The 57,671-nt window shown below is 64.4% G+C and carries 46 protein-coding genes, 2 tRNA genes and 3 rRNA genes (2 of these 51 running past the window's edge); 32 read left to right on the forward strand and 19 right to left on the reverse strand.

Annotated features, from left to right (window positions below):
• From trpD to rpe, 5 genes are all read right to left on the reverse strand, one after another.
• Positions 1-583: the 5' portion of an anthranilate phosphoribosyltransferase gene (trpD, locus tag WJ542_RS05810; protein WP_411190486.1), read on the reverse strand. It extends 449 nt beyond the left edge of the window; the window shows 583 of its 1,032 coding nt (coding positions 1-583); its start codon is at positions 581-583; the stop codon falls past the left edge of the window.
• Positions 584-596: 13 nt separating this feature from the next.
• Entirely contained in the window at positions 597-1,190 is a 594-nt protein-coding gene (locus WJ542_RS05815) for an aminodeoxychorismate/anthranilate synthase component II (protein WP_411188384.1), read from the reverse strand.
• A 15-nt stretch (positions 1,191-1,205) separates the two neighbouring features.
• The gene (gene trpE / locus WJ542_RS05820) at positions 1,206-2,711 is read right to left on the reverse strand and encodes an anthranilate synthase component I (RefSeq protein ID WP_411188385.1); all 1,506 of its coding nucleotides are present in this window, start codon (positions 2,709-2,711) and stop codon (positions 1,206-1,208) included.
• Between the two features lie 456 nt (positions 2,712-3,167).
• Entirely contained in the window at positions 3,168-3,875 is a 708-nt protein-coding gene (locus WJ542_RS05825; RefSeq protein ID WP_411188386.1) for a phosphoglycolate phosphatase, read from the reverse strand.
• Entirely contained in the window at positions 3,872-4,561 is a 690-nt protein-coding gene (gene rpe / locus WJ542_RS05830) for a ribulose-phosphate 3-epimerase (protein ID WP_411188387.1), read from the reverse strand. The genes WJ542_RS05825 and rpe overlap by 4 nt, the downstream gene beginning before the upstream one ends.
• 302 nt (positions 4,562-4,863) lie before the next feature.
• Here rpe and apaG point away from each other — a divergent pair, with 302 nt between their 5' ends.
• Both apaG and mltA read left to right on the forward strand, forming a co-directional pair.
• A complete protein-coding gene (gene apaG / locus WJ542_RS05835; protein WP_324151371.1) occupies positions 4,864-5,238 on the forward strand; it encodes a Co2+/Mg2+ efflux protein ApaG in 375 nt (124 codons plus the stop codon).
• 85 nt (positions 5,239-5,323) lie between these two features.
• Positions 5,324-6,604: a murein transglycosylase A gene (gene mltA, locus WJ542_RS05840; protein WP_411188388.1), complete on the forward strand. Its 1,281-nt coding sequence runs from the start codon at positions 5,324-5,326 to the stop codon at positions 6,602-6,604.
• 115 nt (positions 6,605-6,719) lie between these two features.
• On the opposite strand, the gene paaK is transcribed toward mltA, so the two are convergent.
• The 5 genes from paaK to paaN all read right to left on the reverse strand — a co-directional run bounded on the left by paaK (position 6,720) and on the right by paaN (position 12,351).
• Positions 6,720-8,018 carry a phenylacetate--CoA ligase PaaK gene (gene paaK, locus WJ542_RS05845; protein ID WP_411188389.1) on the reverse strand — a complete coding sequence of 433 codons (1,299 nt, stop codon included), beginning with the start codon at positions 8,016-8,018 and terminating at the stop codon, positions 6,720-6,722.
• 64 nt (positions 8,019-8,082) lie between these two features.
• Positions 8,083-8,544, reverse strand: a complete 462-nt coding sequence (gene paaI / locus WJ542_RS05850; RefSeq protein ID WP_411188390.1) for a hydroxyphenylacetyl-CoA thioesterase PaaI — start codon at positions 8,542-8,544, stop codon at positions 8,083-8,085.
• 1 nt (position 8,545) lies between these two features.
• Positions 8,546-9,337, reverse strand: coding sequence for a 2-(1,2-epoxy-1,2-dihydrophenyl)acetyl-CoA isomerase PaaG (gene paaG, locus WJ542_RS05855; RefSeq protein ID WP_411188391.1), 792 nt, complete (start codon positions 9,335-9,337; stop codon positions 8,546-8,548).
• 13 nt (positions 9,338-9,350) lie between these two features.
• Positions 9,351-10,553 (reverse strand): 3-oxoadipyl-CoA thiolase, encoded by a 1,203-nt coding sequence (gene pcaF, locus WJ542_RS05860; protein WP_411188392.1) that lies wholly within the window; start codon positions 10,551-10,553, stop codon positions 9,351-9,353.
• Between the two features lie 97 nt (positions 10,554-10,650).
• A complete protein-coding gene (paaN, locus tag WJ542_RS05865) occupies positions 10,651-12,351 on the reverse strand; it encodes a phenylacetic acid degradation protein PaaN (RefSeq protein WP_411188393.1) in 1,701 nt (566 codons plus the stop codon).
• Between the two features lie 138 nt (positions 12,352-12,489).
• Here paaN and WJ542_RS05870 point away from each other — a divergent pair, with 138 nt between their 5' ends.
• From WJ542_RS05870 to rrf, 6 genes are all read left to right on the forward strand, one after another.
• Positions 12,490-13,266, forward strand: coding sequence for an enoyl-CoA hydratase (locus WJ542_RS05870; RefSeq protein ID WP_411188394.1), 777 nt, complete (start codon positions 12,490-12,492; stop codon positions 13,264-13,266).
• 488 nt (positions 13,267-13,754) lie between these two features.
• Positions 13,755-15,285 (forward strand): 16S ribosomal RNA (locus WJ542_RS05875).
• A gap of 66 nt (positions 15,286-15,351) precedes the next feature.
• Positions 15,352-15,428 (forward strand) — tRNA-Ile (locus WJ542_RS05880).
• A gap of 37 nt (positions 15,429-15,465) precedes the next feature.
• Positions 15,466-15,541, forward strand: a tRNA-Ala gene (locus WJ542_RS05885).
• Between the two features lie 300 nt (positions 15,542-15,841).
• Positions 15,842-18,722, forward strand: a 23S ribosomal RNA gene (locus WJ542_RS05890).
• A 156-nt stretch (positions 18,723-18,878) separates the two neighbouring features.
• Positions 18,879-18,992: ribosomal RNA gene (gene rrf / locus WJ542_RS05895) — 5S ribosomal RNA — on the forward strand.
• Together the 16S, 23S and 5S rRNA genes with 2 tRNA genes alongside form the textbook arrangement of a ribosomal RNA operon.
• Before the next feature lie 154 nt (positions 18,993-19,146).
• On the opposite strand, the gene WJ542_RS05900 is transcribed toward rrf, so the two are convergent.
• Positions 19,147-20,340 (reverse strand): M20 aminoacylase family protein, encoded by a 1,194-nt coding sequence (locus WJ542_RS05900; protein WP_411190487.1) that lies wholly within the window; start codon positions 20,338-20,340, stop codon positions 19,147-19,149.
• Between the two features lie 258 nt (positions 20,341-20,598).
• Here WJ542_RS05900 and WJ542_RS05905 point away from each other — a divergent pair, with 258 nt between their 5' ends.
• The 20 genes from WJ542_RS05905 to lpxC all read left to right on the forward strand — a co-directional run bounded on the left by WJ542_RS05905 (position 20,599) and on the right by lpxC (position 45,371).
• A complete protein-coding gene (locus WJ542_RS05905) occupies positions 20,599-22,677 on the forward strand; it encodes a molybdopterin-containing oxidoreductase family protein (RefSeq protein WP_411188395.1) in 2,079 nt (692 codons plus the stop codon).
• A gap of 175 nt (positions 22,678-22,852) precedes the next feature.
• Positions 22,853-24,526, forward strand: a complete 1,674-nt coding sequence (locus WJ542_RS05910; RefSeq protein WP_411188396.1) for a long-chain fatty acid--CoA ligase — start codon at positions 22,853-22,855, stop codon at positions 24,524-24,526.
• Between the two features lie 381 nt (positions 24,527-24,907).
• Entirely contained in the window at positions 24,908-25,582 is a 675-nt protein-coding gene (gene coq7 / locus WJ542_RS05915; RefSeq protein ID WP_411188397.1) for a 2-polyprenyl-3-methyl-6-methoxy-1,4-benzoquinone monooxygenase, read from the forward strand.
• Positions 25,583-25,971: 389 nt separating this feature from the next.
• Positions 25,972-26,400: a division/cell wall cluster transcriptional repressor MraZ gene (gene mraZ, locus WJ542_RS05920; protein ID WP_027794423.1), complete on the forward strand. Its 429-nt coding sequence runs from the start codon at positions 25,972-25,974 to the stop codon at positions 26,398-26,400.
• Positions 26,401-26,416: 16 nt separating this feature from the next.
• Complete coding sequence (gene rsmH, locus WJ542_RS05925) at positions 26,417-27,370, forward strand: 16S rRNA (cytosine(1402)-N(4))-methyltransferase RsmH (protein ID WP_411188398.1); 954 nt, start codon at positions 26,417-26,419, stop codon at positions 27,368-27,370.
• Complete coding sequence (ftsL, locus tag WJ542_RS05930) at positions 27,367-27,723, forward strand: cell division protein FtsL (protein ID WP_411188399.1); 357 nt, start codon at positions 27,367-27,369, stop codon at positions 27,721-27,723. Before rsmH ends, ftsL begins: the two co-directional genes overlap by 4 nt.
• Positions 27,720-29,609 (forward strand): peptidoglycan D,D-transpeptidase FtsI family protein, encoded by a 1,890-nt coding sequence (locus tag WJ542_RS05935; protein WP_411188400.1) that lies wholly within the window; start codon positions 27,720-27,722, stop codon positions 29,607-29,609. Before ftsL ends, WJ542_RS05935 begins: the two co-directional genes overlap by 4 nt.
• Positions 29,606-31,162, forward strand: a complete 1,557-nt coding sequence (locus WJ542_RS05940) for a UDP-N-acetylmuramoyl-L-alanyl-D-glutamate--2,6-diaminopimelate ligase (RefSeq protein WP_411188401.1) — start codon at positions 29,606-29,608, stop codon at positions 31,160-31,162. The genes WJ542_RS05935 and WJ542_RS05940 overlap by 4 nt, the downstream gene beginning before the upstream one ends.
• On the forward strand, positions 31,159-32,571 hold the full coding sequence (locus WJ542_RS05945) for a UDP-N-acetylmuramoyl-tripeptide--D-alanyl-D-alanine ligase (RefSeq protein WP_411188402.1): 1,413 nt from the start codon (positions 31,159-31,161) through the stop codon (positions 32,569-32,571). The genes WJ542_RS05940 and WJ542_RS05945 overlap by 4 nt, the downstream gene beginning before the upstream one ends.
• A gap of 20 nt (positions 32,572-32,591) precedes the next feature.
• Positions 32,592-33,761 (forward strand): phospho-N-acetylmuramoyl-pentapeptide-transferase, encoded by a 1,170-nt coding sequence (mraY, locus tag WJ542_RS05950; protein WP_411188403.1) that lies wholly within the window; start codon positions 32,592-32,594, stop codon positions 33,759-33,761.
• A 32-nt stretch (positions 33,762-33,793) separates the two neighbouring features.
• Positions 33,794-35,308, forward strand: a complete 1,515-nt coding sequence (gene murD, locus WJ542_RS05955) for a UDP-N-acetylmuramoyl-L-alanine--D-glutamate ligase (RefSeq protein WP_411188404.1) — start codon at positions 33,794-33,796, stop codon at positions 35,306-35,308.
• A complete protein-coding gene (gene ftsW / locus WJ542_RS05960; RefSeq protein WP_411188405.1) occupies positions 35,305-36,582 on the forward strand; it encodes a putative lipid II flippase FtsW in 1,278 nt (425 codons plus the stop codon). The genes murD and ftsW overlap by 4 nt, the downstream gene beginning before the upstream one ends.
• The gene (gene murG / locus WJ542_RS05965) at positions 36,579-37,697 is read left to right on the forward strand and encodes an undecaprenyldiphospho-muramoylpentapeptide beta-N-acetylglucosaminyltransferase (RefSeq protein WP_411188406.1); all 1,119 of its coding nucleotides are present in this window, start codon (positions 36,579-36,581) and stop codon (positions 37,695-37,697) included. Before ftsW ends, murG begins: the two co-directional genes overlap by 4 nt.
• A complete protein-coding gene (gene murC / locus WJ542_RS05970) occupies positions 37,694-39,088 on the forward strand; it encodes a UDP-N-acetylmuramate--L-alanine ligase (protein ID WP_411188407.1) in 1,395 nt (464 codons plus the stop codon). The genes murG and murC overlap by 4 nt, the downstream gene beginning before the upstream one ends.
• 5 nt (positions 39,089-39,093) lie before the next feature.
• Positions 39,094-40,035 (forward strand): D-alanine--D-alanine ligase, encoded by a 942-nt coding sequence (locus tag WJ542_RS05975; protein WP_411188408.1) that lies wholly within the window; start codon positions 39,094-39,096, stop codon positions 40,033-40,035.
• A 63-nt stretch (positions 40,036-40,098) separates the two neighbouring features.
• Positions 40,099-40,851, forward strand: coding sequence for a cell division protein FtsQ/DivIB (locus WJ542_RS05980; RefSeq protein ID WP_411188409.1), 753 nt, complete (start codon positions 40,099-40,101; stop codon positions 40,849-40,851).
• A gap of 27 nt (positions 40,852-40,878) precedes the next feature.
• A complete protein-coding gene (gene ftsA / locus WJ542_RS05985; RefSeq protein WP_027794410.1) occupies positions 40,879-42,111 on the forward strand; it encodes a cell division protein FtsA in 1,233 nt (410 codons plus the stop codon).
• Positions 42,112-42,239: 128 nt separating this feature from the next.
• Positions 42,240-43,439 (forward strand): cell division protein FtsZ, encoded by a 1,200-nt coding sequence (gene ftsZ / locus WJ542_RS05990; protein WP_411188410.1) that lies wholly within the window; start codon positions 42,240-42,242, stop codon positions 43,437-43,439.
• A 249-nt stretch (positions 43,440-43,688) separates the two neighbouring features.
• Positions 43,689-44,198 carry a peroxiredoxin gene (locus tag WJ542_RS05995; protein ID WP_411188411.1) on the forward strand — a complete coding sequence of 170 codons (510 nt, stop codon included), beginning with the start codon at positions 43,689-43,691 and terminating at the stop codon, positions 44,196-44,198.
• 255 nt (positions 44,199-44,453) lie between these two features.
• Positions 44,454-45,371: a UDP-3-O-acyl-N-acetylglucosamine deacetylase gene (gene lpxC / locus WJ542_RS06000; protein ID WP_411188412.1), complete on the forward strand. Its 918-nt coding sequence runs from the start codon at positions 44,454-44,456 to the stop codon at positions 45,369-45,371.
• A gap of 92 nt (positions 45,372-45,463) precedes the next feature.
• On the opposite strand, the gene WJ542_RS06005 is transcribed toward lpxC, so the two are convergent.
• Positions 45,464-45,937: a DciA family protein gene (locus WJ542_RS06005; protein ID WP_411188413.1), complete on the reverse strand. Its 474-nt coding sequence runs from the start codon at positions 45,935-45,937 to the stop codon at positions 45,464-45,466.
• Positions 45,938-46,299: 362 nt separating this feature from the next.
• On the opposite strand from WJ542_RS06005, the gene secA reads away from it, so the two are divergent.
• The 4 genes from secA to mutT all read left to right on the forward strand — a co-directional run bounded on the left by secA (position 46,300) and on the right by mutT (position 51,829).
• Positions 46,300-49,107, forward strand: a complete 2,808-nt coding sequence (gene secA / locus WJ542_RS06010; protein WP_411188414.1) for a preprotein translocase subunit SecA — start codon at positions 46,300-46,302, stop codon at positions 49,105-49,107.
• A gap of 161 nt (positions 49,108-49,268) precedes the next feature.
• Entirely contained in the window at positions 49,269-50,510 is a 1,242-nt protein-coding gene (argJ, locus tag WJ542_RS06015) for a bifunctional glutamate N-acetyltransferase/amino-acid acetyltransferase ArgJ (RefSeq protein ID WP_411188415.1), read from the forward strand.
• Between the two features lie 27 nt (positions 50,511-50,537).
• Positions 50,538-51,410, forward strand: coding sequence for an ATP-binding protein (locus WJ542_RS06020; RefSeq protein WP_411188416.1), 873 nt, complete (start codon positions 50,538-50,540; stop codon positions 51,408-51,410).
• A complete protein-coding gene (mutT, locus tag WJ542_RS06025) occupies positions 51,407-51,829 on the forward strand; it encodes an 8-oxo-dGTP diphosphatase MutT (protein WP_411188417.1) in 423 nt (140 codons plus the stop codon). The genes WJ542_RS06020 and mutT overlap by 4 nt, the downstream gene beginning before the upstream one ends.
• Positions 51,830-51,958: 129 nt before the next feature.
• Here mutT and WJ542_RS06030 read toward each other — a convergent pair whose 3' ends face one another.
• The 7 genes from WJ542_RS06030 to WJ542_RS06060 all read right to left on the reverse strand — a co-directional run.
• Positions 51,959-52,156 carry a DNA gyrase inhibitor YacG gene (locus WJ542_RS06030; protein WP_027794401.1) on the reverse strand — a complete coding sequence of 66 codons (198 nt, stop codon included), beginning with the start codon at positions 52,154-52,156 and terminating at the stop codon, positions 51,959-51,961.
• 89 nt (positions 52,157-52,245) lie between these two features.
• On the reverse strand, positions 52,246-53,001 hold the full coding sequence (gene zapD, locus WJ542_RS06035; protein ID WP_028228657.1) for a cell division protein ZapD: 756 nt from the start codon (positions 52,999-53,001) through the stop codon (positions 52,246-52,248).
• A 172-nt stretch (positions 53,002-53,173) separates the two neighbouring features.
• Positions 53,174-53,791 (reverse strand): dephospho-CoA kinase, encoded by a 618-nt coding sequence (gene coaE / locus WJ542_RS06040; protein WP_411188418.1) that lies wholly within the window; start codon positions 53,789-53,791, stop codon positions 53,174-53,176.
• 3 nt (positions 53,792-53,794) lie between these two features.
• Positions 53,795-54,712: a prepilin peptidase gene (locus WJ542_RS06045; RefSeq protein ID WP_411188419.1), complete on the reverse strand. Its 918-nt coding sequence runs from the start codon at positions 54,710-54,712 to the stop codon at positions 53,795-53,797.
• Between the two features lie 27 nt (positions 54,713-54,739).
• A complete protein-coding gene (locus WJ542_RS06050) occupies positions 54,740-55,966 on the reverse strand; it encodes a type II secretion system F family protein (RefSeq protein ID WP_411188420.1) in 1,227 nt (408 codons plus the stop codon).
• Positions 55,963-57,246, reverse strand: a complete 1,284-nt coding sequence (locus tag WJ542_RS06055) for a GspE/PulE family protein (RefSeq protein WP_411190488.1) — start codon at positions 57,244-57,246, stop codon at positions 55,963-55,965. Before WJ542_RS06055 ends, WJ542_RS06050 begins: the two co-directional genes overlap by 4 nt.
• A gap of 83 nt (positions 57,247-57,329) precedes the next feature.
• Positions 57,330-57,671, reverse strand: partial view of an HlyC/CorC family transporter gene (locus tag WJ542_RS06060; protein ID WP_411188421.1) — the 3' portion only. 978 nt of this gene lie beyond the right edge of the window; 342 of the gene's 1,320 nt are visible here — the last part of the coding sequence; its start codon lies beyond the right edge, outside the window; the stop codon is at positions 57,330-57,332.

Consider the following 57,671-nt stretch of genomic DNA (forward strand, 5'->3'; position numbering starts at 1 on the left):
ACTGGTTCGGCGCGCTGGCCGGATTCGTGAGCGGGCCGAGAATGTTGAAGATCGTCCGCACGCCAAGCTCGCGGCGCACGGCGGCGATGTTCTTCATGGCCGGATGATGATTCGGTGCGAACATGAAGCCCATGCCCGTTTCCGCGATCGAGGCGGCCACCTGATCCGGCTGCAGATCGATGTTCACGCCCAGCGCCTCGAGCACGTCCGCGCTGCCCGACTTGCTCGACACGCCGCGATTGCCGTGCTTGGCGACTTTCGCGCCCGCCGCGGCGGCGACGAACATCGACGCGGTGGAGATGTTGAAGGTATGCGAGCCGTCGCCGCCCGTGCCGACGATATCGATGAAGTTCGAGTTGTCCTGCACCTCGACGTGATTCGCGAACTCGCGCATCACGGTCGCGGCGGCGGCGATCTCGCCGATGGTTTCCTTCTTTACGCGCAAGCCTGTGAGGATGGCCGCCGATTGCACGGGCGAAAGCTCGCCGCGCATGATCATGCGCATGAGGTGCAGCATCTCGTCGTGAAAGATCTCGCGGTGCTCGATCGTGCGTTGCAGTGCTTCCTGCGGGGTGATCATGATCTCGCCTCCGTTCTTATGCGCTACGCGCCGTAACGGCGCGCTTCGACTGCTTGAGGAAGTTCTCGAGGAGCGCGTGGCCGTGCTCGGAGAGGATCGATTCGGGGTGGAACTGCACGCCCTCGACAGCCAGTTCGCGATGGCGCACGCCCATGATCTCGCCGTCCTCGGTCCATGCCGACACTTCGAGGCAGTCGGGCAACGACTCGCGTTCGATGGCGAGCGAGTGATAGCGCGTCACGTTGAAGTGCTTCGGCAGATCGGCGAACACGCCTTTGCCGTCGGTTTCGATCTGGCTCACCTTGCCGTGCATGATGGTCTTCGCGCGTACGACACGGCCGCCGAACGCTTCGCCGATCGCTTGATGACCGAGACATACGCCGAGGATAGGCGTCTTGCCGGCGAACTCGCGCAGCACGTCGAGCGTGATGCCCGCATGCTGCGGATTGCTCGGGCCCGGCGAGAGGCAGATGCGCTCGGGGTTCAGCCTGGCGATCTGGTCGGGCGTGATTTCGTCGTTGCGGTACGTGTGGACGTCTTCGCCGAGCTCGCCGAAGTACTGGACGATGTTGTAGGTAAACGAATCGTAGTTGTCGATCATGAGCAACATGGTCTTTTCTCCCGCTCAGAAGTCGCTGTCGAGGCCGTCCTGCACCTGCTCGGCGGCGCGCAGCACGGCACGCGCCTTGTTTTCGGTCTCCTGCCATTCCGACTCGGGCACCGAATCGGCGACGATGCCCGCCGCGGCCTGCACATAGAGATTGCCGTTGTAAATGAGGCCGGTGCGGATCGTGATGGCGAGATCCATCTCGCCGTTGAACGACAGGTAGCCGACCGCGCCGCCGTAGAGGCCGCGCTTCACGGGCTCCAGTTCGTCGATCAGTTCCATCGCGCGCACCTTCGGCGCGCCGGATAGCGTGCCGGCGGGGAATGTCGCGCGCAGCACGTCGTAGTTGTTCATGCCGGGCTTGAGCTTGCCCTCGACCGAACTCACGATGTGCTGAACGTGCGAATACTTTTCGATGACCATCTTGTCGGTCACGGTCACCGAGCCGATTTCGGCAATGCGGCCCACGTCGTTGCGCGCGAGGTCGATCAGCATGACGTGCTCGGCGATTTCCTTCGGATCGTTGAGCAGCTCGGTGGCGAGCTCGGCGTCGCGCTCGGGCGTGTTGCCGCGCGGCCGCGTGCCCGCGAGCGGACGGATCGTCACGATACGGTCTTCGCCGCGCTGCTCCTGGCGCACGAGAATCTCCGGCGAGGCGCCCACCACGTGGAAATCGCCGAAGTTGTAGTAGTACATGTACGGCGAGGGATTCAGCGAGCGCAGTGCGCGATAGAGCGAAAGCGGATTGTCGCGATACGGCTTTGTGAGGCGTTGGCCCACCTGTACCTGCATCAGCTCGCCGGCGGCGATGTATTCCTTCGCCTTGCGCACGGCCGCGAGGTAATCGTCTTTCTTGAACTCGCGGAAGATCTCGGTGCGCACACTCGCCGAGGTCACGGGCGGCTGCACCGTCGTGCGCAGTCGCTGCTTCAGTTCGCGCAGGCGTTGCTTCGCTTTCGTATAGGCCTCGGGCGTCTGCGGATCGGCGTAGACGATCAGGTAGAGCTTGCCCGCCAGATTGTCGATGACCGCCACTTCCTCCGTCACGAGCAACTGGATGTCGGGCAGGCCGAGGTCGTCGGGCGGGGCGGTGTCGGCGAGCTTCTTCTCGATGTAGCGCACCGCGTCATAGCCGAAGTAACCGGCGAGGCCGCCGCAGAAGCGCGGCAGGCCGGGGCGCTGCGCCACCTTGAAGCGCGCCTGGAACTGCGCGATGAATTCGAGCGGGTCGCCTTCGTGCGTCTCGATCACCTGGCCGTCGCGGACGACTTCGCTCACGCCGCCTTTCGGCCCGCTCCGGGCGCGGATCAGCGTGCGGGCCGGCAAGCCGATGAACGAGTAGCGCCCGAAGCGCTCGCCGCCCACCACGGACTCCAGCAGAAACGAGTTGGCGCCGCCGCGCTCGGGCTGCGCGAGCTTCAGGTACAGCGAGAGCGGCGTTTCGAGATCGGCGAGCGCTTCGGCGATCAGCGGGATGCGGTTGTAGCCCTCGTTGGCGAGGGACTGGAATTCGAGTTCGGTCATGTTCCGATCCTGTTCGTGCGGGCCGGTCGCGGCTCGAAAAGGGCGCGGGCGGTGAGCGCGATGGCGGCTGTTGGGTGCATGGTTGCGCTGGCGCTCGCTCGTGTTCCCGGTACCCCGATGGCAGGGCGCCGATGTGCGGATGTTACCCGGCCGTTGGACACGGCGATCCGTTCTTGCGTCGCGCGTCACGCCGGGTAAGGCGAAACGACACGCAGGACAACGGATTACCTCGGCCAGTCAGCCGACGGGTGGGTTACCGCAACAGTTTGGAAACGAGACACGCGCGTAGGCGCAGTGACATAAAAAACGGGGCTGAAGACAAATTTTCACTCAACATGAGCAAACCTCAGCAAACCTCGGGAGAGGTTAGTGCGACCAGCGACGCCAGGGCCAAGCTCCCCGGTCGATGCTGCTCAGACTCCGTTTTTTATTCAGAAACATGAGGAAAAGAGACTTTCAGGTCAGGTGATTGTGCGCTGCGATCGCCTTGGCGGCGTCGAGCAGCGTGGCCACTATACCATCCGATTCGATATTTTGAACAGGTTGGCCGTGATTGTAGCCGTAAGGCACCGTAAGCGTGGCCATGCCGGCCGCGCGGCCCGCGAGTGCGTCGTTCTCCGAATCGCCGATCGCGACGGCCGACTGGGGCGCCACACCGAGCTGGGCGCAGGCGGTCAGCATCGGCAGCGGATCGGGCTTCTTTTGCGGCGTGCTGTCGCCGCCCAGCACGACTTCGAAGTACGGCGCGAGACCATACTGCTGCAGCAACTCCACGGCGAAGCGGTGCGGTTTGTTCGTCACGCAGGCGAGCTTCACGCCGGCCTCGCGCAGCGCGGCAAGGCCTTCTGCAACTTCCGGGTAGAGGCGCGTGTGCTGGCCGTTGATCCTGGCGTACTCGTCCTGGTAGAGCGCGAGGGCCTCTTCGAAGCGGGACTGGGCCTCGGCGGCGGCAAAGCGCGGCGCGAGCACGCTCTTGATCAGGTGCTCCGAGCCTTTGCCGACATAGCCCATCACTTCCTCGCGCGTGGTTTCCTCGGCGTCGAACTGGGCGAGCATGCCGTTCAGACCGGCCGCGAAGTCGTCGGCGGTGTCGACCATCGTGCCGTCCAGGTCGATCAGCGCCGCCTCGATGCGCGGCGCGGCGAAAGTGATCGGCGTATTCATTGCTGCTGGCCGACCGTCGCCAGTTGTGCTCGCATGTGGTCGATCACGGCCTTGTAGTCGGGCTTGCCGAAGATCGCCGAACCCGCGACGAACGTATCCGCGCCTGCAGCCGCGATTTCTGCGATGTTGTCGACCTTCACGCCGCCGTCGATCTCCAGATGAATCTCGCGGCCCGTGCGTTCGCGGTAGGCGTCGAGCTTCGCGCGCGCCTCGCGCAGCTTGTTGAGTGCCTCGGGAATGAACGACTGGCCGCCGAAGCCCGGATTCACCGACATGATCAGCACGAGATCGAGCTTGTCCATGACGTGATCGATGTAGTTGAGCGGCGTGGCCGGGTTGAAGACGAGGCCGGCCTTGCAGCCGTGGTCGCGGATCAGCGAGAGCGTACGGTCGATATGATCCGAGCCTTCCGGGTGGAAACTGATCACGTTCGCACCCGCCTTGGCGAAGTCGGGCACGATACGGTCCACCGGACGCACCATCAGGTGGACGTCGATGGGCACGTCGACGTGCGGGCGGATCGCCTCGCACACGAGCGGCCCGATGGTCAGGTTCGGCACGTAATGGTTGTCCATCACGTCGAAGTGGATCCAGTCGGCGCCTGCCGCGACCACGTTGCGGATTTCCTCGCCAAGGCGCGAGAAGTCGGCGGAGAGAATGCTGGGGGCGATGCGGAATTGCGTCATGGCGAAATCGGATGCAGATAGACGGAAAAACGCCATTTTACCGCCGCTGGCGGGGCGCCGACGGCGCTGCGCACGGCCGGGCCGGCGGCCTTTGCCGGACGCGGCGGCACGGACCGGCGGCATGCCGGACAGGGGCACTCCAGGGCGATTCCTCGATGCGTGCCGGGTTGCGGGCACCCGCTGCATCAAGCAGAATGCGAAACCATATGCCCGACAGGGGGAGACGCCTGCGCCGCCTTGGTGCGTCGGGTTTGCGGGGCTTCGCGGCGTTTGCCGTGCCCGCCTTATCGACCGGAACCAGGATGAGCCAGTACGAATTCAGCGTGACGTCGCAGGTGCGCTACCTGCCCGAAGAATCGGACCCGGAGCGTCGGCAGTACGCGTTCGCCTACACGCTGACCATTCGTAATACCGGACAGGTGAGCGCGCAACTGATCGCCCGCCACTGGGTCATCACCGACAGCGAGAATCACGTACAGGAAGTGAAGGGGCTGGGTGTGGTCGGGCACCAGCCGCTGCTCAAGCCGGGCGAGCAGTTCGAGTACACGAGCTGGGCCGTGATCGCGACGCCCGTGGGCACCATGCGCGGCGAGTATTTCTGCGTGGCGGAGGACGCCGGGCGCTTCGAGGCGCCCGTGCCGGAGTTCGTTTTGCGCATGCCGCGCACGCTGCATTGAACCGTGGCGCGCATTGGCAGTCAGCTACTCCTGACGCCGGTCGTGCGGGTCACGCTTCTTCCTGCCCGACGCGGTCCACACAACGATGAAAATCAACAGGAATAGCGCGAGCAACGCTTCCAGCCCAAACATGAGCATCGGGTATTCGTCGAACAGATCAGACATGGCGGCATCCATCGAGAACAAGCATTGTAGGCGCGATTCGGGGTATGTTTCCGGGCCGATGCCCGGATTCAGGCGTGGGCAAGGTTTGCATGCCGGCCGCATGGCAGGCTGGCTCGGTGCGATTGCATTGGCTGCACTGCTTGCCGCGTGCGGCGGCCCGAGCTACGTGCGGACTGCGCCGCCCACCGGAACGCCGTTGGTGCCCGGCCAGATTGCGGCGGCGCGCCTCACGCCGGTCTCCTGGCAGCAGGTGCCGGGCTGGCAGGACGATTCGCTGATCGGCGTGACGGCGGCGCTGCGTGCGAACTGCTCGCGTCTCGCACGCGATCCGCGCTGGCAGCGCGCCTGCGCGGCAGCCGGGCAGCTTGACGACCTGGACGCGTCCGCTGCCCGCGCGTTCTTCGAAACCTACTTCACGCCCTACCAGTTCGCCAATAGCGATGGCACGCTCGACGGCCTCGTGACCGGCTACTACGAGCCGCTGCTGCGCGGTTCGCGCACGCGGCACGGGATCTATCAGACGGCGCTTTATCACTGGCCGTCGGGCTATCGTGCGGGCACCCCGCTGCCGCCGCGCGCGCAGCTCGAACGTTCTGGCGCGCTCGACGGCAACGAACTGGTGTGGGTGGACGATCCGATCGAGGCGTTCTTCCTGCAGGTGCAAGGCTCGGGCCGCATCACGATGGAAGACGGCAGCGTGATGCGGGTGGGCTTTGGCGGGACCAACAACCAGCCGTACCGGTCGATCGGCAAATGGCTGCTCGACCGCGGCGAGCTGACGCCGGCGCAGGCGACGATGCAGGGCATCAAGGCCTGGGCGCGGGAGAACCCGACGCGCGTGGATGCGCTGCTCGATACGAATCCGCGTTTCGTCTTTTTCCGCGAAATGCCGGGGTCGGAGGGGGCGGAACAGGGTGGCGCCGATGGTCCGATCGGCGCACTTGGAGTTCCGCTTACGCCGGAGCGCTCGATTGCCGTGGATCCGTCGTCGATCCCGCTCGGCACGCCGGTCTTTCTTCAGACCACGCGGCCGCTCACGAATACGCCGCTCAACCGTCTCGTGTTTGCCCAGGACACCGGAACGGCGATCAAGGGCGGCGTGCGCGCCGATTACTTCTGGGGACTTGGCGACGACGCGGGCGACCTTGCCGGCAAGATGAAGCAGGGCGGCCGGATGTGGTTGCTGTTCCCGAATTCGTAAGATTGGCGTGTGCTTCGATGCACGTGAAAAAGCCGGTGATTTGCCGGCTTTTTCGTTTGGTACGCACTTTGTCCAGGTTTCGCCCTGGAGAGCGCGTCCGGGCGGCGGCTGGATATTACTTCGGACGTTTGTCGATCACGCGCTTCGCTTTGCCCACCGACCGCTCGATGCCGTTTACGTCGAGCACGTTCACGCTGGCGGTCACGCCGATCAGTGCCTTGATCTCGTAGGCCAGCGCGTCGCGTGCTTTCTCGAGCGCGGCGCCGTCGGGGGCGCTTTCCGGGCACGGCTCGACGTTCAGCGTCATTACGTCGAGCGGCCCTTCCTTCGTGAGCACGATCTGGTAGTGCGGCGCGAGCGCGTGCTGCTTGAGCAGCAACTCCTCGATCTGCGTCGGGAACACGTTCACGCCGCGGATGATGAGCATGTCGTCCGAACGCCCGGTGATCTTTTCCATGCGGCGCATGGTGCGCGCGGTACCGGGCAAGAGACGCGTGAGATCGCGCGTGCGGTAGCGGATGATCGGCAGCGCCTCTTTCGTGAGCGACGTGAACACCAGTTCGCCGAACTCGCCGTCGGGGAGCACTTCGCCCGTTTCCGGATCGATGATCTCGGGATAGAAATGATCTTCCCAGATCGTGGGGCCGTCCTTGGTTTCGGCACACTCCGAGGCGACGCCTGGACCCATGACTTCGGAAAGCCCGTAGATGTCGACCGCGGTGATGCCCATACGATGCTCGATGGCGGTGCGCATGTCGTTGGTCCAGGGCTCGGCGCCGAAGATGCCGATGCGCAGCGAGCAACTGGCCGGGTCGATGCCCTGACGCTCCATTTCGTCGGCGATCGCGAGCATGTAGCTCGGGGTGACCATGATGATGTCGGGCCGGAAATCCTGGATCAGTTGGACCTGCTTTTCGGTTTGACCGCCGCCGAACGGAATCACGGTGAGACCGGCGCGCTCGGCGCCGTAGTGCGCGCCCAGGCCGCCGGTGAAGAGCCCGTAACCGTAGCTCACGTGGACCTTGTCGCCGCGCCGGGCGCCGGAAGCGCGCACCGAACGCGCGACGAGATTCGCCCAGGTGTCGATATCGCGCGCCGTGTAGCCGACCACGGTCGGCTTGCCCGTGGTGCCCGACGAAGCGTGAATGCGCGAGATCTGTTCTTGCGGGACGGCGAACATCCCGAACGGATAGTTGTCGCGCAGATCCTTCTTGGTCGTGAACGGAAAGCGCGCGAGATCGGAGAGCGACTGCACCTGCGACGGATGCACGCCCGCTTCGTCGAATTTGCGGCGGTAGACCGGCGAATTCTCGTAAGCGTGATTAAGCGACCATTTCAGCCGTTCGAGCTGAAGCGCCGCAAGTTCGTCGCGGCTCGCCGTTTCGATCGGCTCGAGCGGCAGCGTGGTAGTCATCGGTGTCTCCTGGATCTTGGGTGTGTTACGTGAGGGCGTGAGGAATCGAGCGGGCGGACGCGGCTCACTCCGCGACCGGAATGACGGTGCCTCGAATTTGCGCGGACTTGCCCCTGAAAAGCGCGACGGTCTCGCCCGCGCGGTTCGTTACGCGGATGTCGTAGACGCCGTTGCGCCCCGAAAGAATTTGTTCGATCGCTTCGGCCGTGAGCACGTCGTCGGGCTGGACCGGGCGCAGGAATTCGATCGAGCAGCCGGCGGCGACAGTGTTCACGTTGTACGAATTACAGGCGAACGCGAAAGTCGAGTCGGCCAGCGTGAAGATCAGGCCGCCGTGGCAGATCTGATGGCCGTTCAGAAACTCGGGCCGCACGGCCATGGAGAGGCGCGCGTAGCCCGCGCGCACTTCGAGCAGTTTCATGCCGAGCGCGCGGCTGCAAGCGTCGGCGTCGTACATGGCTTGCGCCGTGGCGCGTGCGAGTTCGTCCGGGGACATGGCGGCGGGCGTTGACGTTTGCGTGGACATATCAGCGGCCCTCGAAGCGCGGCGCGCGCTTTTCGATGAACGCCTTCACGCCTTCTGCGTAGTCGTATGAGGCGCCGAGTTCGCGTTGCAGATCGCGTTCGAGATCGAGCTGCTGGTCGAGCGTCCGGGAAGCCGATGCGCGCATTGCCTCGCGCGTTGCCACGATCGCGCGCGTGGGTTGCTTCGCGAGCTGCGCGGCGAATGCGGCGGCCGTGGCGGCGAGTTCGGCGTCGTCGGTCACCTGCCAGACGAGGCCCCAGCTTTCGGCCTTTTCGGCAGGGAGCTTGTCGCCAGTCATCGCGAGGCCGAGGGCGCGCGCCATGCCCACGCGCTTCGGCAGGAACCACGTACCGCCGGAGTCGGGTACGAGGCCGATCTTCACGAAGGCCTGGATGAAGCTGGCCGACCGTGCCGCGAGCACGATGTCGCACGCAAGCGCCAGATTCGCGCCGGCGCCGGCTGCGGTGCCGTTGACGGCGGCGATCACGGGCATCGGCAGCGCCTGGAGGCGCTTGATCAGTGGATTGAAATACTCTGCGATCAGCGTGCCGAGGTCCGTCATGGCGCCAGGCGTGAAGTCGAGATCGGCGAGGTCCTGGCCTGCGCAGAAGCCGCGACCGGCACCGGTCAGCACGAGCGCACGCGCGCCCGAGGCGACGACCTCGTCGAGCGCGGCTGCGAGTTCGCGGTGCATTGCGCGGGTGAAGCTGTTGAGTTTGTCGGGGCGGTTCAGCGTGATCGTTGCCACGCCGGTGGAGGCGTCGGTCTCGACGCGGATCGCTTCGTAGGACATCGGTTGTCTCCGATCAGATTCGTTCGATGGCGAGGGCAATACCCTGACCGACGCCGATACACATCGTGCAAAGCGCGTACCGTCCTTGCGTGCGCTCGAGCTGATACAGCGCCGTCGTGACGAGCCGCGCGCCGGAGGCCCCGAGCGGATGACCGAGCGCGATCGCGCCGCCGTTGGGATTGACGCGCTCATCGTCGTCCTTCAGCCCGAGCTGGCGCAGCACAGCGAGCCCTTGCGACGCGAAAGCCTCGTTCAGCTCGATGACGTCGAATTGCGCGAGCGTCATGCCGAGCTGCTTCAGCAGCTTCTGCGTAGCGGGTGCCGGACCCATGCCCATGATGCGCGGCGCAACGCCGGCCGTCGCCATGCCAAGCACGCGGGCGCGGCGGCGCAGGCCGTACTGGCTGGCGGCGGCTTCGTTGGCGATGAGCAGTGCGCAGGCGCCGTCGTTGACCCCCGACGCGTTGCCTGCCGTCACGCTGCCGTCGGGGCGCACGACGCCCTTGAGCTTCGCGAGCGTTTCCAGCGACGTTTCGCGCGGATGTTCGTCGAGCGCGACGCGGATCGGATCGCCTTTCTTCTGCGCAATGTCCACCGGAACGATTTCGTGCGCGAGCGTACCGTCCCTCTGCGCGCGGGCCGCCTTCTGCTGGCTGCGCAGCGCGAAGGCGTCCTGGTCGGCGCGGCTGATACCGAACTCGACTGCGACGTTCTCGGCGGTTTCCGGCATCGAATCGATACCGTACTCGCGCTTCATCAATGGGTTGACGAAGCGCCAGCCGATGGTGGTGTCGTAGATGCTGGCGTCGCGCGCGAATGCCGAAGCCGCCTTGCCCATGACGAAAGGTGCGCGCGTCATGCTCTCCACGCCGCCCGCGATCATGAGTCGCGCTTCACCCGCCTTGATCGCGCGTGCCGCGCTGCCGACGGCGTCGAGGCTCGAGCCGCACAGGCGGTTGATCGTGGTGCCGGGTGCGTCCGTTGGCAGGCCCGCGAGCAGGGCGGACATGCGCGCGACGTTGCGGTTGTCTTCGCCGGCCTGGTTTGCACAGCCGTAAAGGACGTCGTCGAGCGCGCGCCAGTCCACACCCGGGTTGCGTTCGACGAGCGCGCGGATCGGCACGGCGCCGAGGTCGTCCGCGCGGACGTCTTTCAGTGCGCCGCCGTAGCGGCCGAACGGAGTGCGAATCGCGTCGCAGATATAGGCTTCGGTCATCTCGGAGTTCCTGGAGGCGGAGCGCGCAAGTGCGCCCTGCCTTTCATGCTAGAGGGACAGGGGATCGGGCGCCATTCGGCCAAACGGCATAGGCCGTTCAGCCGACTACGACCGGTGCCGCTTTCGGTTCAACATGGACTCGGCTCTGAACCACACGGAAGCGGTTCGCCACGAATGCGGCGTCGGCCAGCGCTGCGTTCGCAGCGGGGTTCGCGCCCGTGCCGTGGAAGTCCGAGAACGCCGCCGACTGATTGACGAACACGCCGCCTGTCAGGTTGATCGAAAGCGCCACGCCACCAGTGATCGAGGCTTCGTGGGCCGCGTCGATGACGGCGTCATCGGTGCTGTAGACGGAGAGGGTGAGCGCGCCGTGGTCGTGGGCGATCGATCCGGCCAGCTCGAGCGACTGCGCGGTCGAGTCGGTGGCGATCACGAACGAGATCGGGCCGAACCATTCGCGCGTGAACGATGCTGCGTCGCGGGCGGCATCGAGCGAGAGCACGAGCGGTGTGCGCACGCGTGCGCCGGGGAATTGCGGATGCTCGAGCGTCTGGCTGTCGGCCAGCACCGTGCCCAGTTGGCGTGCCTCGTCGATGCGTGCCGTGACGCTTTCGTTCTGAATCGAGCCAAGTACTTCCACGGCGCGGGCCGGATCGGCCACGAACTTCTGGACGGCGCCGCTAATTGCCTGCGCGACGGCCTCGAAGCTCATGTGGCCTTCGGCCGTACGAATACCGTCACGCGGGACGTAAATGTTCTGCGGTGCGGTGCACATCTGGCCCGAGTACAGCGAGAGCGAGAAGGCGATGTTGCGTGCTGCGGCCTTCGGATCGTCCACCGAATCGATCACGATCTGGTTGACGCCCGCTTTCTCGGTATAAACCTGGGCCTGATGGGCGTGCTGTTCGAGCCAGTCGCCGTTTTGCGTACTGCCGGTGAAATCGATGAGCTTGATCTCGGGGCGCAGTGCGAGCGACTGCACGAGCGCGCCGTCGTTGGGATCGGTGGCGAGCAGCGTGATCACGTTCGGGTCGAAGCCGGCCTCGCGCAGCACATCGCGTGCGATGCGCACCGTGATCGCGAGCGGAAGGATCGCGCCCGGATGCGGCTTGACGATGACGGTGTTGCCGGTCGCGAGATCGGCAAAAAGCCCGGGGTAGCCGTTCCAGGTCGGGAACGTGCAGCAGCCGAGCACGAGGCCCGTGCCGCGCGGTACGACCGTGTAGCGCTTCTGCATGGCGAGCGGCGGGTTCTTGCCCTGCGGCTTCTCCCAATGCGCGTCGGCCGGGATGCGGCGCAACTGGTCCCAGGCGTACGCGACAGCTTCGAGCGCACGGTCCTGCGCATGGGGGCCGCCTGCCTGGAAGGCCATCATGAACGCCTGGCCGGTGGTGTGCATGACGCTATAGGCAATCTCGAAGCTCGCACGATTCAGGCGTTCGAGAATTTCGAGGCTGACACCCACCCATGCCTGCGGGCCCGCAGCGCGCCAGTTGCGCTGCGCCTCGCTCGCGGCAGCGATGAGCTGGTCGGGCGTCGCCTTCGGATAGCGGGCGCCGATTGCAAAGCCGAACGGCGAGACCTCACTGCCTACGGTTTCACTGGTGGTCGGCTGGTCGAGTTCGAACGTACGGTTCAGGTGCCCCTTGAACGCGGCTTCGCCGTCGGCGCTGGCGGTTTCCCCGTACACTTTTGGACTGGGCATTTCGGCAAACGGGCTCCAGTAACCACGAGTCTCGATGGCGGCGACCGCCTTCTGCAGCACGTTTTCGTGCCGGGCAAACAAGGGATGTGTCATGGGGCAAACGTAGATTGAGGGGTTGGACTAGACCCGCGCCGATTAATTAACCGACCGGTTGGTTGGCAAATGTTAGCATTAGTCAAAGTTTGGCGTGAAAGTTTTTTTGGGGACTTTTCTTAGAGGTAAGGAGGATGTATGGGGTACGAGAACATTCTGGTCGAGACACGCGGCAAAGTTGGCCTGATTACGCTTAACCGGCCGAAGGCGCTCAACGCGTTGAACGATGCCCTGATGGACGAGCTTGGCACGGCGCTGAAGGCATTCGACGCGGATGAGGGCATCGGCGTGATCGTCATCACGGGCAGCGAAAAAGCGTTCGCAGCCGGCGCCGATATCGGCATGATGGCGAGCTACACCTTCATGGACGTCTATAAGGGCGACTACATCACGCGGAACTGGGAGACGATCCGCACGATCCGCAAGCCGATCATTGCTGCGGTCGCCGGCTTTGCGCTGGGCGGCGGCTGCGAACTGGCGATGATGTGCGACATCATCTTTGCGGCGGATACGGCGAAGTTCGGCCAGCCGGAGATCAAGCTTGGTGTGATCCCCGGGGCGGGCGGAACGCAGCGCCTGCCGCGCGCGGTTTCGAAGGCGAAGGCAATGGATCTGTGTCTGACCGCCCGGATGATGGATGCCGCCGAGGCTGAGCGTGCCGGCCTTGTCTCACGCGTGATTCCGGCTGCCGATTTGCTGAGCGAGGCGATTGCGGCGGCGGCCACGATCAGCGAATACTCGCTGCCAGCGGTGATGATGGCGAAGGAGTCGGTGAACCGCGCCTACGAAACTACGTTGGCGGAGGGGGTGCACTTCGAGCGCCGCATGTTCCATTCGCTCTTTGCGACAGAGGATCAAAAAGAGGGGATGGCCGCGTTCATGGAGAAGCGCAAGCCGGCCTTCAAGAACAAGTGACGCCGGTGGGCCTGTCGCTGCGAGTTGGCGGCAGGCAAAATTTTTCTCGTATCCCCTTGCGTGATGCTGCGGAGGGGCGGTAGGATTCGCCCCCTTCGCAGTTCAGATGTACGGGCAGCGGGGCCGCCGGAGGGAAACGGGCGGCGGTGGAGTTGACAGCTTTCAAGCGGAAGCGCAAAAAAGGTGTTGACGAAGCGAAAGAGACGCTTCATAATCTCGTTTCTCTGCTGCAGACGCAGCGACGCAGGAAGAAGCCGGCAGTTGATGAGTTTTAGCGGCGTTTTTGCGAACGATCTTTAAAAATTTACAGCCGACAGGTGTGGGCGCTTGATGCGGTGGGCGGGCCGGTGGATTCTTCGGAGTCTGTCGGAAAGCACAAGTATCAAGAGTCTCACACCAAAGTAAGTCAGGTTTTTGAATTTATTCAGAACCTGTCAGCTTTGAGTGAGCGACCTGTTCCGAGAGGGACAGAAAACAGTAACAGGTTTGAACTGAAGAGTTTGATCCTGGCTCAGATTGAACGCTGGCGGCATGCCTTACACATGCAAGTCGAACGGCAGCGCGGGAGCAATCCTGGCGGCGAGTGGCGAACGGGTGAGTAATACATCGGAACGTGTCCTGGAGTGGGGGATAGCCCGGCGAAAGCCGGATTAATACCGCATACGCTCTGAGGAGGAAAGCGGGGGATCTTCGGACCTCGCGCTCAAGGGGCGGCCGATGGCAGATTAGGTAGTTGGTGGGGTAAAGGCCTACCAAGCCGACGATCTGTAGCTGGTCTGAGAGGACGACCAGCCACACTGGGACTGAGACACGGCCCAGACTCCTACGGGAGGCAGCAGTGGGGAATTTTGGACAATGGGGGCAACCCTGATCCAGCAATGCCGCGTGTGTGAAGAAGGCCTTCGGGTTGTAAAGCACTTTTGTCCGGGAAGAAATCCTCTTCGATAATACCGGGGGGGGATGACGGTACCGGAAGAATAAGCACCGGCTAACTACGTGCCAGCAGCCGCGGTAATACGTAGGGTGCGAGCGTTAATCGGAATTACTGGGCGTAAAGCGTGCGCAGGCGGTGATGTAAGACCGATGTGAAATCCCCGGGCTTAACCTGGGAACTGCATTGGTGACTGCATCGCTGGAGTATGGCAGAGGGGGGTAGAATTCCACGTGTAGCAGTGAAATGCGTAGAGATGTGGAGGAATACCGATGGCGAAGGCAGCCCCCTGGGCCAATACTGACGCTCATGCACGAAAGCGTGGGGAGCAAACAGGATTAGATACCCTGGTAGTCCACGCCCTAAACGATGTCAACTGGTTGTCGGGCCTTCATTGGCTTGGTAACGTAGCTAACGCGTGAAGTTGACCGCCTGGGGAGTACGGTCGCAAGATTAAAACTCAAAGGAATTGACGGGGACCCGCACAAGCGGTGGATGATGTGGATTAATTCGATGCAACGCGAAAAACCTTACCTACCCTTGACATGGATGGAAGTCTGCCGAGAGGTGGATGTGCCCGAAAGGGAGCCATCACACAGGTGCTGCATGGCTGTCGTCAGCTCGTGTCGTGAGATGTTGGGTTAAGTCCCGCAACGAGCGCAACCCTTGTCCCCAGTTGCTACGCAAGAGCACTCCGGGGAGACTGCCGGTGACAAACCGGAGGAAGGTGGGGATGACGTCAAGTCCTCATGGCCCTTATGGGTAGGGCTTCACACGTCATACAATGGTCGGAACAGAGGGTTGCCAAGCCGCGAGGTGGAGCCAATCCCAGAAAACCGATCGTAGTCCGGATCGCAGTCTGCAACTCGACTGCGTGAAGCTGGAATCGCTAGTAATCGCGGATCAGCATGCCGCGGTGAATACGTTCCCGGGTCTTGTACACACCGCCCGTCACACCATGGGAGTGGGTTTTGCCAGAAGTGGCTAGTCTAACCGCAAGGAGGACGGTCACCACGGCAGGATTCATGACTGGGGTGAAGTCGTAACAAGGTAGCCGTATCGGAAGGTGCGGCTGGATCACCTCCTTTCCAGAGCTTTCTGCTCACTGCGTGTTAAGCGCTCACACTTGTCGGCTGTAGAAAAGACAGACTCAGGGGTCTGTAGCTCAGTCGGTTAGAGCACCGTCTTGATAAGGCGGGGGTCGATGGTTCGAATCCATCCAGACCCACCACTGTCTGTGGACGGGCAGATCCCTTGAGAATGTGACTGGGGGATTAGCTCAGCTGGGAGAGCACCTGCTTTGCAAGCAGGGGGTCGTCGGTTCGATCCCGTCATCCTCCACCAATCCTTAATGCCTAGTGTCCGGTTTGAACACAAACCGGGTATTACGCATTGGCGATTGAGCCAGTCAGAGCGGTACGTAAAGTATCGGCTGTCGTTCTTTAACAATCAGGAAGAAGTAGTAAAGAGATTCATCTGAACGCGTCTAGAGATGGGCGTCAGTAAGTGAATCAGGGTTGTGATTGTATCGAAGTATTTTTTAAGTGATCGAAAGATTGCTTTGGAATACGGCACAACGCGAAAACTCAGCCTGTAGCGAGTGAGTCCGGACGTGGCAACACGAAAGAGACACACCCGTTATAGGGTCAAGCGAACAAGTGCATGTGGTGGATGCCTTGGCGATCACAGGCGATGAAGGACGCGGTAGCCTGCGAAAAGCCCCGGGGAGCTGGCAAACAAGCTTTGATCCGGGGATGTCCGAATGGGGAAACCCACTCCGTATGGAGTATCCGTAGCTGAATCCATAGGCTACGTGAAGCGAACGCGGCGAACTGAAACATCTAAGTAGCCGCAGGAAAAGAAATCAACCGAGATTCCCAGAGTAGTGGCGAGCGAAATGGGATCAGCCTGTACTCTTTATCTGAACTGTTAGCCAAACACTCTGGAAAGTGTGGCCATAGCGGGTGATAGCCCCGTAGGCGAAAACAGATTGGAAGAACTGGGTGTACGACAAGTAGGGCGGGACACGTGAAATCCTGTCTGAAGATGGGGGGACCATCCTCCAAGGCTAAATACTCGTGATCGACCGATAGTGAACCAGTACCGTGAGGGAAAGGCGAAAAGAACCCCGGGAGGGGAGTGAAACAGATCCTGAAACCGCATGCATACAAACAGTCGGAGCCTCGCAAGGGGTGACGGCGTACCTTTTGTATAATGGGTCAGCGACTTACATTCAGTGGCGAGCTTAACCGGATAGGGCAGGCGTAGCGAAAGCGAGTCCGAACAGGGCGATTAGTCGCTGGGTGTAGACCCGAAACCAGGTGATCTATCCATGGCCAGGTTGAAGGCACGGTAACACGTGCTGGAGGACCGAACCCACTAACGTTGAAAAGTTAGGGGATGAGCTGTGGATAGGGGTGAAAGGCTAAACAAACCTGGAAATAGCTGGTTCTCTCCGAAAACTATTTAGGTAGTGCCTCGTGTCTCACCTTCGGGGGTAGAGCACTGTCATGGTTGAAGGGTCCATTGCGGATTACTTCGCCATAGCAAACTCCGAATACCGAAGAGTGCAATCACGGGAGACAGACATCGGGTGCTAACGTCCGGTGTCAAGAGGGAAACAACCCAGACCGCCAGCTAAGGTCCCCAAATATGGCTAAGTGGGAAACGAAGTGGGAAGGCTAAAACAGTCAGGAGGTTGGCTTAGAAGCAGCCACCCTTTAAAGAAAGCGTAATAGCTCACTGATCGAGTCGTCCTGCGCGGAAGATGTAACGGGGCTAAGCCATATACCGAAGCTGCGGATGCACATTTATGTGCATGGTAGGAGAGCGTTCTGTAAGCCTGCGAAGGTGCACCGGAAGGTGTGCTGGAGGTATCAGAAGTGCGAATGCTGACATGAGTAGCGATAAAGGGGGTGAAAGGCCCCCTCGCCGTAAGCCCAAGGTTTCCTACGCAACGTTCATCGGCGTAGGGTGAGTCGGCCCCTAAGGCGAGGCAGAAATGCGTAGCTGATGGGAAGCAGGTCAATATTCCTGCACCGGCGTGAAATGCGATGGGGGGACGGATCGCGGAAGGTTGTCCGGGTGTTGGAAGTCCCGGTCGCTGCATTGGAGAAGGCGCTTTGGCAAATCCGGGCGCAGGATTCAAGGGTGTGGCGCGAGCTTCTTCGGAAGCGAAGCAACTGGAAGGGGTTCCAGGAAAAGCCTCTAAGCTTCAGTTTCACGTTGACCGTACCGCAAACCGACACAGGTGGGCGAGATGAGTATTCTAAGGCGCTTGAGAGAACTCGGGAGAAGGAACTCGGCAAATTGGTACCGTAACTTCGGGATAAGGTACGCCCTGGTAGCTTGACCGGCCTGCGCCGGAAGGGTGAAGGGGTTGCAATAAACTGGTGGCTGCGACTGTTTAATAAAAACACAGCACTCTGCAAACACGAAAGTGGACGTATAGGGTGTGACGCCTGCCCGGTGCCGGAAGATTAAATGATGGGGTGCAAGCTCTTGATTGAAGTCCCGGTAAACGGCGGCCGTAACTATAACGGTCCTAAGGTAGCGAAATTCCTTGTCGGGTAAGTTCCGACCTGCACGAATGGCGTAACGATGGCCACACTGTCTCCTCCCGAGACTCAGCGAAGTTGAAGTGTTTGTGATGATGCAATCTCCCCGCGGCTAGACGGAAAGACCCCATGAACCTTTACTGCAGCTTTGCATTGGACTTTGAACCGGTTTGTGTAGGATAGGTGGGAGGCTGTGAAGCGGGAACGCCAGTTCTCGTGGAGCCGTCCTTGAAATACCACCCTGATCTGTTTGAGGTTCTAACCCTGGTCCGTGAATCCGGATCGGGGACAGTGCATGGCAGGCAGTTTGACTGGGGCGGTCTCCTCCCAAAGGGTAACGGAGGAGTACGAAGGTACGCTAGGTACGGTCGGAAATCGTGCTGATAGTGCAATGGCATAAGCGTGCTTGACTGTGAGACTGACAAGTCGAACAGGTGCGAAAGCAGGTCATAGTGATCCGGTGGTTCTGTATGGAAGGGCCATCGCTCAACGGATAAAAGGTACTCTGGGGATAACAGGCTGATACCGCCCAAGAGTTCATATCGACGGCGGTGTTTGGCACCTCGATGTCGGCTCATCTCATCCTGGGGCTGTAGCCGGTCCCAAGGGTATGGCTGTTCGCCATTTAAAGAGGTACGTGAGCTGGGTTTAAAACGTCGTGAGACAGTTTGGTCCCTATCTGCCGTGGGCGCTGGAAGTTTGAGGGGGCCTGCTCCTAGTACGAGAGGACCGGAGTGGACGAACCTCTGGTGTACCGGTTGTCACGCCAGTGGCATTGCCGGGTAGCTATGTTCGGAAGAGATAACCGCTGAAAGCATCTAAGCGGGAAACTCGCCTCAAGATGAGACTTCCCCGGAGCTTCGAGCTCCTTGAAGGGTCGTTCGAGACCAGGACGTTGATAGGTCAGGTGTGGAAGCGCAGTAATGCGTTAAGCTAACTGATACTAATTGCCCGTAAGGCTTGATCCTATAACAGGTGTGCCTCGCTCCCGACGTGGAGTGAAGTGCGCACAGGTTGAGAGATCGGTGTTGTGCCACAAACAACACAACCCCAACAAGAAACCTCTTTACGCTTCTTCCCGACTGGCTGTGGCGCAGGAAACTGCGACGCAGCAACCCGTCATGCCTGATGACCATAGCGAGCTGGTCCCACCCCTTCCCATCCCGAACAGGACCGTGAAACAGCTCCACGCCGATGATAGTGCGGATTGCCCGTGTGAAAGTAGGTAATCGTCAGGCTCCTCATGCTGTAACCCGGAACCCCGGCCTCTCCCACAGAGCGCCGGGGTTTCGGCGTTTACGCACTCCACTCGCCGGACCCCGGCAGCCCGCGCAAATCCCGCGCACAAAAAACCGTCCCGAAGGACGGCTTTTAGCCCGACCGTCTCCCGCTCTACTGTCTGGCAAAAAATTTCGTCGCCAGTTGCACCCAGTACGACGAGCCAACCGGCAACAACTGGTCGTTGAAGTCGTAGCTCGCGTTATGCAGCATACAAGGCCCCGCACCGTGGCCGGCCTCGCGATGGCCACCGTCGCCATTTCCGAGAAACGCATAGCAGCCCGGCTTCTCGATCAGCATGAACGAAAAGTCTTCGGCGCCCATCGTCGGCTCGATATTCGCGTCCACGCAGTCATCGCCTACCAGCTCGCGCATGACCTCCGCCGCGAATTGAGCTTCGGCACGGCTGTTTACCGTTGGTGGATAGTTGCGCAAGAATGAGATTTCGACCGAACAGTCGTACGCATCCGCGGTGCTTTCCGCGATTTTGCGCAAGCGTGATTCGATGAGATCCAGTGTCTCCGTAGTGAACGTGCGGACCGTCCCCGCAATCCACGCTTCGTTCGGCACCACGTTCACCGCATCGCCGGCATGAATCTGCGTGATCGACAGCACGGCTGTGTCCAGGGGCTTTTTGTTGCGCGTGATGATGCTCTGCAGCCCATTTGCGATCTGCACGGCCGTGAAAACCGGATCGCGTCCGTTGTGTGGCAGTGCAGCATGTGAACCTACGCCCGTGATCACGATCCGGAATTCGTTGCTTGACGCCATGATCGGCCCTTCGGTCACGCCGAAGTACCCCGCCGGCATGCCAGGCCAGTTGTGAATGCCGAACACGGCGTCGACGGGAAAGCGTTCGAACAGGCCATCCTGGATCATGGCCTTCGCGCCGGCACCGCCTTCTTCCGCTGGCTGAAAAATGAACACGATCGTTCCGTCGAACTGGCCGTGCCTCGCCAGGTATTGCGCCGCGCCAAGCAGCATCGCGGTATGGCCGTCATGGCCGCATGCATGCATTTTTCCTTCGTTGCGCGAGCGGTGTTCGAAGGTATTGAGTTCCTGAACTGGCAGCGCGTCCATGTCGGCGCGCAGACCAATCGACCGGGAGCCGTTGCCGCGTTTGAGGATCCCAACCACGCCGGTCTTGCCCAGTCCCCGATGCACTTCGATGCCCCACTCGGCGAGCTTCGATGCAACGAGCTCCGAGGTGTGGGTTTCTTCGTAACGCAGTTCGGGATGGGCGTGGATCGTTCGTCGGAGGGTCTGGATTTCGCCTTGGGCGGACTGGATTTCAGGAATCAGTTTCATGGCGGACGGGTTGTAGCAGGTGAGCACCCGGAATCGAGCGGGGCCTGGGCAACCCATTCTACGCCCAACCTTTTTTTTCGCGCCAACCGGCCGGGGTCTCTCCCAGGACGTGGGGCCGGACATACTAAAATCGCGAGAACGCTTTGCGTGGGACCGGATCGGTGTAACAAGGGCGAACGCCCTGACTACAGCCGACAAGTGCTGGCGCCAACTTCGCTCCGGTTCGACAGAAACGACGCCTCGCCCGATGGATGACCCATGAACGCCTCAGCTGAATTTGCCCGTGCGGTCTGCCCCCACGATTGCCCCGATACCTGCGCGATGCGCGTGACCGTAGAGCACGGCCGGGCGGTCAAGGTGACGGGCGATCCCGATCATCCGCCGACGCAGGGCGTACTTTGCACAAAGGTGAGCCGTTACGCGGAACGCGTTCACCATCCGAAGCGTTTGACGCAGCCGATGAAGCGCGTGGGCCGCAAAGGCGAAGGGCGGTTTGAGCCCATCAGTTGGGATGAAGCATGCGCAATCGCCGCAGATCGCCTTGGCGAAATCGCACGGCGCTCGCCCGAAGCGATCGTCCCCTATAGCTACGCCGGCACGATGGGCCTCGTACAGGGCGACAGTATTTCGCAACGCTTCTTTCACAAGCTCGGTGCGTCGCGGCTGGACAGAACGATCTGTGCAGCAGCCGGTGCGGCGGGCCTGCGCTACACGTATGGCTCCGGCATCGGCATGCATACGGAGTTCTTCGCCGAAAGCGAGGTGATCCTGATCTGGGGCGCGAATCCGGTCGCGTCGAATCTGCATTTCTGGACGCGCGCCCAGGAAGCGAAGCGCAATGGCGCCACGCTGATCGCCATCGACCCGTACCGGTCGCTGACCGCCGAAAAGTGCCACCAGCACATCGCATTGAAGCCCGGCACCGACGGTGCGCTCGCGCTCGGCATGATGCACGTCCTGATCACAGAAGACCGGCTCGACCATGACTATCTTGCCTCGCACACGCATGGGTACGACGCGCTCAAGGCACGCGCACTCACCTACACGCCGGCGCGCGTGGCAAGGATCTGCGGAATCGACGAGCAGGCGATCGTCGACCTTGCGCGTCTCTACGGCTCGACGCGCAAGGCGGCGATCCGCATGAACTACGGTCTGCAGCGCGTGCGCGGCGGCGGCAACGCGGTGCGCGCGATCGCGTGCCTGCCGGCGCTGAGCGGCGCCTGGCGGGAACGCGCGGGGGGCGCGCTACTGTCGTCGTCGGGGTGGGCCAATGTCGATGCCAACGCGCTGCAGCGCCCGGACCTGATCCCGGGCTGGCCGAAAGCGCTGCCGCGCGTGATCAACATGAACCAGATCGGCGATGCGCTCACGCATGCGGGCGATGTCGCGTTGGGTCCGAAGGTGGAGGCGATCGTCGTCTACAACTCGAACCCGGTGGCGGTCGCCCCCGATTCGGGCAAGGTCGCGGCGGGTTTCGCGCGCGAAGACCTCTTCACGATCGTGCTGGAGCAGTTCCAGACCGACACCGCCGATTACGCCGATCTGCTGTTGCCCGCGACGACGCAGCTCGAACACCTCGATGTCCATAAGTCCTATGGCCATACGCACGTCATGGCGAATCTGCCCGCCATCGCGCCGGTGGGCGAGGCGCGTCCGAATACGGAAATCTTCCGCATGATCGCCCGCAGGATGGGGCTGACCGAACCGGCCCTCTTCGAGAGCGACGACGAAGTGGCGGCCAGGGCGTTTCATTGGGACGACCCGGCGTTCGGGGGTATCGATTGGGCCGCGCTGAAGTCGAACGGCTGGGCAAAGCTTCAGATTGCCGATGCGCCGTTCGCGAACGGCGGCTTTCGCACGCCCTCGGGCAAGTGCGAGTTCTACAGCGAGGCGCTCGCTAAAGCGGGGCTCGATCCGCTGCCGGACTATCTGCCGCCCTACGAATCGGCGGATGGCGCGCCTGAACTGGCTGCCCGCTATCCGCTCGCGATGATATCGCCGCCGGCGCGCAACTTCCTGAACAGTACCTTCGTCAATGTCGAGAGTCTGCGCGCGACGGAAGGCGAGCCGCACGTCGACCTGAATCCTGTCGATGCCGCCCGCCGCGGCATCGAGAACGACGACGAAGTGCGCGTCTTCAACGACCGCGGCGCCCTGCGCGCGCGGGCACGCGTGAGCGAGCGTGCGCGAGAGGGCCTTGTGGTCGGTCTGTCGATCTGGTGGAAGAAGCTCGCCCCCGACGGCCGCAACGCCAACGAGGTGACGAGCCAGGCGCTGACCGACCTCGGCGGATCCGCCACGTTTTATGACTGCCTCGTGGAAGTCGAGCGAGCCTGAGGCTCCCCGGTGGACGACTGGCGCATGCCGCGTCGGCTTGCGCACCGCACTGGATGCGCGGCCGGCGTTCGAAGGGCTTCTCTAACTCGCTGATCCAGCGGCTTAAAGCCCGGAGCGCCATGCTACGATCCACGTTTTAGCACGATCATTCGAAAATTAACGGAGGAGACGCCGCATGGAAAAAATCTGGCTGAAATCGTATCCCCCCGGCGTTCCAGCAGAGATCGACGCGGGGCGCTACGCGTCCATCACGGCGCTGCTCGAAGAGAGCTTCAGCACGTTCCGGACGAAGCCGGCCTTTGCGTGCATGGGTAAGTCGATCACCTACGGCGAGCTCGACGATCTTTCTCGCCGGCTCGCGGCCTGGTTCCAGTCGCGCGGCATCGTGCCCGGGTCGCGCATCGCGATCATGATGCCGAACGTGCTGCAATATCCCGTCGCGCTCGCGGCAATTCTGCGCGCGGGCTATGTGGTCGTGAACGTAAACCCGCTTTACACGCCGCGCGAACTCGAACATCAGCTCAAGGACAGCGGCGCCGAGGCGATTGTCATTCTCGAGAATTTCGCCGCCACGCTGGACACGGTTATCGCGAATACGGCGGTCAAGCACGTCGTGGTCGCGTCGATGGGCGATCTGCTTGGCGCGAAGGGCTGTCTCGTCAATTTCGTCGTCCGGCGCGTGAAGAAGATGGTGCCGGCGTGGACGCTGCCGGGCCACGTCAGCTTCAACGGCGCCCTTGCCGCCGGCGCGCGCGCGAGCTTCAGGCCCGTCGAGCAGACGCCCGACGACATCGCGTTCCTCCAGTACACGGGCGGCACGACGGGCGTTTCCAAGGGCGCGACGCTGCTGCATCGCAATCTGATCGCGAACGTGCTGCAGTCCGCCGCCTGGACCGAGCCGGCGCTTTCGAAGCTGCCGGCCGACCAGCAGGCGGTGACGGTCGCGGCGCTGCCGCTCTACCACGTGTTCGCGCTGACCGTGTGCGGGCTCCTCGCGATCCGAACCGGCGGTCTCGCGGTCCTGATTCCGAATCCGCGCGACATCGCGGGCATGATCAAGGCGCTGCAAGGCTATTCGATCACGACGTTTCCGGCGGTCAACACGCTCTACAACGCGATGCTCAATCACCCCGATTTCGGCAAGCTCGACTTTTCGAAGCTGCTCGTGGCCAACGGCGGCGGCATGGCGGTCCAGGAAGCGGTGGCGAAACGCTGGTACGAAAGGACGCATGCGCCCATCATCGAGGGCTATGGGCTCTCGGAAACGTCGCCTAGCGTGACCTGCAATCCGACCACGGCGACCGAGTACACGGGGACCATCGGCTTGCCGCTGCCCTCGACCGAAATTTCGATTCGCGACGACGAAGGCAAGGAGCTGGCGATCGGCGAACCGGGCGAGATCTGCATCCGCGGCCCGCAGGTGATGGCGGGCTACTGGAACCGGCCCGACGAGACCGCGAAGGTCATGACGGCGGACGGCTTCTTCAAGTCGGGCGACGTAGGCGTGATGAACACGCGCGGTTATGTGAAGCTCGTCGACCGCAAGAAGGACATGATCCTCGTGTCGGGTTTCAACGTCTATCCGAATGAGGTCGAGGACGTGGTGGCGAAGCTGCCGGGCGTATTCGAGGTGGCCGCGGTGGGTGTGCCCGACCCGCATTCCGGCGAGGCGGTGAAGCTCTTTATCGTGAAAAAGGATCCGGCGCTGACCGACAAGGACGTTTTCGATTACTGCAAGTCGCAGCTTACGGGCTACAAACGGCCGAAGATCGTCGAGTTTCGTAACGAACTGCCGAAGAGCAATGTCGGCAAAATTCTGCGGCGCGAGTTGCGCGACGGCCGCGCCTGAGCGGCGCGCGCCGCGGCGAGCTTGCCGTGCGACATGGCCTGCCCGTGAGGGCAGGCCATTTTCTTTGGTGCACGCGGCAAAGAAAAAGGCGCCCGCAGGCGCCTTCGAGGATGAAACGGCTGTTCTTCTTCGAACTGGTAGCAGATGACCAAGCCTCGCCGCGCAGCGTCGCGAGAAGTCCTGCGTAATGTCAGACGCAAGTCTATGTCAAAAAGCCGCGATTCAAAGCATCGCTAAGTACCTGTTTCGTTTACACAACATGGAATAGAATATGAGGTTAGCAATCAGCGGTGCTGCTGATTGACAGTAATTCGTAAGATCAAGTAATGGCGAAAGACGACCGACGCTCGCCTTCCGCTCGCGTATCGAAAGGGAGGTTGGATGACGCTTGACGAATTGATTACCGAATTCGATCGAGGCCTGCGTTCGATGACTGGGGTGTCGCGCATGTCGCGGCCGATGCCCGTACCGGCTGTGTTGGCCGGCACGGAGTCCGGCGCCGACGAATCCGCAGAACCCGCACTCGAGGCCGCGAACGACCTCACCCAGGCCGAACGCGCACATGCGGCCGGCCTGATGCGCGTGAACCATGTCGGCGAGGTGTGCGCCCAGGCGCTCTATCAGGCACAGAAGCTCGCCACTCGCTCGCCCACGCTCAAGGCGGCGTTCACGCAGGCTGCGCTCGAGGAAGAAGATCATCTCGCGTGGACCGCGCGCCGCCTGCAGGCGCTCGACTCGCGCCCGAGCCTGCTCAATCCGCTGTGGTATGCCGGTGCGCTGGCAATCGGTTTCGCTGCGGGCCGCTTCGGCGACAAGGTGAGCTTGGGTTTCATGGCCGAGACCGAGCGTCAGGTCGAACACCATCTCGACAGCCATCTGGATAGCCTGCCGCCGGCCGATCTGGAATCGCGCGCCGTGGTCGAACAGATGCGTGTCGATGAGATCTCGCACGCGAAGGCCGCCACCGACGCAGGGGGTATCGAGTTGCCGCTCCCGATGCGAGCGCTCATGCGTGCCGCGTCGAAAGTCATGACCCGCACGGCCTACTATATTTGACGCTTTGAAGTGGGGCGGCGGCGTTCGCCGTCCTCGCTAATCGCCCACCATTTCGCCTGCCACACCCGCCGTTTTAATCCCCTCCGAATCCCACCGCCCCCGCCGTTTTCGCCACGTTTTTCACGTATCACCTTCAGAACCTGCGTTAGTTCATTCATTCATAACGGTTTTTGGTTTTCGGGCCGACGTGAGGAAGCGCCGCTAAGTCCTTGTTCTAACGGATAAATTTCGTCAAGAAATGGCCTGCGTCCCTTGACCCTCGTGGGGCGTTCCTCTAAAGTGGGAGACAGTGTGAGAAAGTGTTTTTTTGTGTGATTTCAGGCGCGTATTCGGGTAAATTCATTTGAATTGGGACGAGCGGCGAGTGGCGCCGCGCGAGGGGGAGCAAATTGTTCCAGGGGGCGTCGGCGCTGGCACTCGATGCGAAAGGACGGATGTCGATTCCGTCTCGCTATCGGGATGCGCTGCAACAACAGGCAGAAGGACGGGTGACGATCACCAAGCACCCGGACGGCTGCCTGTTGCTATTTCCACGCCCTGAATGGGAAGTGTTCCGCGCGAAGGTCGCTGCGCTGCCGATGGACGCGCACTGGTGGCGCCGCATCTTTCTCGGCAACGCGTCCGACGTCGATCTCGACAGCGCGGGCCGCGTGCTCGTCTCACCTGAATTGCGTCTGGCAGCAGGAATGGAAAAGGAAGTCATGCTGCTTGGCATGGGTAGTCATTTTGAGTTGTGGGATGCACAGACGTACATCGCCAAGGAGCAGGCGGCGATGGCGCAGGGCATGCCCGACGCCTTGAAGAATTTCACGTTCTGATCGCGGTTAACGAGCTATGGCATCTGCGATGGGACAAGGACTGCAGCATCGCACGGTGCTGCTCGATGAAGCGGTCGATGCGCTGGTCACGCGCGCGGACGGCGTCTATGTGGACGGCACGTTCGGGCGCGGCGGGCATAGTCGCGCGATTCTCGGCCGGCTTTCCGAAGCCGGGCGTCTGATCGCGTTCGACAAGGACCCGCTGGCGATCGCCACGGCCGCCACCGTCGAAGATCCGCGTTTTTCGATCGTGCATGAGAGTTTTGCTTCGCTGCGCGACGCCCTGGCGTCGCGCGGGGTAGGGCGTGTGTCGGGTGTGCTGCTGGACCTTGGCGTGTCGTCGCCGCAGGTTGACGATCCGCAGCGCGGATTTAGTTTCCGCGCAAACGGTCCGCTCGACATGCGGATGGACCCGACGCGCGGCGAGTCCGCTGCCGACTGGCTCGCTCGGGCCACGCTGCAGGAACTGACGGAGGTGATACGAGATTATGGGGAAGAACGGTTTGCTTTTCAGATTGCAAAGGCGCTTGTTGCTCGCCGGGCAGAGTCCGAACGTCTCGGGCCTCTCGACAGCACGGGCGAGCTTGCCCAAATCGTGGCTAACGTCGTCAAGACCCGTGAGAAGGGTAAGGATCCGGCAACCCGCACCTTTCAGGCTATACGGATTCACGTCAATCAAGAGCTTGCGGACCTGCAAGCCGTTCTAGAGGCGGCTTTGGCGACGCTTGAGCAGGGGGGGCGGCTGGTGGTCATCAGCTTTCATTCGCTCGAAGACCGGATCGTCAAGCGGTTCATGCAGGCGCACGCCAGTGCGCCTGCGATCGACCGCCGCCTGCCGATCCGCGCCGTCGACCTGCCCAGCCCGCCGCTCAAGCTGCTCGGCCGCGGGTTCGCGAGCGACGAGGAAGTCGCCGCGAACCCACGCGCCCGCTCGGCCGTGATGCGCACCGCGGAGCGCGTCACGCCATGAACCGCCTGAACATCTTCCTGCTGATCGTCGTGATGGGCTGTGCGTTGTCGGTCGTCAACGCCACCAACCAGCAGCGGCAGATCTTCATCCAGCTGCAGCGCGCGCAGGCGGAAGAGCACCAGCTTCAGCAGGACTACGATCAGCTTCAATATCAGCAGAGCGCGCTGTCGAAGACATCGCGCGTAGAACAGATCGCTACCGATTCGCTCAAGATGCAAGCCGTCACGACTGGCCGCACGCAATATCTGACGCTCGCGTCCGGTGCCGCCGCCGCTACCGAGGCGCCGGTGCCCACGTCGGCGCCGGCTTCCTCGCCGGTCGCGGCTTCCAGCCGTCGCGGAGGCACGCGATGAAAAAGGGCAACAGCCGCAAGAGCGTCGCGTTCTCGTCGAATCCGATTCTCTCCGTGCGCCTGCCGATGTGGCGCTCGAAGCTCGTCGTGTTCATGCTGTTCATGGCGTTCGTCGCGCTTGCCGCGCGCGCGTTCTGGATCCAGGGCCCGGGCAACGCGTTCTATCAGAAGCAGGGCGAGAGCCGCTATCAGCGCACGATCGAGCTGGCCGCCACGCGCGGCAAGATTCTCGACCGCAACGGGCTCGTGCTGGCCACGAGCCTGCCGGTGCGCGCCATCTGGGCGATTCCCGAAGACGTGCCCGACGACCTGGGCGCCGACAAGCTCACGCAGCTCGGCCAGTTGCTCGGCATGTCGACGACCGATCTGCGCAAGAAGCTTTCCGAAGACAAGACCTTCGTCTACGTGAAGCGGCAGGTGCCGATCGACGTCGCCGCCAAAGTGGCGCTGCTCGGCATTCCGGGCATTTATCAGCGCAACGAATACAAGCGTTATTACCCCGAAGGCGAGATCACCGCGCACCTGATCGGTTTCACGAACGTCGAAGACTATGGCCAGGAAGGCGTGGAGCTCGCGGACCAGAAGGTTCTCGCGGGCGTCCCGGGCATTCGCCACGTCATCAAGGACCGCATGGGTCATATCGTCGAGGACGTGGACGAGCAGGTGGTGCCGCACGATGGCCAGGACGTGCGGTTGTCGATCGACAGCCAGATCCAGTACATCACGTATGAAGACCTGAAGGCGGCCGTCGAAAAATTCAAGGCGAAGGCCGGCGCCGCGATGGTCGTGGACGTGCGCACGGGCGAAGTGCTTTCGCTCGTCAACTATCCGACCTACAACCCGAACGACCGCTCGCACCTCACGGGCGAGCAACTGCGCAATCGTGTCCTGACCGACGTGTTCGAGCCGGGCTCGATCATGAAGCCGTTCACGGTGTCGCTGGCGCTGGATCTGCACCGGGTCTCGCCGACTACACTGGTGGATACGGGCCCGGGCCACTTCACGCTGGACGGCGCGACCATCACCGACGACGCCGCATTCGGCGTGCTGACGGTGGGCGGCGTGATCCAGAAGTCGAGCAATATTGGCGCGACGAAGATCGCGATGACGCTCAAGCCCGAGGAAATGTGGGACATGTACACCAGCATCGGACTCGGCCAGGCGCCGAAGGTCGGGTTCCCCGGCGCGGCGGCGGGCCGCCTGCGTCCGTGGAAAAGCTGGCGCCGCATCGAGCAGGCGACGATGTCCTACGGCTACGGCCTTTCGGTGTCGCTGTTCCAGCTCGCGCGCGCGTACACGGCGATTGCGCACGACGGCCAGATCCTGCCCGTGACGTTGTTCCGCCATCCGGGCGACGATCAGCCGGTGACCGGCACCCAGGTGTTCTCGCCGACCACGGCACGCGAAGTCCGTACCATGCTCGAAAGCGTCGTGTCGAAGGACGGCACCTCGCCGGATGCAGCCGTTCCGGGCTACCGCGTGGGCGGCAAGTCGGGCACGGCGTACAAGCACGAGGGTCGCGGCTACGACAAGTCGAAGTACCGCGCGTCGTTCGTCGGCATGGCGCCGATGCCCAACCCGCGCATCGTGGTGGCCGTGTCGATCGACGAGCCGACCGCCGGCAGCCACTTCGGCGGCGCCGTGTCGGGTCCGGTGTTCGCGGGTATCGCCGGCGACACGCTGCGTACGCTGAACGTGCCGCCCGACATGCCGGTCAAGCAGCTCGTCGTCTCCGACGACAGCGCCCAGGCCACGCCGTCGAACTCGCCCGCAACGGCTGCGGCCGCGCCGGCGAAGCACGCGTCGCCCGCGCCGAAGTCCACCGCCGCCGCTCGCCACATGACCGTTGCCGATAGCGCGAACAACCGACCCGGAGTCGTCCGATGAGCGCCGCGCGCACCCGGCATCCCGCGCACCGGCAGATCGCGGACGCGCTCGCGTGGCTGCGCGCTCGCATCGCGCCCACCGCCGATCTGCACGCCGACACGCGTTCGCTGAAGGTGGGCGATGTGTTCGTGGCCTACGCCGTCGACGGTGCGGACAACCGTCCGCACATCGACAACGCGATCGAGCGCGGCGTCGCAGCGATCCTCTATCAGCCGGAAGGTTTTGCAGGCCAGGCGGACGCGTCGATGTCGCTCGCGGTGCCGCAGCTCGACGTGCTGGCAGGCGAAATCGCAAGCGGCTGGTATGGCGATTCGAGCGACGCGATGCTCGTGGTCGGCGTGACGGGCACGAACGGCAAGACGTCGTGCAGCCAGTGGGTCGCCACGGCGCTCACGGCGATCGGGCAGAAGTGCGCGATCGTCGGCACGCTCGGCAGCGGCTTTCCGGGCCAGCTTACGCATACCGGCTTCACGACGCCGGACGCGCCGCAACTGCAGCGCAGCCTCGCGCAGTTGCACAAGGCCGGCGCGCAGGCCGTGGCGATGGAAGTGTCGTCGCATGCCCTGCATCAGGGCCGTGTGAACGGCACGTCGTTCGACGTCGCGATCTTCACGAATCTGACCCAGGATCACCTCGACTATCACCGCACGTTCGAGGCCTACGAGGCGGCGAAGGCGCGTCTTTTCGCATGGCCCGGGCTGCGCGCGGCGGTGATCAATGCCGACGACGCAGCGGGCCGCCGCCTGCTGGCTTCGACACGCGGCCATGCGCGCACGATCGCGTACGGCGTCGCGACGCCGGCTGCCGAGGCGCCCGTTGCCGATGCATGGCTGCGCGCGGAAAACGTGCGCGCGACGGCCACGGGCACGGCGTTCCATCTGACGACGTCCGACTGGGGCGACGCCGAAGTCGAGGTACAGACGCTCGGCCTCTTCAACGTGAGCAACCTGCTTGGCGTGCTCGGCGCGCTGCTGGCCGCGAACGTGCCGCTCGTGGCCGCGTTGAACGAGCTCGCGAAGCTGCAGCCCGTGAATGGCCGCATGGAGCGCCTGGGCGGCCGCGTCGATCACGACGAGCCGCTCGTCGTGATCGATTACGCGCACACGCCCGATGCGCTCGAAAAGACCCTCGATGCGCTGCGCCCGATCGCGGCGGCGCGCGGCGGCGAGCTCGTCTGCATGTTCGGATGCGGCGGCGACCGCGACGCCACGAAGCGTCCGCTGATGGGCGCGATTGCCGAGCGGCTTGCCGACCAGGTCGTTGTGACGAGCGACAACCCTCGCAGCGAATCGCCTGCCGCGATCATCGACCAGATCGTTGGCGGCATGCGCGAGCCTGACCAGGCGCGCCGTATCGAGGACCGCGCGAGCGCGATCCTGCAGGCGGTGCGCGGCGCGGCGCGCGAAGACGTCGTCGTGCTGGCCGGCAAGGGCCACGAGGCGACCCAGGAAATCATGGGCAAGAAGCGCGCGTTTTCGGATCAGGACCACGCGCGGCTTGCTCTCGCAGCCCGTCCGACTTCCGATCGGCATGGGCGCGGAGGCGGCGAATGACAATGCTTTCCCTGCGCGATGCGGCGGCGTTGATTCCGGGCGCGAGCGTGCTCGGCGACGAGAACGCCACGTTCGCGCGTATCTCGACCGACAGCCGCATGGCCGGCCCGGGCGACCTGTTCGTGGCGCTCAAGGGCGACCGCTTCGACGCGCACGATTTCCTGCAGGAAGTGGCGGACCGTCACGTGAGCGCAGTGCTCGTTTCGCGCAGCCCGGGCGACTGGCGCACGCCCGCCCTGCGCGTGGACGACACGCGTGCGGCGCTCGGTGCGCTTGCGCTCGGCTGGCGGCGGCGCTTCACGCTGCCGCTCGTCGCGGTGACGGGCAGCAACGGCAAGACGACGGTCAAGGAAATGATCGCGTCGATCTTCGCGGCTGCCGTGGGCGAGGCGTTGCGTCTCGCGACGGCCGGCAACCTCAATAACGACATCGGCGTGCCGCTCACGCTGCTGCGTTTGTCGAGCGCACATCGCCTTGCAGTCGTCGAACTCGGCATGAATCATCCGGGAGAGACGGAGCTGCTCGCGAAGTTCGCCGAGCCGACCGTCGCGGTGGTCAACAACGCGCAGCGCGAACATCAGGAGTTCATGGCGACGGTGGAAGCCGTCGCGCTCGAGCACGCCAGCGTGATCCACGCCCTGAAGCCCGAAGGCGTCGCGGTATTTCCCGCCGACGATGCCTACGCGGGCATCTGGCGCGTTGCGGCGACCGGCTCGCAGATTCTCGATTTCGCCCTGCATACGGAAGCAAGCGCCGTGGACGCCGCGGTGACGGGCAAGCTCACCGGCAACCGCCTGGCAATCGCGACGCCCGAGGGGCATCTCGAAGTCGAACTGCAGGTGCTGGGCGCGCACAACGCGCACAACGCCCTTGCGGCCACGGCGGCGGCGGTGGCGGCAGGGGTCTCGCTCGATGCGATTCGTCGCGGCCTCGAAGCGTTCGAACCGGTGAAGGGCCGCTTGCAGGTAAAACATGCCGCGCTCGGGGAACTTACGGGCGCAACGGTGATCGACGACACCTACAACGCGAACCCCGATTCCGTGCGCGCCGCGATCGACGTGCTCGCGGCGCAGGCTGCGCCGCGTGTGCTCCTGCTGGGCGACATGGGCGAGGTGGGCGACGAAGGTCCGGCGTTCCATCGCGAGGTGGGCGCGTACGCGAAAGAGCGCGGCATCGACGCGCTCTACACGCTCGGGCAGGCGGCGAGCGACGCATCGGCGGCTTTCGGCGCGAACGCGCTGCATTGCGCCGGCGTTGGCGAACTGGTGAACGCATTGGCCACGGCCGGTTACGGCAGCGGCGCAACGATACTCGTGAAAGGCTCGCGCTTCATGCAGATGGAACGCGTGGTAGCGGCCCTGACGAATCCGCAAAACCCTGCGTCGGACGCTGCGTCCGGCGCGCACTGAAATACGAAGGAATACAAGGCATGTTACTGGCGCTGGCGCAATGGCTGCAGAATGACGCAAGCTTCTTGCGCGTGTTCAGTTATCTGACGTTCCGCGCGGTGATGGCGACCATCACCGCGATGGCGATCGGGCTCGTGCTGGGCCCGTGGGTCATTCGCAAGCTGACCGCGATGAAGGTCGGCCAGGCCGTGCGCACGGACGGGCCGCAGACGCACCTCGTGAAGTCGGGCACGCCGACCATGGGCGGCGTCCTGATCCTGTTGGGCATCGCCGTTTCGACGCTGCTCTGGGCCGATCTCGCGAACCGCTTCATCTGGATCGTGATGCTCGTGACGTTCGGGTTCGGGCTGATCGGCTGGGTGGATGACTATCGCAAGGTCGTTCACAAGGATCCGCGCGGGATGTCTTCGCGCGAGAAGTATTTCTGGCAGTCGGTGATCGGGCTCTTCGCCGCCGTGTATCTCGCCTTCAGCGTGTCCGAGGCGAGCAACGTGCGCGTGTTCGATCTCTTCATGGCGTGGGTGAGGAGTGGTCTCTCGATGGGCCTGCCCGCGCGCGCCGACCTGCTGCTGCCGTTCCTCAAGTCGATCAGCTATCCGCTCGGGGTCTGGGGCTTCATCGCGCTCACGTATTTCGTGATCGTCGGCGCGAGCAACGCCGTGAACCTTACCGACGGCCTCGACGGCCTCGTCATCATGCCGGTCGTGCTCGTGGGCGCGTCGCTCGGCGTGTTTGCCTACGTGATGGGCAGTTCGGTCTATTCGAAGTACCTGTTGTTCCCGCATATTCCCGGCGCGGGCGAACTGCTGATCTTCTGCTCGGCGATGGGTGGGGCCGGCCTCGCGTTCCTCTGGTTCAACACGTATCCGGCCCAGGTGTTCATGGGCGACGTGGGCGCGCTCGCGCTAGGCGGCGCGCTCGGCACGATCGCCGTGATCGTGCGCCAGGAAATCGTGCTCTTCATCATGGGCGGCATCTTTGTCGCGGAGACGTTCTCCGTGATGCTGCAGGTCACCTGGTTCAAGTACACCAAGAAGCGGTATGGCGAAGGCCGGCGCATCTTCAAGATGGCGCCGCTGCACCACCACTTCGAGCTGTCGGGCTGGAAAGAGACGCAGGTCGTCGTGCGTTTCTGGGTCATCACGCTGATGCTGTGCCTGTTCGGCCTGTCCACCCTCAAGCTGCGCTGAGTCATCAAGTAAATCATCAAGGGAAGCAAGCGATGTTTGGCGAGAAGTTTCGGGATCGGCAAAAGCCGATGGTGCTCGTGCTGGGGCTCGGTGAATCCGGGCTTGCCATGGCGCGCTGGTGCGCGCGGCACGGTTGCCGCCTGCGCGTTGCCGATACGCGCGAAGCGCCGCCCGGTCTGCCCGAACTCGCCGTGCACGGCGTCGATGCCGATTTCGTCGGCGGCCCGTTCTCGACGGCGCTGCTCGACGGCGTCGAACTCGTCGCCATCAGCCCCGGCCTCTCGCCGCTCGCGGCCGATCTCGTGCCGCTGCTCGCGGCCGCGCGCGAACGCGGCATCGACGTGTGGGGCGAACTCGAACTCTTCGCCCAGGCGCTGAAGCACCTCGGCGAGAGCGGCTACGCGCCCAGGGTGCTCGCCATTACCGGCACGAACGGCAAGACCACCACGACGAGCCTCGCGGGCCTGCTTTGCGAGCGCGCGGGCAAGCGCGTGGCCGTGGCCGGCAACATCAGCCCGGCGATGCTCGACAAGCTGGCCGAAGCGATCGACAACACCGCGCTGCCCGACGTCTGGGTGCTTGAACTGTCGAGCTTCCAGCTGGAGACGTCGCACACGTTTGCTCCCGATGCCGCCGCAATCCTGAACATCACGCAGGACCACCTCGACTGGCACGGCGGGCTCGACGCCTACGCCGCCGCGAAGGGCCGTATTTTCGGGCCGCAAACGACGCGCGTGCTCAACCGCGACGACGCGCGCGTGATGTCGCTCGCGTCATCCGCGGACGGCACGGCTCGCGTGGTCACATTCGGAGTCGACGAGCCGCGGCAGGACGGCGACTATGGCCTCTCGCGCGACAACGGCATGCTGTGGCTCGTGCAGGCGCACGACCGCGACGCGACGGACGAACCGGTCTCCGCACGCCGGCGCAAGCAACAGGAAGCGGCGAGCGTGAATCTCGCCAGCAAGCGCCTGATGCCGGCCGACGCCCTGCGGATTCGCGGTCTGCACAACGCCGCGAACGCGCTTGCCGCGTTCGCGCTCGCGCGCGCGATCGACCTGCCCGCCGCGCCGCTGCTGCACGGCCTGCGCGAGTATCGCGGCGAGCCGCACCGCGTGGAGCTGATCGCCTCGATCGACGGCATCGATTACGTGGACGACAGCAAGGGCACGAACGTCGGTGCGACGGTCGCGGCGCTCGACGGCCTCGCGCAGCGCGCGGTGCTGATCGCGGGCGGCGACGGCAAGGGTCAGGACTTCGGACCGCTTGCGGCCCCCGTCGCGCGCTGGTGCCGTGCGGTGATGCTGATCGGCCGCGATGCTCCGCAAATTCGTGCCGCGCTGGAATCTACCGGCATCGTGATCGCCGACTACCCGACGCTCGAAGCCGCCACGCGTGCCGCGACGGCGCTCGCGCAGCCCGGCGACGTCGTGCTGCTTTCGCCGGCGTGTGCGAGCTTCGACATGTTCAAGGGCTACGCTCATCGCGCCGCCGTGTTCCACGGCACGGTCGAGGAAATCGCCGCAGAACGGGGGACGATGATATGAGCTGGTCCGAACGATTCGGTTCGCGTCTGTCGCGCGAGGCCAGCGCCTCGGGTGGCGCCACTGGTGCGTCCGGCGGTGGGGCTGCGCGTGCGAGCGGTCTCGCGAGCGTCGTCAATGGTGTGAGCCCCGCGCGCTCGCGCATGCTCGACTACGACCACTCGCTGCTGTGGGCCGTCATTGCGTTGCTCGGCCTCGGCGTAGTGATGGTGTATTCGGCGTCGATCGCGATGCCCGACTCGCCGAAGTACGCCTCGTATCACGATTACGCATTCCTCGCGCGTCACATCGCCTCGCTCGTGGTTGCCGCGCTCGCGGCGGTCGTGGCGTTCCGCATCCCCGTTTCGACGTGGGACCGCTACGCGCCGAAGCTCTTCCTGATCGCGCTCGTCATGCTCGTCGTCGTGCTGATTCCGCACATCGGCAAGGGCGTGAACGGCGCGCGCCGCTGGATTCCGCTCGGCATCACGAACATGCAGCCTTCGGAGATCATGAAGCTCGCCGTGACGATCTACGCGGCGAACTACACGGTGCGCAAGCAGGAGTACATGCACAGCTTCGCCAAGGGCTTCCTGCCGATGGCGTTTGCCGTGGGCGTGGTGGGCGCGCTGCTGCTGCTCGAACCCGATATGGGCGCGTTCATGGTGATCGCCGCGATCGCGATGGGCGTGCTGTTCCTCGGCGGCGTGAACGGCAAGCTGTTCGGCGGCCTCGTGGCGACCGCGGTGGGCACGTTCACGATGCTCGTGTGGCTCTCGCCGTGGCGCCGCGAGCGGATCTTCGCGTACCTCGATCCGTGGGACGACCGCTACGCGCAGGGCAAGGCTTATCAGCTCACGCACTCGCTGATCGCGTTCGGGCGCGGCGAGTGGTTCGGCGTGGGCCTTGGCGGTAGCGTCGAGAAGCTCAACTACCTGCCCGAAGCGCACACCGACTTCATTCTCGCCGTGATCGGCGAGGAACTCGGCTTCGTCGGCGTGCTGGTCGTGATCCTGCTGTTCTACTGGATCGTGCGCCGCTCGTTCGAGATCGGCCGCCAGGCGCTTGCGCTCGACCGCACCTTCGCGGGGCTCGTCGCGAAGGGCATCGGCGTGTGGTTCGGCGCGCAGGCGTTCATCAACATGGGCGTGAACCTCGGCTTGCTGCCAACCAAGGGTCTCACGCTGCCGCTCGTGAGTTACGGCGGTTCGGGCATTCTGCTCAACTGCATCGCGGTGGCGCTCCTGTTGCGCGTGGACTATGAGAACCGAGTCTTGATGCGCGGGGGCAAGGTATGACCGCAGCACCGCGCACGCTCATGGTGATGGCCGGCGGCACCGGGGGGCACGTGTTCCCGGGGCTCGCGGTCGCGCACCGCATGCAGGCGTGGGGCTGGCGTGTCGTATGGCTCGGCAATCCCGCCGGCATGGAAGCGACGCTCGTGCCGAAGCACGGCATCCCGATGGAGTACGTGCGCTTTGGCGGCGTGCGCGGCAAGGGCATCAAGACGAAGCTGATGCTGCCGCTGAACCTGCTGCGCGCGTTCACGCAGAGCCGCGCGGCGCTCGCGCGCGTAAAGCCGGACGTCGTGCTCGGCATGGGCGGCTACATCACGTTCCCGGCGGGCGTGATGAGCGCGCTCTCGGGGCGCCCGCTCGTGCTGCACGAGCAGAACTCGATCGCGGGCCTCGCGAACAAGGTGCTCGCAAAGCTCGCGAAGCGCGTACTCGTCGCATTCCCGGGCGCATTGCCGCACGGCGAGTGGACCGGCAATCCGATTCGCGAAGAACTGGCGCATGTGGAAGCGCCGCGCGCCCGCTATGCGGCACGCAGCGGTCCGCTGCGCGTGCTCGTGGTGGGCGGCAGTCTTGGCGCGGCGGCGCTCAACGAAGTCGTGCCGCGTGCGCTGGCGTTGCTCGCGCCGGGCGAACGTCCGTTAGTCGTGCATCAGGCGGGCGCGAAGCATATCGATGCGCTGAAGGCGAACTATGCCGATGCGGGGCTGCCCGGCGCAAACGCGGATGCGGGCGAAGGCGTGCAACTCGTGCCGTTCATCGACGACATGGCGAGCGCCTACGCCAACGCCGACCTCGTCATCTGCCGCTCGGGCGCGATGACGGTGGCGGAAATCGCGGCGGTGGGGGTGGCAGCGTGCTTCGTGCCGTTCCCGTTCGCCGTGGACGACCATCAGACCACCAACGCCGCGTTCCTTGCCGACAAGGATGCAGCGAGGGTGGTGCAGCAACGCGACCTGACGGCGGAAGGACTTGCCGACTGGCTGCGGCAACAAACAAGAGAAACGCTGGCGGAAATGGCCGGGCGCGCCCGCGCGCTCGCGAAACCCGACGCCGCCAATCAGGTCGCGAGCATCTGTGCGGCGGTGGCGGGCGCTGGTGCGGGAGGAAAGCAATGAAACACATCGTCAAACATATCCATTTCGTCGGCATCGGCGGCGCGGGCATGAGCGGCATCGCCGAAGTGCTCGTCAATCTCGGCTATCAGGTGAGCGGCTCGGACCTCGCGAAGAACGGCGTTACCGACCGCCTCGCGGCGCTCGGCGCGCGCATCTCGATCGGCCATGCGGAAGAGAACATCGAAGGCGCGAACGCCGTGGTCGTCTCCACGGCTGTGCGCAGCGACAACCCCGAAGTGCTCGCGGCGCGACATCGCCGCATCCCTATCGTGCCGCGCGCCGTGATGCTCGCTGAACTGATGCGCCTGAAGCAGGGCATCGCGATTGCGGGCACGCACGGCAAGACCACCACCACCTCGCTCGTAGCGAGCGTGCTGGCCGCGGGCGGGCTCGACCCGACCTTCGTGATCGGCGGGCGTCTCATCAGCGCGGGCGCGAACGCGCGCCTGGGCACCGGCGACTTCATCGTCGCCGAGGCCGACGAATCGGACGCGTCGTTCCTCAATCTCTTCCCGGTGATCGAAGTCATTACGAACATCGACGCCGATCACATGGACACCTACGGGCACGACTTCGCGCGCCTGAAGCAGGCGTTCATCGAATTCACGCACCGGCTGCCGTTCTACGGCATCGCGGTGCTGTGCGTGGACGATCCGAACGTGAAGGAGATCCTGCCTTTCGTTTCGAAACCGATCATCCGCTACGGTCTCGCATCCGATGCGCAGGTGCGTGCGGTGAATGTCGTCGCACGCGACGGCAAGATGCACTTCACGGCGATGCGCGAGGACGCGCCGTCGCTCGACATCGTGCTGAACCTGCCGGGCACGCACAACGTGCAGAATGCGCTGGCCGCGATCGCAATCGCGACCGAACTCGAAGTGAAGGACGCCGACATTCAGCGCGCGCTCGCCGAGTTCAACGGCGTGGGACGCCGTTTCCAGCGTTATGGCGAAATTCCCGTCAACGGCGGCGGCGCCTACACGTTGATCGACGATTATGGGCATCACCCGGTGGAGATGGCCGCGACCATCGCGGCCGCGCGCGGCGCGTTCCCCGAGCGGCGTCTCGTGCTGGCGTTCCAGCCGCATCGCTTTACGCGTACGCGCGACTGCTTTGAAGATTTCGTGAAGGTGCTGTCGACCGTCGACGCGCTCGTGCTGACCGACGTCTACGCCGCGGGCGAAGCACCGATCGTCGCCGCCGATGGCCGCGCGCTCGCACGCGCGATCCGCGTGGCGGGCAAGGTCGAGCCGGTGTTCGTGGAAACGGTGGACGAAGTGCCGGAGGCGCTCGCCGCCGTGGTTCGCGACGGCGACGTGGTGATTACGATGGGTGCGGGTTCGATCGGCGGCGTGCCGGGCCGGATTGCCGTACAGGAACAGAAGGTGTGAGTGACATGAGCAGTCTCGACCCCAAGCAATTCGGCAAGGTGGCAGTGTTGCTCGGTGGCGTGTCCGCCGAGCGCGAGGTGTCGCTCAACTCGGGCCGTCTCGTGCATCAGGCGCTTACGGGCGCCGGCATCGACGCGCATCTTTTCGATCCGTCCGAGCGGCCGCTTTCGGCGCTCAAGGACGAAGGCTTCGTGCGCGCGTTCAATGCGCTGCACGGCGGCTATGGCGAGAACGGCCAGATTCAGGGCGCGCTCGACTTCTACGGCATCCGCTATACGGGCACCGGCGTGCTCGGCTCGGCGCTCGGGCTCGACAAGTTCCGCAGCAAGCTCGTGTGGCAGCAGCTCGGCATTCCCACGCCGCAGTTCGAAGCGGTGCTGCGCGGCGACGACTATGCCGCAAGCGCGCCGCAGATCGTGGCGAAGCTCGGTCTGCCACTTTTCGTGAAGCCCGCGAGTGAAGGCTCGAGCGTGGCCGTGATCAAGGTGAAGGCCGCGGATCAACTCGTCGCGGCGATCGAGGAAGCCGCGAAGTACGACAAGATCGTGCTGGTCGAGAAGAGCATTGAGGGCGGCGGTGAGTACACGGCATGCGTCGCAGGCGACCTCGACCTGCCGCTCATCAAGATCGTGCCCGCGGGCGAGTTCTACGACTACGACGCGAAGTACATTCTCGACACGACGCAATACCTGATTCCGTGCGGCGTGGCGCCGGAGGAAGAGGCGCGCCTCAAGAAGCTCGCGCGCCGCGCGTTCGACGTGCTCGGCTGCACCGACTGGGGCCGCGCCGACTTCATGATCGACGGCGCGGGCAACCCGTATTTCCTCGAAGTGAACACGGCGCCGGGCATGACCGATCACTCGCTGCCGCCCAAGGCGGCGCGCGCGGTGGGTATTCCGTATCAGGAACTGGTCGTGAAAGTGCTGTCGCTCACGCTGAAGGACTAACCCCGCTAACCGACTCATCTGATCAACGGATTGCACCGGACTCTTTGACGCAACAATCTCGAAATGTGGAATAACGTACGCCAGCTCAACCTTGCCACCAACGCGTTGCACGCGCTCCTCGCGCTTGCACTGCTGGCGGCTGGCTGCTACTGGCTCGTGCAGCGGCCGAACTTCGCGCTGCGCGAGATCCGCGTCGAGGGCGACACCGACCACATCAACGCGCCTACGGTGCGCCAGAGCGTGGTCGGCCACCTGAAGGGCAACTTCTTCACCGTCGACCTCGATGCCGCGCGCCAGATGTTCGAGCAGATGCCGTGGGTGCGCCATGCGAGCGTGCGGCGCGTCTGGCCGAATGCGCTCGCCGTGTCGCTCGAGGAGTACAAGCCGCTCGGCACGTGGGGCAGCGATCAGCTCGTGAGTACCGACGGCGAGCTCTTCACGGCCAACCAGGGCGAGCTCGACCAGGATCTGCCCGCATTCGACGGCCCGGATGGCAGTGCGCAGGAAGTGGTCGCGCGTTACCACGACTTCCAGAAATGGTTTGCACCGCTCGGCCTGACGCCCGACGAGGTGACGCTTTCGCCGCGTTACGCGTGGACAGTGAAGCTCTCGAACGGGACCGAGGTGGAACTGGGCCGCGAGCGCAACGCGGACACGCTCGGCGAACGCTCGCACCGGCTCGTCGTGGCATGGGCGGCGGTCACGCAACGTTGGGGGAAAGATATCGAATATGCGGACCTACGCTATCCGAACGGTTTTGCGATCCGGGCAGCCGGCATGCGCTTCATCAGCGACACGCCCCCAGGCAAGAAGTAACCAGACATCACACGCAACGAGCACGCTATGAGTAAAGACTACAAGGATCTGCTGGTCGCCCTCGACATCGGGACGTCGAAGGTGGTGGCCGTCGTCGCTGAGTTGAAGGGCGAAGGCCACTACGAGGTGATCGGTCTCGGCCAGAGCGAATCGAAAGGACTCAAGAAGGGCGTGGTGGTGAACATCGAGGCCACCGTGCAGTCTATTCAGCGCGCGCTCGAAGAAGCGGAACTCATGGCCGATTGCAAGATCACTAACGTGTTCACCGGCATCGCGGGCAGCCATATCCGCAGCTTCAATTCGAGCGGGATGGTCGCGATCAAGGAGAAGGAGGTCACGCAAACCGACGTGGCGCGCGTGATCGAAACGGCGAAGGCGATCAACATCCCGACCGACCAGCAGGTGCTGCATATCCTCACGCAGGAATTCATCATCGACGGTCAGGAGGATGTGCGCGAGCCGATCGGCATGAGCGGAATCCGCCTCGAAGTGAAGGTGCACATCGTGACGGGCGCGGTGAGCGCGGCGCAGAACATCGTCAAGTGCGTGCGCCGCTGCGGCCTCGAAGTGAACGACCTGATCCTGCAGCCGCTGGCCTCGTCGCTGGCGGTGCTGACCGACGACGAGAAGGAACTCGGCGTGGTGCTGGTGGACGTGGGCGGCGGCACGACCGACATCGCGATCTTCAGCGAAGGTGCGATCCGTCATACCGCGGTGATTCCGATCGCGGGCGACCAGGTGACGAGCGACATCGCGATGGCGCTGCGTACGCCCACGCCCGACGCGGAAGACATCAAGGTGAGCTACGGCATCGCGAAGCAGGCGCTGGCCGATCCGGACGAGATGATCGAAGTGCCGGGTCTTGGCGAGCGCGGTCCGCGCACGCTGTCGCGCCAGGCGCTGGCGGCCGTGATCGAGCCGCGCGTGGAAGAGTTGTTCTCGCTCGTGCAGCAGGTGGTGCGCGAGTCGGGATATGAAGAACTCCTGAGCTCCGGCGTGGTCCTTACTGGCGGCGCCGCGATGATGCCGGGCATGGTCGAGCTGGGCGAGGACATTTTCCTGAAGCCGGTGCGCATTGGCGTGCCGGAGTACGCGGGCGGTCTGGCCGACGTGGTGCGCAACCCGCGCTACTCGACGGCGATGGGCCTGCTCGTGGAAGGCCGCTCGCAGCGCATGCGCGGGCGCAAGGTTGCTGTGCAGTCGGGGTCGATGGGCCAGGTCTTCACGCGGATGAAAGACTGGTTCCTCGGCAACTTCTGAAGAGGACGCGTAGTTGCAGCGAATGAGCATCAAGCGCCGGTGACGGCGGCCGGCGCGCGGTGGAGGGTTGCCCGATCTTCCACTGGATAACGGCCGAGGAGCGGTATCTTTTTCTTGACGGAGGCAACATGGAATTCCAGATGCTGGAAACGGAAACCAACGGCACCATCATCAAGGTGGTGGGCGTCGGTGGCGCTGGCGGCAATGCCGTGCAGCACATGATCAACCGCGGCGTGCAAGGCGTCGACTTCATCGTGATGAACACGGATGCGCAGGCGCTTTCGCGTTCGCGTGCATCGTCCGTGATCCAGCTCGGCAACACGGGTCTGGGCGCGGGCGCGAAGCCGGAGATGGGCCGTGCCGCCGCTGAAGAAGCGCGTGAGCGCATCGCCGACGCACTGCTCGGCGCGCACATGGTCTTCATCACCGCGGGCATGGGCGGCGGCACGGGCACGGGCGCAGCCCCGGTCGTGGCGCAGATCGCCAAGGAAATGGGCATTCTGACCGTTGGCGTCGTGAGCAAGCCGTTCGAGTTCGAAGGCGGCAAGCGCATGCGCGTGGCAGAAGCCGGCTCGCAGCAACTGGAGGATCACGTCGACTCGCTGATTGTCGTTCTGAACGACAAGCTGTTCGACGTGATGGGCGATGACGCCGAGATGGACAAGTGCTTCCAGTGCGCAGACGACGTTCTGAACAACGCGGTCGCAGGCATCGCCGAAATCATCAATGTCGACGGCCTCGTGAACGTCGACTTCGAAGACGTGAAGACGGTGATGGGCGAGCAGGGCAAGGCGATGATGGGCACGGCGACGGTCGCCGGCGTCGATCGCGCGCGCCTCGCGGCCGAGCAGGCCGTGGCGAGCCCGCTGCTGGAAGGCGTCGATCTGTCGGGCGCGCGCGGCGTGCTGGTCAACATCACGTCGAGCCGTTCGCTGCGCCTCTCGGAAACGCGCGAAGTGATGAACACCATCAAGAGCTACGCGGCGGAAGACGCCACGGTGATCTTCGGTGCGGTGTACGACGACGCGATGGGCGACGCCCTGCGCGTGACGGTGGTGGCGACGGGCCTTGGCCGCGCCGCGAAGAAGCAGCAGTCGGCCGCGCCGATGACGCTTCTGCGCACCGGCACGGACAACCATCCGATCCCGACGATGCAGGCGTATGCACCGCAGCCGTCGGTGGGCACGACGGCGGACTACGGCGCGCTGGATACGCCGGCTGTCTGGCGCACGTCGCGCGACACCGCGGCCTCGCATGTGCAGGCGCTGCAGGAGAAGGGCGTCGACACGTACGACATCCCGGCGTTCCTGCGCAAGCAGGCGGACTGAGCACGGTCTGCATCTGGCTGCGGCGCGGTGCCGGTGTGGCGCCCGCTCGCAGACGGACTGTGCGCGCGTGGCGCCGCAATGAAGGCCAGCAGGGCCGCATCCGCGAGGATCAGCGGCAGGGACCGTTGTCCGCAACGCTTCGGCGTGCGGCAAGGGCGGTGTGCCGCCTGACAATCCTGTAAGCCTGGTGGCGGATAATTGTGAGATTGCGCGTGTAACATGCTTGCGCATTGATGCGAAGGACGAGCCATGATCAAACAGGGTGAAGCGCTGCCCGACGCGACCCTTTACGAGTTTGTCGAGGACGCGCGCGAAGGCTGCACGCTGGGGCCGAATAGCTTCAGCGTGCGCGAACAGACGGCGGGCAGGCGCGTGGTGATCTTCGGATTGCCGGGCGCATTTACGCCGACCTGTTCCGCGAAGCACGTGCCGGGTTATGTCGAGAAGGCTGAGGCGCTTGCCGCCGCCGGCATCGACGAAGTCTGGTGCGTATCCGTCAACGACGCGTTCGTGATGGGCGCGTGGGGACGCGATCTGCGTACCGCGGGCAAGGTGCGCATGATGGGCGACGGAAGTGCGGTCTTCACCCGGGCGCTTGGTCTGGAGCAGGACTTGTCGGCGCGCGGCATGGGAATCCGTTCCCAGCGCTACGCGATGGTGATCGACGACGGCGTGGTCAAGACGCTTTTCGTCGAAGCGCCCGGCAAGTTTGAAGTCAGCGATGCGGCGAGCATCCTCGCCACGTTGAGTCCCGCATGAGCGTTCATGCCCGTGTCACGTTGCCGCAACGCAACGGACAGATGACGTAAATGTGACGGGTTATTACGTGGCACCGGGCGGGCTGATGACCGGAAACGCCTCCGTTTCGGTCATCGGCCCGTCGTTCGTCCTGATGGCGTAACAACGGGAAACAGATTGTCACGCTGCGGAAAACAACGGACTCCGCGCTTCTGGAGTATAATTCGTGCTATGAATTAAAAAGTCCCGATTGGGATTTTCAATGAGCAGAGAACCATGTTGAAGCAGCGAACCATCAAATCGATCGTGAAGACGGTCGGCATCGGCCTGCATTCGGGCCGCAAGGTCGATCTGACGCTCCGTCCGGCCGCCCCGGATACGGGCATCGTGTTTTCGCGCGTAGATTTGCCGACCCCGGTGGACATCCCCGCATCGGCGCTGGCGGTCGGCGATACGCGCCTCGCTTCGGTGCTGCAGAAGGACGGCGCACGCGTCTCGACCGTCGAGCACCTGATGTCGGCGTGCGCGGGCCTGGGCATCGACAACCTCTACGTCGATGTGACCGCCGAAGAAATTCCCATCATGGACGGCAGTGCGGCCTCGTTCGTGTTCCTGATCCAGTCGGCAGGCATCGAAGAGCAGAACGCGCCCAAGAAGTTCATCAAGGTCAGGAAACCCGTCGAGATTCGCGATGGCGACAAGTTCGCGCGCCTCGATCCGTATTTCGGGTTCAAGCTGAAATTCACGATCGACTTCCGTCATCCGGCCGTCGACAAGACGGGCCAGGTGCTCGAAGTGGATTTTGCGAATACGTCGTATGTGCGCGAAATCGCGCGCGCCCGTACGTTCGGCTTCGCGCACGAATTCGAAATGATGCGCGACCTGGGGCTGGCGCGCGGCGGCAGTCTCGACAACGCCATCGTGCTGGACGAGTACCGCATTCTCAACAACGACGGCCTGCGCTACGACGACGAATTCGTGAAGCACAAGATGCTCGACGCGATCGGCGACCTGTATGTGGTGGGGCATCCGCTGCTCGCTTCCTACACGGCGTACAAGTCGGGCCACGGCCTGAACAATGCGCTGCTGCGCGAGTTGCTGGCGCACGAAGACGCCTGGGAAATCGTCACTTTCGAGGACACGCAGAAGGCGCCGCGCGGTTTCGGCTACGAAGCGCAGACGGCATTTGCCTGAGGACGAGGTACCGCCTGCAAGAGGGGCGGCCGGAATGGCAAAGAAAAAGGGTGGCTTGACGCCACCCTTTTTTATTTCCGGCCACTTGCCGGTCAGCGCTTGTTCAGATGGCGCGCAGCCATTCGTGCCAGCGCATCCTGGAGCGGCGAGGGTGGCAGGTCCTCGCTGAGCGCCATCAGTGCTGCCGCGCCCACGGGCGTCATGCGCGCCTGTTTGGGCGCCTTCGGTTCTTTCACCGCTTGCGGACGCACACGGATGCGCACCGCGTCGACTGCCCAGCCGCGCGCCTGCAGGTCGGCGACGAGGCGCGGCTCCAGATGCCGCAGCCGTGCCGCAAGCGCATTGTGTGCGGCGAAGAGCGCAAGCTTGCCGTCCTTGATGAAGCCGGGCTCCACGCTGGTTGCCAGATAGTCGGGCAGGAGCGCCTGCAGATCGCGCCGCATCGCCGCCATCTGCTCGACGCCGGCGCGCAGTGGCGCAAAAGCGTCGGTGCGGCTCAGCACTTCGGCGACCGCCTGGGCGTAGCGCGGTGCAGATGGCCTTGAAAACGGCGAGAAACGGCTCATGTCGGATAGGCGTAGGATGCGCACACGTGAGGGCGCGGACAGATAGTGCCATTGTAGCCGGCCCGGTGCGCTTCCACGCCTCTCCGGCCGTTCAGCCAGGCCGCGCTCGCAAAGCGGGCGCGAGCCGGGCGCAAGCAGCCGGCGGGCTTGCCGCGCGGGCATTGCGCGCGCGCGTCCGTTCTCGCCTCTGACACAGGCGGGGGTAAGGGCGCGTGCTAAAATGTCCGATTCGAATCCACTAATTTGGGCTTAAGCCGCCGAGGTCCTTCCGATCCGGGTGCGTAGCGCAGGCTAAACGCCGAAAGCGGCGCCAAAACCCGCGCGGGAATCCTGGCCGAAGCCGCGACGCAGACACCGATCCGATGACCACCGGTTTCTTACAGAAAATCTTTGGCAGCCGCAATCAGCGCCTGATCAAGCAATATCAGAAGACGGTCGCGGCGATCAATGCGCTCGAACCGCAGATCGAGCAATACACCGACGATCAACTGCGCGCGAAGACCACCGAGTTTCGCGAGCGCGTCGCGAAGGGCACTTCGCTCGACGCGCTGCTGCCCGAGGCTTTCGCGGTCTGCCGTGAAGCAAGCAAGCGCGTGCTCAAGATGCGCCACTTCGACGTGCAGTTGATCGGCGGCATGGTGCTGCATTACGGCAAGATCGCCGAAATGCGCACGGGCGAGGGCAAAACGCTCGTCGCCACGCTCGCGGCCTACCTGAACGCGCTCTCCGGGCGCGGCGTGCACGTCGTCACGGTGAACGATTACCTCGCGCAGCGCGACGCCGAGTGGATGGGCCGTCTCTATAACTTCCTCGGTCTGACGGTCGGCATCAATCTGTCGCAGATGGACCACGCGATGAAGCAGCAGGCTTACGCGTCGGACATCACGTACGGCACGAACAACGAGTTCGGCTTTGACTATCTGCGCGACAACATGGTCTACGAGACCGAGGCGCGCGTGCAGCGCGCGCTGAACTTCGCGGTGGTCGACGAAGTGGACTCGATCCTGATCGACGAAGCGCGTACGCCGCTCATCATCTCGGGCCAGGCCGAAGACCATACCGAACTCTACGTGCGCATGAACGCGCTGCCGCCGCTGCTCGAGCGCCAGATCGGCGAAGAGAAGGCCGACGGCACGGGCGTGGAAAAGCCGGGCGACTACACGCTCGACGAAAAGGCGCGCCAGGTGTTCCTCACGGAATCGGGCCACGAAAAGGCCGAGCGCATGCTCGCCGAGTGGGGCCTGATCGGCCAGGGCGAGAGCCTTTACGCGCCGCAGAACATCACGCTGATGCACCACGTGTACGCCGCGCTGCGCGCCCACACGCTGTTCTTCAAGGACCAGCACTACGTGGTGCAGAACGGCGAAGTGGTGATCGTCGACGAGTTCACCGGCCGTCTGATGGCTGGCCGCCGCTGGTCGGACGGCCTGCACCAGGCCGTCGAGGCGAAGGAGCACGTGAAGATCCAGAGCGAGAACCAGACGCTCGCCTCGATCACGTTCCAGAACTACTTCCGCATGTACGCGAAACTTTCGGGCATGACCGGCACGGCCGACACCGAAGCGTACGAATTCAACGAGATCTACGGCCTCGAAACCGTGGTGATCCCGACGAACCGCGTGCCCAAGCGGATCGACAAGCAGGATCAGATCTACAAGACCGCGCGCGAGCGTTACGACGCCGTGATCCGCGACATCCGCGAGTGTTACGAGCGCGGCCAGCCGGTGCTGGTGGGCACGACGTCGATCGAGAATTCGGAACTGCTCTCCCATCTGCTCACGAAGGCCGGTCTGCCGCACGAAGTGCTGAACGCGAAGCAGCACGCGCGGGAAGCGGCGATCGTCGCCGAAGCAGGGCGCCCCCAACGCATCACGATCGCCACGAACATGGCGGGCCGCGGCACCGACATCGTGCTGGGCGGCAACGCCGAGAAGCAGGCGTCGTTCATCGAAGCCGATGAGTTGATCCCGGCCGACGAAAAGGCGCGCCGCATCCAGCAGTTGAGCGACGAGTGGCAGACGCTGCACGACCAGGTGAAGGCCGCCGGCGGTCTGCATATCATCGGCACCGAGCGCCACGAGTCGCGTCGCATCGACAACCAGCTACGCGGCCGCGCAGGCCGTCAGGGCGACCCGGGCTCGTCGCGCTTCTATCTCTCGCTCGAAGATCCGCTCCTGCGCATCTTCGCGGGCGACCGCGTGCGCGCGATCATGGACCGCCTGAAGATGCCGGAAGGCGAGGCGATCGAGGCGGGCATCGTTACGCGTTCGATCGAGTCGGCGCAGCGCAAGGTCGAAGCGCGCAACTTCGACATCCGCAAGCAACTGCTCGAATACGACGACGTCTCGAATGACCAGCGCAAGGTGATCTACCAGCAGCGCAACGAGCTGCTCGAAGCGCACGACATCACCGAGACGATCGGGGCGATGCGCCACGGCGTCATCACCGAGATCGTGCGTCAGTTCGTGCCGCACGGCAGCATCGAAGAGCAGTGGGACGTGCCCGAGCTCGAGGAACTGCTGCGCAACGAGTGGCAGCTCGACCTCGCGATCCAGGAGATGATCAACGAGTCGACCTCGATCGACGCCGACGAGATTCTCGAAGCCGTGCTCGCCGCCGCTGACGAAAGCTACGAGCAGAAGGTCACGCTCGTGGGCCGCGAGTCGTTCAGCGCGTTCGAGCGCTCGGTCATGCTGCAGACGCTCGACCGCAGCTGGCGCGAGCACCTCGCGGCGCTCGACCATCTGCGCCAGGGTATCCATCTGCGCGGCTATGCGCAGAAGAATCCGAAGCAGGAGTACAAGCGCGAGGCATTCGAACTGTTCGCCGCGATGCTCGACGCCGTGAAGCACGAAGTCACGCGTATCGTGATGAACGTGCAGATCCAGTCGCCGGAGCAGCTCGAAGAGGCCGCCGAGCAACTGGAAGAGCAGGGCAGCCATCTCGAGAACGTCGAGTTCCGCCATGCGGAGTTCGCCGAAGCCGATGCGGCTGCGGGGCCCACGGCGGCAGCGCCCGCGGCCGACGCCGCGGCGGCAATGGTCGGCGCGGCCATGAGCCACGCAGGTGTAACGCCCGACGGCCAGAATGTGCCGAAGGTGGGCCGCAACGATCCGTGCCCGTGCGGCAGCGGCAAGAAGTACAAGCTGTGCCACGGCAAGATCTCGTGATGTCGGGCGGCGCGCGCGCTGTTTCGTTCGCCGCGTGGCGCATGCGGTCCTGCCGTTGATTCCGGTGGCCCGGAAAGCGTTCCGGGCCTGCCTTTTGATTCCCAATGCCGGCCAGGCCCGATGTGCCTCGGCCGGCATTGCCTTTTCGACAGGTCGCCACCATGGCTGTCAATTTCCCCTCGATCGATCCCGCACAACTCCATCCGGTCGCCGGTGTGACGCTCGGCTGGGCCGAAGCCAACATCCGCAAGGCCAACCGCAAGGACGTGCTCGTGATCTCCGTCGACGAAGGCGCGAGCGTCGCGGGTGTGTTCACGCTGAACCGCTTCTGCGCGGCGCCGGTGACGGTATGCCGCGAGCATCTTGCAAAGGTCCGCTCGGGCGGCAAGGGCATCCGCGCGCTCGTGATCAACACGGGCAACGCGAACGCAGGCACGGGCGAGCCGGGCCTCGCCAACGCGCGCGCGAGCTGCGACGCGCTGGCGGACCTCGCGGGCATCGAGCCCTCGCAGGTGCTGCCGTTCTCGACGGGCGTGATTCTCGAGCCGCTGCCGGTCGACCGGCTGATCGCGGGCCTGCCCGCCGCATTGGCGAACCGCAAGGCCGCGAACTGGTACGACGCCGCGCAGGCCATCATGACCACCGACACGATGCCGAAGGCCGTTTCGCGTCAGGTCACGATCGACGGCCATACGGTCACGCTCACGGGCATCAGCAAGGGTGCGGGCATGATCAAGCCGAACATGGCGACGATGCTCGGTTTCCTCGCATTCGACGCGAACGTGGCGCAGCCGGTGCTCGACGAGCTCGTGAAGCACGTGGCCGACCGCTCGTTCAACTGCGTCACGATCGACGGCGACACCTCGACCAACGACTCGTTCATCCTGATCGCCTCGGGCAAGTCGAGCCTGCCGGCCATCACGTCCACCGATTCGCCCGCGTATGCGGCACTGCGCGACGCCGTGACGGAAGTCGCACAGACGCTTTCGCAACTGATCGTGCGCGACGGCGAGGGCGCGACGAAGTTCATGACCGTGCAGGTGGAAGGCGGCAAGGACGTGGCCGAGTGCCGTCAGATCGCTTACGCGATCGGCCACTCGCCGCTCGTCAAGACGGCTTTCTACGCCTCCGATCCCAACCTAGGCCGCATCCTCGCCGCGATCGGCTATGCGGGCGTGACCGACCTCGACGTGGGCAAGATCGACCTGTACCTCGACGAGGTGCTCGTTGCGAAGGCGGGCGGCCGCAATCCCGACTACCGCGAGGAAGACGGCCAGCGCGTCATGAAGAACAGCGAGATCACGATCCGCGTGCTGCTGGGCCGCGGCAACGCCGAGGCCACGGTCTGGACCTGCGACCTTTCGCACGACTACGTGAGCATCAACGCGGACTACCGCTCCTGATTCGTTCCCGATTTCGCTTTCAAGCCCATGGACAAGCTCGAACAGTTTCTGACCCGCGCCGAGGCGCTGCTCGGCCGCCTCGAAGCGGTGCTGCCGCCGGCCGCGCCCGACGTCGACTGGAATGCCGCGATGGCGTTTCGCTGGCGCAAGCGCCAGGGCCGCGGCTATCTGCAGCCGGTGCCGCAGGTGTCGTCGATCTCGCTCGACGACCTGCAGAACATCGACCGCCAGAAGGACCTCATCGAACGCAACACGCGCCAGTTCGTGCTGAAAAAGCCCGCTAACAACGTGCTGCTCACGGGTGCGCGCGGCACCGGCAAGTCGTCGCTGATCAAGGCGTGCCTGAACGCTTTCGCGAATGACGGCCTGCGTCTCATCGAGGTGGACAAGGACGACCTGCACGACCTGGGCGACATCGTCGACCTGATCGCGACCCGGCCCGAACGCTTCATCGTTTTCTGCGACGACCTTTCGTTCGAAGAAGGCGAGTCGGGCTACAAGGCGCTCAAAGTGGCGCTGGACGGTTCGGTGGCCGCGCAGGGCGACAACGTGCTGATCTACGCGACGTCGAACCGCCGCCATCTGCTGCCGGAGTACATGAGCGACAACGAGTCGTACAAGCACATGCCGGACGGCGAGATCCACCCGGGTGAGGTGGTCGAAGAAAAGATCTCGCTTTCGGAGCGCTTCGGGCTTTGGGTGAGCTTCTATCCGTTCAAGCAGGACGACTACCTGACGATCGTCGGCCACTGGCTGCGTCATTTCGGCTGCGCCGATGCCGAAGTGGAATCGGCGCGCGGCGACGCGCTCGTCTGGGCGCTGGAGCGCGGCTCGCGCTCGGGCCGCGTGGCGTGGCAGTTCGCGCGCGACTGGTCGGGCAAGAAGGCGCAAGAGGCATGAGCGTGCACGCGGAGAACATGGCTACGCCGTCGCGCCCGGTGACCGAGGTGGCCGTGGGCGTGCTGGTGCAGCCCGACGGCCGCTATCTGCTCGCGCAGCGCCCCGAAGGCAAGCCCTACGCGGGCTACTGGGAGTTTCCGGGCGGCAAGCTGGAGGCCGGCGAGTCGGTCGAGGCGGCGCTCGCGCGCGAACTGCACGAGGAACTGGGCATCGACGTGAAGGCGTGCCATCTCTGGCACACGCTCGAGCACGACTATCCGCACGCCTACGTGCGGCTTTATTTCTGCAAGGTGACCGAGTGGAGCGGCGAGCCCCATGGGCGCGAGGGTCAGGCGTTCGTCTGGCAGTCGCTGCCGGCGAGCGTCGAGCCGCTGTTGCCGGCGACGATTCCGGTGCTCGAATGGCTGGCCGCCGAGTGATACGGTGAAACGGAGCGGCTTCTCCGCTCGCCCTCCTTGGTGCGGTTGAGCGGAGGCCGGGACGAGAAAGGCCGCTGCGCGATTCGCGCAGCGGCCTTTTCATTGGTGCGGCCGGGCCTGGACTACCGGCTATTGACGCGTGTCCGTAGGCGGCGCCTCGTCATCGGGGGGCGTGTCTTCGTCGTTGCCGCCGATGCGGTACTTTTCGGCGGCCCAGGCGCCCAGATCCATCTGCTTGCAGCGTTCCGAGCAGAAGGGGCGGAAGCGGTTTTCCGGTACCCAGCGGACATCCTTGCCGCAGGTCGGACATTTGACGACAGTGGTCATGCGGTTGAATGGTCAATCAGTCGGGCGCGCTCTGCGAGGCGCCGGTACGGTTGGTAAAACGCTGCTGGCAAAATCTGCGCTTCGAGCCGTCAAAGGCTGCACAGCGTCAACTGGAACGGCACGTCGACGTCCACGGCGCGCGGCCGCAGATCGCCATCCTGCACCGTGAAGCGTACCCACAGCATGTATTTGTTGGCGCTCGCTTCCGGAATGACGCGCAAATCCGGTGCCACGCGCACCTGCATCAACTGATAGGCTCGGCCCGAAAGCATTTGCTGGTAGCTGCCCTGCATCGCCATCACCTTCGACGCTTGACCCGATTCGCGCGCGAGGCGCAGCACGATTGCGGCCGCATCGCGCAGAGGCAGGAGCGGCATGACCCATTTGGCGATGTCCTGGCGGCGCTGGTCGGGGTGCAATTGTTGCCAGGCGTAGTACGAGGGCAGGTCGAATTTGCAGGTGCCGCCCGGAATGATCGCGCGGCTGCGGATGCTGGCGAGCCATTCGTTATCGGCCAGGTGCTGGCCGGTCTTGCCCTGCATCTGCGTGAGGCCCGCGAGTGTCTGCTCGATCTCGCCGAGCACGGTTTCGAGCGCGTTCTGCTCGATGCCGGGATTGCCGCGGAACGGCGCGAGCGTTTGGCGCTGTCTTTCGAGCTCCTTCATGAGGTCCGACTTGAGGTCTGCGCGGCCCGCAACTTCCGCGATTTCGAACAGCGTCGTAAGCGCGACGTGATGTTCCCTCGGATCCTCCTGGGTCAGGAAAAACGTGAAGCGCTCGAACAGGTCTTCGAGGCGCAACAGCGTACGGATTCGCTCGTTGAAGGGATACTCGTAAAGAATCAAGCGCGCTCGCCTCGGGCGTGGTCGGTGAAGGATTGCAGGACATTCTAATGCCGTGGGACTACGGTCGCAATCGCGGGTAAAGCGCCCCGTTCGCGCGTGACGCCCGCGGCTCGCCCGGGAGCGGCGGGCGGTGTGATCCCTGTCCTGTCGTCAACCCTGCGCGCCGCGGCGTTCAGCTTTGCGTGCCGGCGGATTGTGCGAGTGCGAGGTAGCGTGCATGCAGGGCGTCCACGTCTCTCGCCAGCGATTCGAGCGTGGCGCCGTCGTTGACGACGACGTCGTCGGCAGCCGCGAGGCGCGCATCGCGCGTGGCCTGGCGCGCAATGATGGCCAGCACCTGCTCGCGCGTGAAGCCGTTGCGGCGCATCACGCGTTCGATTTGCGTCTCGACGCTGCAATCGACGTCGAGCACGCGGTCGACCCGCGTTTTCCACGTGCCGGACTCGACGAGCAGCGGTACCACGACGATGACGTACGGGCCACGCGCGGCGAGCGATTCGCGTTCGGTCTCCGAGCGGATGAGCGGATGCGTGATCGCCTCGAGGCGCTTGCGGGCCGTTTCGTCGCCGAAGACGAGCGCGCGCATGCGGGCACGATCCATCGAGCCATCGGCTGCGACGAATTCAGGGCCGAATTGCTCGCGGATCGCCTCCATGGCGACGCCATGCGGCGCCGTGACCCGGTGGGCAATCACGTCGGTATCGACGATCGGCACGCCGTGTGCCGCGAACAGGTCGGCGACCGTGGACTTGCCGCTGCCTATGCCTCCTGTCAATCCGACCGAGAACATCGCTCAGTTCCCCCACATGAAATAGAACGGCGTACCCGCAAACAGCGTGACGAGCGCGCCCGCGGCGAGATACGGGCCGAACGGCAAGGGCTCCTCGAAGCGCATGCGTCCGCTCCAGGTGGCAGCGAGGCCGACAGCGGCGCCCGCGACGGCGGCGATCACGACGATCTGCGGCAAAGCGCTCCAGCCTAGCCAGGCGCCGAGCGCCGCGAGCAGTTTGAAGTCGCCGTAGCCCATGCCTTCGATGCCGCGAAGGAGCCGGAACAGCCAGTACACGCACCAGAGCGCGAGATAACCCGCGACGGCGCCGATTACGGCCTCGTGCAGTGTGACGAACGTGCCCCACAGATTCACGATCAGTCCGGCCCAAAGCAGCGGCTGCGTGATTTCGTCGTAGAGCATCTGATGTTCGAGATCGATGGCGCTCGCGGCGATGAGCGCGGCGCACAGCGCGAACGCGGCCAGCGCCTTGCCGGAAGGGCCGAACACAGCGAGCGCAAGCACCGCGCAGATGGCGCCAGCCAGTTCGATGAGCGGATAGCGGGCACTCACGCGCGCGTGGCAGTGCGAGCAGCGACCGCGCAGTGCCAGCCAGCCAAGCACGGGGATATTCTCCCAGGCGCGTAGAACGTGGCCGCAATGCGGGCAGGCGCTGCGCGGTAGCCACAGGTTGTAGCGTTCGGGCAGGCCGTCGTCGGCGAATAGCTGGCTCGACGTCTCGGCGGCGTCCGCGCGCCATGCACGCTCCACCATGATGGGCAGCCGGTGCACGACCACGTTCAGGAAGCTGCCTATGACGAGCCCGAGCACGATTGCAAAAACCATCAGCACGGCGGGCGGCAGTGTGGCGAGCGCGGCGTCGATGGCGCTGGCCGGGCCGGTGGCCGCGAGGTCGGGAGCGGGCAGGAAATGAAGAGGCATGGTCGGAGCGGGAATCTGGCAGCGATGCTACACCACGTTGCCTAGTTGAATGATGGGAAGATACATCGCCACGACGAGCCCGCCGACCAGCGCTCCGAGCACGACGATCACGAGCGGCTCGCACAGACTCGAAAGCAGGCCGATCTTTTCGTCCACCTGACGGTCGGCGAGCGAGGCGACGTCGAGCAGCATGGCGTCGAGCGCTCCGGACTCCTCGGCAACGGCCACAGGCTGGATGACGTCGGCGGGAAAGCAGCCTGTGGCGCGCATTGCAGACGCGAGCCGCTCGCCGCGCCGCAGGCGCGCGCTGATGCCTGCACTCGCGTGGTCGAAGAAGGCGTTGCCGCTCGCGTGGGTGAGCGAATCGAACGCATCGGCGAGCGGTGTGCCCGCTGCGAGCAGGGTCCCGAGCGCGCGGCTCCAGCGCGCCGCGCAGAGCGCCGTGAGCAGCGAGCCCGTGACCGGCAGCTTGAGCCCGACGCGGCCGAAAGCGATGCGGGCTCGTGCCGAGCGGCGCAGTGTGGCGAGTGTTGCGGCAACGCCCGCCGCGATGCATGCTGCGACAGGCGCGCTCCAGCGTGCCGCGGCGGCCGAGAGCATCAGGACGAACAACGTGGGCGCGGGCAGCGCAGCGCCGAAACCGTCGAAGATCTGTTTGAAGGTGGGGACGACCCAGACCAGCAGCGCCGCCGTGATGGCCACGGCAAGCAAAAGGACGGCAACCGGATAGGTGAGTGCGGCCCGTACCTTCGAACGCTGTGCGGCGGCGCGCTCGCGGTCGTCGGCGATACGCCCGAGTACGGCGGCGAGCGTGCCGGACGCCTCGCCAACCGCGACGAGCTGGCAGTAGAGCACGCCGAAACGGGCGGGATGACGCGCGAGCGAATCCGAAAAGCGCATGCCGGCCGTGATGTCGCGGGCGAGTGCGCCTGCGATACGCGGCATGCCGCCAGGGCCGGGCGATTGCGCGAGTAGTTCGAGCGACGGCGCGAGCGGCAGGCCGGCGCGCTGCAGGCTCGACAACTGGCGCGTGAAGCGCGTGACGTCGGCGTGGCTCGCCCGCGGGCGTGGCGCGGGCCGTCGCTGCGCGAGCGCCGTGACGGTGATGCGTTCGCGTTTGAGCGCGTACCGGGCGGCAGTCACGTCGACTGCGATCAGCGTGCCGCGTTGCGGCTTGCCCAAAGCATCGAAGCCTTGCCACGCGTAGCGCCACTCGGCTGGTGGCCGGGTGTGGACCTCGCGAGCGGGCGTCATGGCGTATCCGTCGCGGCGAGTGCTTCGGCGAGGCTCGTCGTGCCGTCGCGCACGCGGGCGAGCGCGGCGTCGCGCAGTGTCGCGACACCTTCCGAACGCGCCTGCCGCGCGATGGCTCGCGCCCCCTGTTTCGCGACGATCAGATCTCGCAGCACCTCCGACACCGGCATCACCTCATGAATCCCGATGCGTCCGCGATACCCGATGCCGTGACACGCTTCGCAGCCGCTTGCGCTCCAGGTTTCCTCGTTGGCGTCCAGTCCGGCGGCACGCAGCGTCGCGGCCGATTCGCGGGCGCTCGTGCGGCACTGAGAGCAGAGCTTGCGCACGAGCCGCTGCGCGGTGATGAGCCTCACTGCACCGGCGAGGTTATATGGTTCGACGCCGATATCGATCAGCCGCGCCGCGGCGGCGGGCGCGTCGTTGGTATGCAGGGTGGAAAGCACGAGGTGCCCGGTCTGCGCCGCTTTCACCGCAACGCTGGCGGTTTCCTCGTCGCGGATCTCGCCGATCATGATGACATCCGGATCCTGGCGCAGCAGCGCGCGCAACGCGACCGCAAAGGTGAGCCCCGCCTTTTCGCGCACGTTGACCTGGTTGATGCCCGCGAGCTGGATTTCGGCGGGATCCTCCACGGAGCACAGATTGCGCGAATCGTTGTTGAGCCGCTGCAGGAAGCAGTAGAGCGAGAGCGTCTTGCCGCTGCCGGTAGGACCGGTGACGAGCACGAGGCCATGCGGCGCGCCGATCGCCTCGGCAACGGCCTGCTGCTGCAGTTCGTCGAGCCCGAGCGCGGCAAGGGAGAGATTCGCGGGCAAGGCTTCGAGCCGGCGCAGCACGAGCTTCTCGCCGAAGAGCGTGGGCAGCGAATTCACGCGATAGTCCTCGGCGGCCTGGGCCGAACCGGGCGGCGCGAGACGCAGCCGTCCGTCGAGCGGGATGCGCCGCTCCGCAATGTCCATACGCGCGAGTACCTTGACGCGTGTGATGAACGCATCGCGCAGATGGGCGGGCGGCCGCGCCGCTTCGTGCAGCACGCCGTCGATGCGCAGCCGTATACGCCAGCCACGCTCGAGCGGCTCGACGTGGAGATCGGAGGCATTGCGTCGTGCGGCTTCGCGCAGCGTGTCGGTGAGGAGTCGCACCGCGGGCGCGTCGTCGACGTCGGTAGCGGCAAGCGATGCGGGAGCCGCCGGGCGAGCGATACCGCCGCCGCCGGCCGTCGCCAGCGCGGACGAGCACGCACGGCGCGCCGCCTCACGGTAGGGAATGCGAAACATGGGTATCCGGCCGAAGCCGTCTTCATGGAGGACGGCTTCCATCATCCAGCGACGCGCGACTCGTGCGCCACTCGGCCAGATGGCTAACGGCCCGGCAAGCGCTTTTTTGTCTTCTTCAGCGTGCTGGCGCGCGGCTTCGCGCCGGGCTTGAAGAGCTTCACCGTGCGCACGGCCTGGTCGTCGCTGCGCAGCACTTCGAGCTTCGCGTCGCCGATCTGCAGGCACACGTCGCCTTCGGGAATCTCCTCCAGCATTTCGAGGATCAGGCCGTTGAGCGTCTTGGGACCGTCGGTGGGCAGCGTGAGATGCAGCCAGCGGTTCAGCTCGCGCAAGGGCATGCTGCCCGGCACGATGCATTCGCCATCCTCGTTCCAGCCGCCGCGGCCCGCGCCGCTGCGCGGCAGGGTCGTGGTGAACTCGCCGAT

It is taken from the genome of Paraburkholderia yinzeri, from assembly GCF_046581065.1.
GTDB lineage: Bacteria > Pseudomonadota > Gammaproteobacteria > Burkholderiales > Burkholderiaceae > Paraburkholderia.

Coding starts and splice junctions, on each gene's coding strand:
- WJ542_RS05815 (WP_411188384.1), bottom strand. CDS start 1,190: ATGTTGCTCATGATCGACAACTACGATTCGTTTACCTACAACATCGTC.
- trpE (WP_411188385.1), bottom strand. CDS start 2,711: ATGACCGAACTCGAATTCCAGTCCCTCGCCAACGAGGGCTACAACCGC.
- WJ542_RS05825 (WP_411188386.1), bottom strand. CDS start 3,875: ATGAATACGCCGATCACTTTCGCCGCGCCGCGCATCGAGGCGGCGCTG.
- rpe (WP_411188387.1), bottom strand. CDS start 4,561: ATGACGCAATTCCGCATCGCCCCCAGCATTCTCTCCGCCGACTTCTCG.
- apaG (WP_324151371.1), top strand. CDS start 4,864: ATGAGCCAGTACGAATTCAGCGTGACGTCGCAGGTGCGCTACCTGCCC.
- mltA (WP_411188388.1), top strand. CDS start 5,324: ATGAAAATCAACAGGAATAGCGCGAGCAACGCTTCCAGCCCAAACATG.
- paaK (WP_411188389.1), bottom strand. CDS start 8,018: ATGACTACCACGCTGCCGCTCGAGCCGATCGAAACGGCGAGCCGCGAC.
- paaI (WP_411188390.1), bottom strand. CDS start 8,544: ATGTCCACGCAAACGTCAACGCCCGCCGCCATGTCCCCGGACGAACTC.
- paaG (WP_411188391.1), bottom strand. CDS start 9,337: ATGTCCTACGAAGCGATCCGCGTCGAGACCGACGCCTCCACCGGCGTG.
- pcaF (WP_411188392.1), bottom strand. CDS start 10,553: ATGACCGAAGCCTATATCTGCGACGCGATTCGCACTCCGTTCGGCCGC.
- paaN (WP_411188393.1), bottom strand. CDS start 12,351: ATGACACATCCCTTGTTTGCCCGGCACGAAAACGTGCTGCAGAAGGCG.
- WJ542_RS05870 (WP_411188394.1), top strand. CDS start 12,490: ATGGGGTACGAGAACATTCTGGTCGAGACACGCGGCAAAGTTGGCCTG.
- WJ542_RS05900 (WP_411190487.1), bottom strand. CDS start 20,340: ATGAAACTGATTCCTGAAATCCAGTCCGCCCAAGGCGAAATCCAGACC.
- WJ542_RS05905 (WP_411188395.1), top strand. CDS start 20,599: ATGAACGCCTCAGCTGAATTTGCCCGTGCGGTCTGCCCCCACGATTGC.
- WJ542_RS05910 (WP_411188396.1), top strand. CDS start 22,853: ATGGAAAAAATCTGGCTGAAATCGTATCCCCCCGGCGTTCCAGCAGAG.
- coq7 (WP_411188397.1), top strand. CDS start 24,908: ATGACGCTTGACGAATTGATTACCGAATTCGATCGAGGCCTGCGTTCG.
- rsmH (WP_411188398.1), top strand. CDS start 26,417: ATGGCATCTGCGATGGGACAAGGACTGCAGCATCGCACGGTGCTGCTC.
- ftsL (WP_411188399.1), top strand. CDS start 27,367: ATGAACCGCCTGAACATCTTCCTGCTGATCGTCGTGATGGGCTGTGCG.
- WJ542_RS05935 (WP_411188400.1), top strand. CDS start 27,720: ATGAAAAAGGGCAACAGCCGCAAGAGCGTCGCGTTCTCGTCGAATCCG.
- WJ542_RS05940 (WP_411188401.1), top strand. CDS start 29,606: ATGAGCGCCGCGCGCACCCGGCATCCCGCGCACCGGCAGATCGCGGAC.
- WJ542_RS05945 (WP_411188402.1), top strand. CDS start 31,159: ATGACAATGCTTTCCCTGCGCGATGCGGCGGCGTTGATTCCGGGCGCG.
- mraY (WP_411188403.1), top strand. CDS start 32,592: ATGTTACTGGCGCTGGCGCAATGGCTGCAGAATGACGCAAGCTTCTTG.
- murD (WP_411188404.1), top strand. CDS start 33,794: ATGTTTGGCGAGAAGTTTCGGGATCGGCAAAAGCCGATGGTGCTCGTG.
- ftsW (WP_411188405.1), top strand. CDS start 35,305: ATGAGCTGGTCCGAACGATTCGGTTCGCGTCTGTCGCGCGAGGCCAGC.
- murG (WP_411188406.1), top strand. CDS start 36,579: ATGACCGCAGCACCGCGCACGCTCATGGTGATGGCCGGCGGCACCGGG.
- murC (WP_411188407.1), top strand. CDS start 37,694: ATGAAACACATCGTCAAACATATCCATTTCGTCGGCATCGGCGGCGCG.
- WJ542_RS05975 (WP_411188408.1), top strand. CDS start 39,094: ATGAGCAGTCTCGACCCCAAGCAATTCGGCAAGGTGGCAGTGTTGCTC.
- WJ542_RS05980 (WP_411188409.1), top strand. CDS start 40,099: ATGTGGAATAACGTACGCCAGCTCAACCTTGCCACCAACGCGTTGCAC.
- ftsA (WP_027794410.1), top strand. CDS start 40,879: ATGAGTAAAGACTACAAGGATCTGCTGGTCGCCCTCGACATCGGGACG.
- ftsZ (WP_411188410.1), top strand. CDS start 42,240: ATGGAATTCCAGATGCTGGAAACGGAAACCAACGGCACCATCATCAAG.
- WJ542_RS05995 (WP_411188411.1), top strand. CDS start 43,689: ATGATCAAACAGGGTGAAGCGCTGCCCGACGCGACCCTTTACGAGTTT.
- lpxC (WP_411188412.1), top strand. CDS start 44,454: ATGTTGAAGCAGCGAACCATCAAATCGATCGTGAAGACGGTCGGCATC.
- WJ542_RS06005 (WP_411188413.1), bottom strand. CDS start 45,937: ATGAGCCGTTTCTCGCCGTTTTCAAGGCCATCTGCACCGCGCTACGCC.
- secA (WP_411188414.1), top strand. CDS start 46,300: ATGACCACCGGTTTCTTACAGAAAATCTTTGGCAGCCGCAATCAGCGC.
- argJ (WP_411188415.1), top strand. CDS start 49,269: ATGGCTGTCAATTTCCCCTCGATCGATCCCGCACAACTCCATCCGGTC.
- WJ542_RS06020 (WP_411188416.1), top strand. CDS start 50,538: ATGGACAAGCTCGAACAGTTTCTGACCCGCGCCGAGGCGCTGCTCGGC.
- mutT (WP_411188417.1), top strand. CDS start 51,407: ATGAGCGTGCACGCGGAGAACATGGCTACGCCGTCGCGCCCGGTGACC.
- WJ542_RS06030 (WP_027794401.1), bottom strand. CDS start 52,156: ATGACCACTGTCGTCAAATGTCCGACCTGCGGCAAGGATGTCCGCTGG.
- coaE (WP_411188418.1), bottom strand. CDS start 53,791: ATGTTCTCGGTCGGATTGACAGGAGGCATAGGCAGCGGCAAGTCCACG.
- WJ542_RS06045 (WP_411188419.1), bottom strand. CDS start 54,712: ATGCCTCTTCATTTCCTGCCCGCTCCCGACCTCGCGGCCACCGGCCCG.
- WJ542_RS06050 (WP_411188420.1), bottom strand. CDS start 55,966: ATGACGCCCGCTCGCGAGGTCCACACCCGGCCACCAGCCGAGTGGCGC.
- WJ542_RS06055 (WP_411190488.1), bottom strand. CDS start 57,246: ATGTTTCGCATTCCCTACCGTGAGGCGGCGCGCCGTGCGTGCTCGTCC.